Consider the following 57,671-nt stretch of genomic DNA (forward strand, 5'->3'; position numbering starts at 1 on the left):
CCTTTAAGGTCTCTAAAGGGTTGTTGAAGACTACAACGTTGATAGGTCAGGTGTGTAAGTGCTGCGAGGCATTGAGCTAACTGATACTAATTGCCCGTGAGGCTTAACCATACAACACCCAAGGGGTTTTTCTTCTCAAAAGAGAAGAGACGGACTCTACAAACACTTGAATGATGTGTTGAGAACAAACTAGTTAGATAATTTCCAGATTTAGTGTTAGGTCACATCGCTCCTTGCCATCCATGGCATCGCGATATTAGTGAATCCTTTCACGTCGAATTTGCTTGGCGACCATAGCGTTATGGACCCACCTGATCCCTTGCCGAACTCAGTAGTGAAACGTAATAGCGCCGATGGTAGTGTGGGGCCTCCCCATGTGAGAGTAGGACATCGCCAGGCTTCAAATTTATATTATTGTTATTAATTAACGGTAATAGATACAGAATTTACTTAGCGACCATAGCATAACGGTACCACCTGATCCCTTGCCGAACTCAGAAGTGAAACGTTATAGCGCCGATGGTAGTGTGGGGTCTCCCCATGTGAGAGTAGGACATTGCTAAGTTTCAAATTGCTTAAATGCTGAATAGACACTGCGGAGTGGTAGTTCAGTTGGTTAGAATACCGGCCTGTCACGCCGGGGGTCGCGGGTTCGAGTCCCGTCCACTCCGCCATTATTGAAGAAACCTGAATCGAAAGATTCAGGTTTTTTTTCATCTGCATAAAAGCAATATGATGCTGAATAGATATTGCGGAGTGGTCGTTCAGTTGGCCAATAATGTTCCCGACATTATTTGGCATTCTCTCCATCCATGGCGATCGTTTTCTGTTAGGAAGCTAGCGGCCTGACACATTGGGGGCGCGCTGATGTTAGGTATGGCAAGTCCCGTCCACTTCACATTATTGAAGAAACCTGAATCGAAAGATTCAGGTTTTTTTTCATCTGTATAAAAGCAATATGATGCTGAATAGATATTGCGGAGTGGTAGTTCAGTTGACCAATAATGTTCCTGACATTATTTGGCATTTTCTCCATCCATGGAGATCGCTTTTTATTGGGAAGCTTAGCGGCCTGACACGCTGGGGGTTGCGCTGATGTTAGGTATGGCAAGTCCCGTCCACTTCACATTATTGAAGAAACCTGAATCGAAAGATTCAGGTTTTTTTTCGTCTGTAGAAATCTATTTCAATTCCTCATAGAGACCAGTGTGAAAAATTTCACGTTGTTGTTGGTCACTAATATCACGACGATGGGCGCGGTAGCGGGAAACAGCATAAGTAATAATGATAGAGAACAAGGTGTACGCGATAAGAAAGGTGAGTGGTGAATGAATAATATCGGCTGTAAATACCCAAATTACACCAATAACAGTGATCGCGAGTTTAACTAATGCTGCTGTAACTAAAAAACTCATCGCATATTGTGGTCGTAGGATCGCTTGATAGGCGATTAGGTAGCCACAACTGACGGCGACAATCGCTAAGCTAAAACCGACTGAGAATGAATGAAAATGTTCGCTAAACAATACTGCGAGCGCGATCATAGTGATAGCAATGATGGCTTTTTTCATAACAACCCCTTATTACATGACGTAGAAAGTTTTGGTTATGGAATAAGCATGGACCTAAAGCGAGAAGTTGTATGTGAGATCATCCGTTTTTTAGTGGTTTGGAAACGAAAAAAACGCAGTTTGTGAGTAAGGTTGGATTATTATTAATTATATAAACACTCATTAAATAATAAAGAAAAGGGTAGTCAATCGACTACCCAGTGGCAAAGATCAAAGTAACTGATCTGCACAATGTAACAGCTATAGGGCGTGTTACTAGGACTTAGCAATGAAAATATCTAACGGTTTATACTGCAAGAAATTGTTTAAACTGCAGTAAGACGGCTTCAGCTTGGGTTTGATCTTCCATTTCTACAAACAGACGTAGTAATGGTTCTGTACCTGAGAAACGTGCAATCGCCCAACCACCATTTTTAAAGTAAACTTTCGCACCATCGGCATAGCTAACTTTTTCGATTTCGTAATCAAATGCAGGTAATGATTTTTCGATATAAATTTTATTATAAAGACGATCACGTTCAGCTGCTTTAAAAGTGCAATCGCCTTCAGCGGTATAGGCATAGCCAAAGCGAGTATAAATTTCATCTAATAATTCAGATAATTTTTTACCCGTTGAACTGATCATTTCAACTAATAAACTTGATGCGAAAATACCATCTTTACCTTTAATATGACCACGAATAGTCAGGCCACCTGAGCTTTCACCACCCAGTAATGAGTCATCGGCTTCCATTTGTGAGCTGATGTGCTTAAAGCCAACCGGTACTTCAAATGACTTTTCACCATAGGCTGCAGCGACTTTATCAAGTAAATGGGTAGTGGCGATATTACGCACAACAGAGCCTTTCCAGCCTTTGTATTCTAATAGGTAGTAATACAGCAGCAATAACACTTCATTAGGATGAATAAAGTTACCTTTTTCATCAATGATGCCCAAACGATCAGCATCGCCATCGGTACCAATACCAATGTCATAGCCTTCTTGAGCGACTAAATGTTTAAGACGATAAAGAGTTGCAGCACTTGGTGATGGCATTAAGCCGCCAAAACCTGGGTTTTCACCATCGTTGATAACATCAACATCACAACGACCGGTGATCAATACTGTTTGTAATGCATTTTTAGCAACGCCAAACATTGGGTCGATAAGAACGCGTAGGTTAGCTTGTTTGATCGCTTCTAAATCAAGTAAATCAATCACAGAATCAACGAACTCGTTCATTGGATTGATAATTTCAATTAACTTATCACGTTGTGCTTGTTCAAAATCAACCAGCTTAATATCAGCATCCGTCAGTACTGCAATTTGTTGTTCAATCTTTTGGGTAATGATTTCATCAGCATCACGACCGCCTTCGATGAATACTTTGATACCGTTGTAATCTGCTGGGTTATGCGATGCAGTAATACACGCTGAGTAAATTGCACCGGTTTGTTTCGCTTTAAACATCACGATCGGTGTTGGTACAAAGCGATTGATAAAACTACATTTGATGTTATTTCCTGCTAATACTTCAGCAAACCAAGTTGCGGCTTTATCTGATAAAAAGCGGCGGTCATAACCAATAATAAATCCTTTATCAGTGACTGATTCCGTGATCATAATGTTAGCAATTGCTTGTGCAACTAAACGTACATTTGCTTGGGTAAACTCTTCACCAATAAAGGCACGCCAACCACCGGTTCCAAATTGAATCATGGAGGAACTCCTATTTCTCTCGCAAAATAAAATGGGGAGTAGAGCTACTCCCCTAAAAGTGATTAGCCCATTACAACGGTAACGGTATTTACAGAGCCTTCAGCTTGAGGTGCAATTGCACCATCAACAGGCTGACCATTAAGGGTAATAGATTTAATGCCTTTGCTAACATGATTTGGATTGGTTACGTTAATATTGTACGTTGCACCACGCCATTCACGTGTTACGTCAAATCCAGGCCATTCAGTTGGAATACATGGATTAATAGTTAGGCCATCAAAACCTGTCTGAACACCAAGAATAAAGTTAGTGACAGCAAAGTAAGCCCAACCAGACGTACCTGTTAACCATGGGTGGTTAGCACGGCCATGATCTTGGTGATCGCGGCCCATGATAAATTGCACGTAAGAGTAAGGTTCAGCCATACGCGTTTCAATCATGTCGTTTTGGTTGTATGGGTTCAGTGCATCATAGAATTTCATTGCACGATCGCCACGACCTAGTTTTGCTTCTGCTACCCATGCCCATGGGTTTGGATGCGAGAAGATCGCGCCATTTTCTTTAACGCCTTGATATACACGGGTTACGAAACCAATGTCATCGTTAGGGGTTGAGAATGATGGTGCATTAAGATGTAAGCCATAGTCTGAGTAAAGATTTTCATCTACCGCATCCATTGCTTGCTCACCACGATCTTGTGATGCCATGCCTGATAGAACAGCAAGGGTATTTGACTCTAGGTGAATACGGCCCTCTGTTTGCTGTGCTGTACCAATCTTGTCGCCATTTTTGGTTAAACCACGAATGTACCAGCCGCCTTCGTCATCCCATAAATGGGTTTCACATGCTTCACGTACATTGGCTGCCATTTCAGTGTATTTTTCAACATCTGCTGTTTTACCTTGGTATTTAGCGAGTTGAATAAATTCTTGTAGTGCCCAGAAGTGAAGGAACGAGACCATTGCTGATTCACCGCCGCCTAAGTTTAGGCAGTCATTCCAATCGGCACGTAGACCTTTACAGATACCAGTTTGACCTACATATTCGGCAGAGAAATCAAGTGCTGCTTTCATGTGATCATAAACCGTTGCATCACCACCGTCAGCGTATGGGATCACTTCGTCAAGGAAGCTTTCTTCGCCCGTTTCTGTGATGTACTTACAGATAGTAGGGACTAACCATAGATGGTCATCTGAACAAGTATCATCAATGCCGTGGATCTTATCTGCATCACTTGGTGTCGGTACTACTGTTGGTGATTTTGATGGCTCCACATCAGCCATGTCTGGATCGAACCAATCAGGATCAAACAGGTGTAAACCATAACCCGCTTGCACTTGGCCACGAAGTAAATCGACCAAACGCTTACGTGTCATTGTTGGATTAGAGTGTGGTACAGAGATAGCATCTTGGGCGGTATCACGGTAACCAAGACCAGTACGACCACCGACTTCGATGAATGAAGCAAAGCGAGACCATACAACACACGTTTCTGCTTGGTATAGTGTCCAAGCGTTGATCATGGTATCAAGGCCTTCATTTGGCGATGTTACTTTAAACTTGTTGCAGCGGCTTTCCCAGTGGTGCTTAATTTCAGCAAATGCAGCATCAACAACAGCGTTGTCTTGGTACTTTTGACGTAGACGTTGGCCTTCGTTTTTACCAATACCTAGAATGTAGTTAAAGCGAATTTCTTCACCAGGTTGCAGCGTAAATTGCTTGTGTAGTGAACCGCAATGGTTGTAACAAGTTTGCACGTGGTTAGAACAACGACCTTTCTCAACTGCAATTGGATTAGACTCATCACGGTATGCACCAATGAAAGTATCACGTTGGCCATCATAGCTATCAGGAGTAAAGCTTGATGCTAGGTAGTAGTAACCTTCTTTCTCTTTGGTGTTGTAATACAAATCGTATTCAATCACGCCATCTTCATAAGATGTACCTGCAGAGTAAAGACTCATCTGATGGTTTTGGTTATCAGATTGAATGTGGCTAAATGAGAATTCAACAAATGAGAACGCACTAATAGTTCGTACTTCATCAGTGGTGTTTTTCAGGACTACATCCCAAATTTCAGCATCTTCACCAATCGGCACGAATAAGGTTTTTTGTGCTGAAATACCATTGTATTCACAAGCAAATTTTGAGTATGACAAGCCGTGACGTACTTCATATTTAGCTTCATCAAGACTTTTCGCCACTGGCTGCCATGAGATTGACCAGTAATCACCTGTCGCATCATCGCGCAGGTAAACATAATGCCCTGGACGATCAAATGTCGCATTGGGACGGAATTTAGTAACGCGATTGTATTCTGGTGACTTATAGAAAGAGTAACCACCGGCATTTTGTGAAATCACTGTACAGAACTTTTCAGTACCAAGGTAGTTGGTCCATGGTGCAGGGACATCAGGTCGAGTGATAACATACTCTTTATTGCCGTTGTCAAAATAACCGTATTTCATTATTTCTAATCCTTAAAATATTTACTGTTCTGTGTGCGTGGTTATTCACAGTGGCGGTAATTAATGCCCGCCTTATCTAGATAGTTAAGTTGACCTTTTAAGCGTGCTTTAAAGTCATCCCAGTTACGATGTTGTGGTTTACTCCAGCAGATCTCCGATACCGCCAGTAAGCGCGGATAAATCATATATTCAAATCGGCTTTGGTTATTAATTAATTCTGACCAAAGTGCAGTTTGAATGCCTAAAATGTGCTGCCGCGCAGAATTTTGCTCTGGTAGCATGCTAAGTGGATGATAATTGTAAACATTATCCAGTGTTAATTTACCAGCCCAATCGACGCCAGCCTCGTCAGCAGAGTAACCTTGAGCTAAATCGAGATAGGTGGCTTGTGCGGGTTGCATTACCACATCAACGCCATTTTTTACGCATTCAAGGCCGGCTTCTTCACTAAGCCATGAATAAATAACGGTGTTTTTACTGACTTTATTACCATGGGTTGCTTCTTCCCAGCCCATCATACGTTTGCCTTGGGCTTGTAATACTTGTTCGGCAAAACGCAATAGATGACCTTGTAATTCCATCGGGTCGTGGTAGTTGTTATCAGCCATTAATTGTTGGCACGCAGTACTGTCGGTCCATACGCCTTTAGGCACTTCATCAGCACCAATATGTACAAAAGGAGCAGGGAATAGTTCACATACTTCTTCAAGTACGGTTTGAATAAAGGTGTAGGTTCCTGCTAATGCTGGCGATAAAATATTGTCAGGGTAGTTCTGAATACTGCGATATACCGAATGATCGTTTGGATCTTGTAACAGCTCAGGGAGCGATAAAATCGCCGCACGGCAATGACCAGGAATATCAATTTCAGGAATGATACTAATGCCACGATCGCTGGCATAAGCAATCACATCACGAATATCTTGTTTGGTATAAAAACCGCCATAGCGTTGATCAATATGACTAAATTGTGGCGCAATAATCTCATTTGGACCGCGCCATGCACCAATCTCAGTTAATAGAGGGTAGGCGTCAATTTCAATTCGCCAGCCTTCATCATCGGTTAGATGCCAGTGGAATGTATTGAACTTATAACGCGCTAACTGATCCAGTAGGTGCTTAATACGATCTACAGGGTGAAAATGACGCCCGCAATCAAGCATCATGCCACGGTAGCTGTAATGAGGTTGATCGCTAATTTCTACCATTGGTAAGCAATAAGCAGCATCGACAACATGGCTTGGACGTGTAGGCAGCAATTGTAATAAGGTTGATGTTGCATGGACAAAGCCGCTAGCCGAACTAGCATGGATCCAAATATTGTCGGTTTCGATCAGTAATTGGTAGCCATGTTCAATAATGTCATTATTAACGTGATAATGGATATTGCCCTGAGAGCTAATTGGCATTACTTCGTTAAAATGCTTTTTATATTCAGCGCTTAACCAGTTTGTCGCCCCTTGTGCTAAGGGTGGTGGAGTTTCAAGAGCGGTAAATTGGTTAACAATAAACTCACCTTGAAGTCGAGTTAAGTGATTGGGTTGGGGAATTAACGCAATATCACAACCAACACTTGGCAATGGCGTACAGTAACGCTCGATCGGATCTTGATCTAAATTAATGGTAGTGGTGTGGACTTTTAACGGTTGGATCAGAGCATTTTCGTTATCTAATGCGATAAATGCTTCATTGATGCCATCATCATGTAAGTTGAATGGCATTGTTCTCATGGTAAATTCAGTATAAAAGTGTCCATTAGCCATTAACGGTGGTAATTGGGATAATTGGCTGTAGCTGCCAATTTGGCTAATACTACCAACAGAAACACTGGCTGGATCAATGCAACGGCTAATGAAGAAATACAGTGACCATCCATGCAACGCTTGATCGGTTAAGTTATGCAAACTTAACGCATAGCGGCAATAGCCTTCAGCTTTCTCTATTACTGTAAAATCAAGACGGTAAGTCATTTTTACTTCCTTAACGTACAAATAAGTTGTGATTGCCACGCGCCATAGCGATAGCGCCGTCCATTGCATCACCTTGCGGCGTTGCTAGTCGCTGCTGCATCGGTGGGGTTAGCCATGTTTGAATGCGTTCACCAATACCGCCCATGAGGCAAATACGGGTTGCACCACGCACAATCAACGCTTGCATCCACATTTCAATGTCTGCAGCCGTTTGTTGTAATAGCGATACCGCGAGTGAATCGTTTTGGGCTGCAAAGCGAAAGATTACCGGAGAGAATTGACCATAATCACAAGGACGTGCTGTTTTTGACCAACTAACAATTGCATCAATATCATGCTCAAAATGACTTAATACATGCTGGGTTAATTCGGTTGTTGGCACGATACCGTCAACACTGAGTAAGACTTGTTGAATCAGGCGCAGTCCCATAATGGCGCCGCTGCCTTGATCTGAGATCGGAAACTCACGCCCACCAACCACATGTTGCTCACCATCTAGCAATAAAATGCCACAAGATCCGGTGCCTGCAATGAGGATCGCACCATCTTTACCGTCCCAAGCACCTAAACAAGCGCCATAAGCATCCGTATTTAGCGTAATGGCACCGTATGGGTGAGGTTGTTGCATGAAGGCATGCCACGCTTGTTGTTGTTCAGCGCCTGCAAGCGCCAATCCGATCGCCATCTTAGGGTAATCAGCTGGTGTTAATTGTGCTTGTTGAGCGGCAAGGGCAATGGCTTGTTGAATTGATGCCATTGCAATCTCACCACCAAGTAAAATATTGGCGCTGCCCGTTTTCGCTTCACCTAAAATATTACCGGCTAAATCACAGATGCGGGCGCGACATGAGGTGCCACCGCCATCAACACCTACAAGATAAGCAAATGGAAAATCAACCATGGTGACGCTCCTTAAATTGCAGGGTAGTGGCTAATAAATACCAACCGCCATGAGGGATCCATTGCTCACCCCAACGCCAGTTTTGCAGCATATCGTCCTTTTGACCTTCAGGGTTAAAGGCGATGTCTTGTTCGTTATCAAAGCCAGAAGTGATGCCGTTACAAACACCGCCTTTAGCGTTACTGAAACCTAGGTGAGGTAAGTAATCTGGGTTGTTGTTACCATGACCGTCTAACATGCACATATCAAAAGGATTTAACCCTAAAATCCAATTTATAAGTTGTTGACCATATTGCATTAATTGTTGCTTTAATACGTCATCAGTGAGGTGGGATTGTGCCATAAATGCCATGCTTGCAAGGGAAGCGATACGGGCATTTTCACCTTGCCACCAATAACCAGATTCATTGTTATGGGCAACAAAGAAGGCGGTTTGTTTATCACCATCAACGGCTTTGGTGTACTGACGTGGATAGCCAAACGGATTATTAACTTCGGTTGTTAACGTCAATTCAAAATTTAGTGCATTTACCAGTACAGGCTGCAATTGTTGCTGGTGTTTGGTTTCAGGCTCAGCGGCTAAATATTGCATCAATGCAATCGCAGGTAAGCCTGCTTCTGCTGCATGATAATAAGGGCGACTGCCATCTGTGGTGGCTGACCAGTAATGGCTAACGTTTTCATCTGACATTTGACGTTGACTTAGGCGCAGGGCCCAATCACGCATTTCAGTTAAATAACGCTGTTGATGGGTGGCACGATAAAGCTCTACTGCAGCTAATAAGGCGCAGTATTCATCAATAATATTTTCAGCGTTATCGTTAAGATAATTGGTATTGTGTTGTTTTAAATGCCAATAGCCACGCTCTGCAGCATGCAAGTAGCGCTCGCTTTGATAGGAATCACAATGAGGAATACGCGCGCAAGAAGGTAAGGTTGTGATCCGTGACGCTGCCGCAAGTGCTGCTATTGAGACACCACCACCTTGGCGGAAACCTGCTTGATAATCATCAGTTTTAATGCCGTCTTGGGTCGCATAAGCACAGATATCACGTTGTGCTGGTGACTTGCTCCATTTATCAAATACGGTCATGTAAAAGAAACCGTCATCACTTTGCATTCGCACTAAAAAATCGGCGCCAAATAACGCTTCTTCTAACAAACGTACACGGGTGAAATCAGCTATATCAGTTTGCTCTTCAGCGATTTCATATGCTTTGAGCATGTTCCAAACAATCATTGGAGTTTGCTGAGGGTTGAGATAATTAGCATAAGAAAGGTGGCTTAAATATTTGCTGACATCGCCTGATGCATCGTACCAACCACCGCGAACATCAACGCTGATATCGCTGTTGAGTAATTGTGCTTGGCTATCAGCTTGATCATAAATACCACTGCAACGTTGTGATTTGAAATAGTGTAAAACATCACTGAAAGTACGTTGCATTAGTATGCCTTCAGCAATGCTGAAAACAGAAGATTCGATGTTGGCATAGCGAATGCGATAGTCGCCTGCTTTTTGACAAGCCGAAAAATCGACTTGGTAAATATTGCCCGTATGCCATTGTGCGGTGGTGCCACACGCAACTAATGGCAGCTGCATAATAGTTTGGTTAGTTTGATTACACACTAATTCGGCGTGGCCTGACAGTGTTTGGGATGTTGTTTGTAATAAAGCCTGCTTTGTATTAAAGCGCTCATAACCAAGGTGATTAATTAACAGCTGCATAGGGCCTCCAATGTCGCTAATAAGTGATGGCTCCTTATGGGAACCATCACTGAATTGCTTGAGCGACAAATAACATGGAAATAAAAGTAAACGTGTTATTGATGCTAAATTTTTATAACGGTGGCTTTATTACTTAGTTTTCATATAAGTAACAACGCACAAAGTGGTTGTCTGATAACTGAGTAACTTCTGGTAATTTCTCACGACATTTATCTGTCGCTTGCATACAACGGCCAGCAAATGGACAACCAAAACTTTCAGGCGTCCATAATGGAATTTCGCCTTTATTGCCTTTCAGTTTGGTATGGATCGATTTACTTGGATCCGGTACCGCTGATACTAAGAGTTGGGTGTAAGGGTGTTGTGGGTTATGAATGATCTCTTCAGTATCGCCCCACTCAACCATATGGCCGACATACATAACCGCAAGATCTTCAGCAATATAACGTGCTGTTGCAATATCGTGAGTAATGTAAAGCAATGCCATTTCACGCTCAAATTTCATCTCTTCCATTAGGTTAAGAACACCGGCACGAATAGAAACATCAAGCATTGACGTTGGTTCATCAGCCAGTACCACTTCAGCGCCAACTGCAATGTTACGGGCTAAGTTAACACGCTGACGTTGGCCACCAGAAAGCTGGTGCGGGAATTTTGCCGCAGTGGCTTTTGGTGGAATCAAACCCACTTGCTCAAGTAGGTTGTAAACCGTGTCTTCAAGCTCTTTTTTATTACCAGATGGCACTTTGTTGTGGATCAGTAATGGGCGTGCAATATGGTGAAAAATAGTATGAGTAGGGTTTAATGATCCAAACGGATCTTGCCATACCATTTGTACCCCTTGACGGTATTTCATTACGTCATCACGGCTGCTAATAGTTTGAATGTCACGTCCGTAATATTCAATATGGCCGCCACTTGGTGCGTACATTTTGGCGATCATTTTAGCGGTGGTTGATTTACCAGAGCCTGATTCGCCAACCACAGCTAAGCCGCGGCTTTTGTACATTTTGAAAGACACATCGTTAATCGCACGCATCTTTGATTTTTTAAGTGAGTTACTGTTTACCGAGAAATCTTTAATGAGATTTTTACCTTCGATAATCGGTGTTCCAACAGGCTTGCTCATAGTGTCTCCTAAATACTGCCTATAGAATGCGGTGTGTTGCTACTAGTTACCGGTATTGGTAAATAGGTGGCAGTTTGATAAACGTCCTGGTTCAATTTGGCTTAACTGAGTTGGAGTGCTAAAGCACGCTGGATGGGTTTTTCCACAGCGAGCTTGGAAGCGACAACCTTGTGGTATTTCAAGTAAGTTCAATGGGTTACCTGGAATGCCGGTTAAGCGTGTTTTAGGGCCTGTTAGCGGCGGGAATGAACTTCCCAAACCTTCTGTATATGGGTGGTACGGTGTTTCAAGAATTTGCTTTGATGGTGCAACTTCAATTAGCTCACCTGAATACATGATGCCGATACGATCTGAGAACTCGACCATCAGTGATAAATCATGAGTGATAAATAAAATTGAGAAGCCAAACTCTTCTTTTAGTGCATAAATCTTTTGCAGAATTTCACGTTGAACCACTACATCAAGTGCAGTTGTTGGTTCATCCATGATGATCATCTTTGGATTTAGCGCTAACGCAATTGCGATAACTAAACGCTGACGCATACCACCAGAGAACTGGTGTGGGTAATCACGTAAACGGCTTGGGTGAATATCAACAATTTCCAATAAACCTTCAGCACGACGAATCGCTTGCTTACGGGTCATATTAGTGTGGCGCATGATCACATCACAAAATTGCTCTTCCATGGTTAACACTGGGTTCAAAGCGTTCATCGCACTTTGGAATACCATTGACATTTCACTCCAACGGAAAGCTGACATCGCCATATCCGTTTTCTTTAAAATGTCACCGTGACCATCAAAGAACACTTCACCACCGGTAATGAATGCTGGCGGCTTGTGTAGGCGCATTAATGAGAAAGCAACCGTTGATTTACCACAACCAGATTCACCAGCTAGACCAAAGATTTCACCTTTACCAATATCAAAGCTGACATTATTAACGGCACGGACATCGCCAGAATCAGTAATATAATCAACACATAAATTACGAATTGAGATTTGTGGATCAGTCATTATTTAGTCCCGCCTTCTAGTGCTGGTTGAGGCATTGCTTCAACCGGTTGTGCTTGTTTAGCGTTTTCTTTTGCAAGGTTTTTCCAACGGCGCATGCCTTTATGAGAACGTAACTGAGGGTTAGCAATCTCATCGACAGCGAAGTTAAGCATAGCAAGGCCAATAGCGATAAATATCAATGCAAAACATGGAGCTAGTACTTCCCACCATGCGCCAATTAACATTGAAGATGAGGTTTGTACGTTGTAGAGCATCACGCCCCAGCTAATGCCGTTTGGATCGCCTAGACCTAAGAAAGATAATGTCGCTTCAACGTTAATCGCATACATTACTGAACCAATGAAGCTCGCACCTACGATAGAGATAAGGTTAGGAAGGATCTCTACGAAAATGATACGAGGAGATGATTCACCTAATACTTCAGCCGCTTTAACAAACTCTTTCTCTCGAATCGATAAAGTTTGTGCACGAACAACACGTGCGCCCCATGCCCAGGAGGTGACCGCAATAACGATGGCTATTGTGAGAGGGCCTGCTTGACCTACAAAGGCTGCGATAACAAACAATATTGGGAGTTGTGGCATTACCAGCATGATGTTCATACATGCGGTGAGAATTTCATCGACTTTACCGCCAAAGTAACCCGCTGAGATACCAATGATGGTTGCTAAGAAACACACCAATAGACCGGCACCAAAACCAACAGCTAATGAAGTACGAGCGCCGTAAACAAGTTGTGACCAGATATCACGTCCCATACGCGATGTACCTAAAACGTGATCAGCATCTTTTGACATTAATAACGTACGCTTATTAGTCGCTAGGTTCTTCGCAATCCAACCATCAGGATTATCTTGTGCTGCTTTTACAACAAAAGCAGGGTATTCATGTGGATTACCGGTTCTTTTATCCGGTGAATATTGGGTAATTAATGGTGCAAACACGGCCGCCAGAATAAAAACAACAATAATGCTGAGACCAAACATTGCTTTAGGGTTGCCAGATAGTAATTTAAATAAGGCTTTCATAATTACTTGCCTCCTTTACGTAGACGAGGGTCTAGCGCAACGATTAGGATGTCGGCCATAAAGTTAAAGAACAACATAAACATAGTCATAATTAATAACTGACCTTGTAGTACTTGGTAATCACGCGCATGGATTGCGTTTAGCATTACCGTTCCCAGACCTGGATAGTTGAAAATCATTTCGATAATAAGCTGACCACCGATAGCCATACCGAGCGCCATTGATAATGCGGTTACACTTGGTAGCATTGCATTACGTGCTGCATAGTTGAATACTACTCGGTTTTCACTTAGGCCTTTTCCTTTTGCCATGGTGATGTAGTCTTCATTTAGCAGGTTAATCATGTTGTTACGCATGCCAATAAGGAAGCCGCCAATTTGAATAATAGTGGCACAGAAGAGAGGTAGGGCGGCGTGGTAAAGCACATCTTTATAGAATGCTAAGCTGCTCCAATCAGGGACAACACCTGCAGTGTAGGCATTACCTGTCGGGAACCACTTTAAGCCGATAGCAAAGGTAAACATTACTAGCATCGCGATTACAACCGGTGGAACCGCTTGAATAACTAACATTCCTGGAGAGATGAAAGTGTCGTAGCTACTGCCACGTTTCCATGCTGCGAAAATACCAAATACTGAACCGACACAGAATGAAAGAATTACAGCAGAACCTGCTAGGAATAGTGACCAGCCAATTGCGCCTGCTAATAAATCATTCACCGATAATGGGTAAAATTTAATTGAAGTACCGAGGTTCCACGTAAATACGTTGGCTAAATACGAAAAGTATTGCTCGTAAAGTGGACCATCAACAAAGCCAAGTAGCTTTTTCATAGCTTCAATACGCTCAGGGGTTACCTGGGCAGTTGCGTTTGCGAACATCATGGTAACGGGGTCACCAGGCATCGCACGCGGAAGAATAAAGTTTAGCGTTGCCGCGAAAATTAGCGCGATAAAATAAAACGATAAACGACGTAAAAAGAATCCCATAACTCACACCTTACACATCCAGCTTGCCTTCCTGAGCTGAATTCAGGACGTAAAACCCCCTGACGCAAGCGTCATACCTTTGATTGCAAAAAGGATTAGAGGGAAGAGGCGGTGCACAAGGCGTGCACCGCAAATTTAAGCAGAAATTACGCTTTTGGTTTTAGATCCAGTACCTGAAGTAGACGCTCTTGAACACCAGCCCATACCATTGGACGGCCTTTAGGGTTCTTCTCGTTCCACCAACCAGTGAAGCGACCTTCATTGTATTGGAAGTTGTTAGCACCAGAAATTACTGGAATTGTAATTTGGTTCTCAGCAATGATTTTCTGAATGCTATGAGCAATCTTCATTTGCTCACCCTTATCAGCAGTCTTGTAGAAGCTGTCTAGCAACGAATCTAACTGTGCATTTTTAAAGTAATGCATAGCGAAACGTGGCATACCATCACCTTGCTGTAGACGTGAGTTGTACGCACTGTCCCAGTATAGGTGTGGATCTGCACCGTGGAAGTAGTTAGTAAACGCTACATCGTAAGTGCCTTCTAGCATTGCTTGGTTGTAAACAGCGAAGTCAGGAGTACGTGCTTTCGCATTGATACCTGCTTCTTGAAGCTGCTCAACACCTAGCTGTACTGTGTTGTTAAAGTCAGTCCAACCGTTTGGAGATTGAACTTCAAGCTCGATCTTCTCACCTTTTGGAGATTCAACAAATCCGTCACCATCTAGGTCTTTAAAGCCAGCTTTAGCAAGAAGGTCTTTAGCGCCTTTGATGTTGTAAGTGTTGTAAGTTTTGTATTTGTTATGAACAGCTTCGTCAGACCATGACTTGAAGCTATCACCTAGGCCAGATGCGTAATCGTTCGGAGTACCCGCACCGTAGAACGCGATGTCGATGATAGTTTGACGGTCAATTGCCATAGAGAATGCACGACGGAAATCAACATTGTTGATTGCTTCGTTGTTACCCGCTTTTGGCGACTTATAGTTCAGCATGAATGCCATCGTACCAGCAGCAGGGTACCAGTATTTGTGATTAGGATTTGCTGCAGCATAAGTACTGTCGATGTCAGGAATGAACGATGACGTCCAATCTAACTCAGAGTTGATGATCTTAGTTAGTAGTTGGTCATTGTTAGCGATTTGAGGAACACGTAAACAATCAACTTCTAGGTTGGCGTTATCCCAGTAATTAGGGTTACGACATTGAACGTAAAGTTGCGGAGTAAATGTCTCGATTTCTGTAAATGGACCAGTACCTACTGGGTTTTCGTTAGTGAAGGTTGTTGGGTTCTTCACTTTGCTCCAAATGTGCTTAGGAATAACTGGCACTTTAGAGATTTCAAACGGTACGTTTGAGTTAGCAGCTGTTAGTGCAAAGATAACCTTGTTACCGTCTTGCTTAACAGATTTAACCCACTTGTTGATACCGATTTGGTCAAGTTCTGGCTTGTCTTTTACGAGCTCAAAAGAGTAAACAACATCTTCAGCTGTAAAAGGTTTACCGTCAGACCATTTTACGCCATCACGAATTTCAAACGTAACGTTCATTAGGTCGTCAGACATGTAGTAGTCTTTCGCCAAACGCATAACTGGCTCATTACCGTGCATTTGGTTAAAGATAACCAATGGCTCATAAACGAATTCAGTTGTAGTACGAAGGTTTGTTGCTAAAAACGGGTTAAAGTTACGTACCATTGTAGGGTAAAAATCGGGTACGATTGTTAGCTGGCTTTTTTCTGATGCAGTTGCAACGGGTGCTGTAAAAGCGGTTGCTGCAGCAACAACTGCAAGTGCTAACTTAGTTTTGTTAATATTGGCAAGCATAGCTGTTCCTTACTCTTAGCTCTGTTTCACTAATGGAAATAAAAGTTGGCTCCGTCATTGGAGCGCCTCAAACCTACTTCATTGGAACCTGAGTAACGCTGAACCGTTGAATGGCCTTGTAGGTTCTCAGTGGCTTCAATATTGGCTGGATTGGCTCAATCGTCAATGTGGTCGCCCGTTAAAAACGTCAAAATAATTAATGTTGCCGTTAAAAACGTTAATATCGGTGTTTTACTTGATTGAGTATTCAGTAAATAGCGTGGTTAACGTCACAAATAGGTCGTGCTGTTACATTGGTTACGTTAGTGGTTACTTCGCTTTTACCTCTTTTTTAATAGGTGTTTTTTTGTAATTTTTGCTTGTGTGATGTAACGCATGCTGTTTTTTGCGGTTATTTTTATACGGAAAATTTACCGTGTCAGTTTGTTGTGATTCGGTTCTCATAAACTAAAAGAAATTATTTTGACGCTGTTTGAACGCTATTTTTTGATAGATATGGTTTAATTTTAACCATAATGATAGTGTGATCTTGATCAGTGATACGGATTTAAAGGTGATTATTTCGAGCATTAAAAAAGTGCTTGAGTGTGATTGTCGTAGCCTCTAATCGTGTCGATGAGAGGTCATTATCAAGTGCTGCTACCATTGATTAGTGCGATGGTTATGGTGGATAAGATAAATTTAGGCTATAAAAAAAGGCCCGAGAAGGACCTTTTTTGTATCACTATCTAATATGTCTGGTTAACCATGGCTGATGATGTGGTGTAATTTGTCACGCATCACCACCAGTTCTTGACGGGCTGTATTTGATTGTGGGCAGCGCTCTAACACATAATCAATGGTATTTATAACAGTGCGCCAGCGCGGCGTTTTAGGCAAGGTTTCAAGCTGGAGGTATTTATCTAATGTCCGCGTTTGAAGAGTGCTACGATCTAAATAAACGCGCCATAAACCACTTTCTTCAGCTAATTCAAACTTACTTTTATGAGATTCTGCTTCCCAAAATAGCAGCGTTGCTTTCATTGAATCGACTAATAGCTGGCGAATTATTTCGGTTTTATTGTGCTCTCCATCACCTAATTTATCGGCTAAGCGAGTAAACTCCCCACCCAGCTCGCGCAACTGCTGAAGATTGTTTTTGTCGCCATTAAAGGCAAATTCAGACAGTACATCAATTGCATTTTCAAGCAAATTAATACGATGATCGGCTGAAGGGCCCTGACTATCAAAGACAAACATTTGCTTGAGTCCAGACTCAATGGGTAAATTAATAACGGCGGTCATTAATTGTTGCTGCTGATCGCCAATATAATAATTCAACTGGCCATTAAAATGATGATTGTCAGTAGCCGTAATCGGCAGTGGTGTTACCAGTATATCGTCAATGGTATAACGCTCAAGTAGCTCTGGCGCACGTTTAAATAGTTTGCCAGCAGCACCATTGGCATATCTAATACGGCCTTCATTTTGAACACATATAATTGCTTCGCTGGTTGAGTCTAGTAACCCTAGTAAGCGACTTTGGGTTTCAATTAAGCCAATCTCAACTTGTTCACGTCGATGAATTTCTTGCTCTAATGCGTGGTTTTTCTGGCGTTCAATTTCTGTTTTACCCGCTTGAAGGTAAGCGCGAATACGAGCAATCAGTTCTTCTTTATTAAACGGTTTGGTTAAATAGTCATTGGCACCACATTCAAAGCCTTTTAAGCGATCTTGTACTTGTCCAAGTGCTGATAACATAATGATAGGTAAAGCCAATAGTGAGTGATCCTTACGCAGTGTTGTACACACCTCATAACCACTCATTTCAGGCATCATAATATCAAGCAAGACCAGATCGGGTTGTTGTTCAGCAATCAAAGCCAAGGCTTGAGCACCACTTTCTGCAGTTTGAACTCGATAGCCAGCAAGGCGTAAGAAGTTGGTCAATATTTGTAAGTTGACTGGCTCATCATCAACCACTAATAACAGCTCACCATCTGGATTTTCTGGTAAATCAGATGGATCATAATTGGCCGCATTTAATAATGGTGCTTTAAAATGATTATTATTAGGATTTGCCGCCATTGCTGCAATTTGATTAGCATTGGCTAAGTTAAGCGTGAAACTAAAGGTGGTTCCGACCATTGTTTGGCTACTGACATACAAGCGCCCACCCATTAATTCGATCAACTGGCGACTAATAGAGAGTCCAAGTCCTGCTCCTTGACGGTAATTTGCTGTTCCGGTATTAGCTTGAATTAATGGTTCAAAAATATGCTCTAGTTGTTCGCTTGGAATACCTTGTCCAGTATCAACCACTTGAATACGTAATTGATGCTCTAATACTGTTGCCGATAAAATAATTTTACCTTCAGAAGTGTATTTGATCGCATTGCCAACCAGGTTATATAACACTTGTTCTAAGCGTTGTTCATCGGCATCAACTAAGGGCAGATCTGCTGGAATTTGATTAATAATGCGAATTGGTTTATTACCCAATAAATGGCTTGATAATTCCAGCACTAATCTAATCGCAACCGACATATCAACCGCTTGATGATTAATATCCAGATCGCCATAACGCATTTTATGGTAATCAAGCAGGTCATCGACCAAGGTTGTTAAGCGCTGGCCACTGTTAATGATCATCTCTAATTGACGTCGTTGAGGTTCATGTAAGGCGCCATTAGCCCCGGCTAATAAAGACTCAGCAATACCGACCATACCATGCAGTGGTGTACGTAATTCATGTGATGTTGTGGCTAGAAACTCATCTTTCATTTTATCTGCGGTTTGAAGCTCATTATTTTGCTGGCGAATAACCATCAGATTTTGTTCTAATTCTTTATTTTGTTGACGAATAAGGCCTATTTTTTCACGAATAGAGCGCTGCATACGTGCAAAACTGATCGCTAAGCGTCCGATTTCATCTTGGCGTTCGGTGCCATCAATTTTTTGTTCTAAATCACCACCCGATGCTTTTTCAGCTGCCCAGGTTAAACGTAACAATGGTGCAGTGATGGAGTTTGATAGCCAATGCGAAGTAATGATCACCAAAATGATCGCGGTTACCATTGCAGCAACAAAGATTTTCTCAAGTTCAAAGATACGTGCAAATGCTTCTTTTTCCGGTAATTCAACCACTAATGCCCAGTGATTACCGAGAATATTGAGTGGTGAAAAAGCACCTAATACTGGAATATTATCGTAGTTGATAAAACTGCCAATGCCAGATTGTCCTGCTAAGGCTTGATCAATACTTTGGCTTTGAAGTTGAGACGGTAATTTGGCATTAGACTCAAACCGAAGTTGGTGATCACTACCTACCAATAGCGTTTGAATATGCTTAGTATTATCTTTAATTAATTCAGTGACTTTTTTATTACTGAGCTCCATAAACACATAGCTGTGTAAGTAGCCTTGCTGAATGATCGGGGCAGCAAACCAAGCGGTGGTATCGTTATTATGGCTATTGCTTCTGAAGTCAGTAAACACTACTGGCACTTGTTCAGGGCTATGTTGCGTTTGCTCTGTTTTCGCTTTGATGGCTTTAAATGTTTGCTGTAATGCTAGGTGAGTCTTGCCTTGGGCTAATAAATTGATCCCAAAAAGCTGGTGGTTTTTGACGGAATAAACCACATCACCAGAGATATCGACTAACATAATATCTTTGAAATCAGAACGTTTAAGGTATTCATTATAAACCGCATTATAACGTTTAAACATTAACCGATAACGTTCATGGCCAATATAGCCACTGTCAGCAGTTTGATCACCTTTAGTGGTTAAAGTTAAATTAAAATAATTAGCCCGACCTTGTGCGTCGAGCTGGGCATCTATATTACCGAGTTGATTGAAGGCACCGACTAAGCCATAAAAACGACCACCACTATTATTGGATAGTTCTGAGCGGGCAAAACTTTTAACTTCGGACTCTTTGGCGGCAAAAAAGCTTTGAAGTTGTTTTTGCTTATTGTCACGTAATGAGGCGAGATGATTGATACTTTGTTCGGCTAAATCTTTGGTGTGTGAATTAAGAAAATAGAGTGCCGACAATATCAACGGGGTGATACTGAGAACTAAAAAAGCCAGCATAAGCGTGTGCTGAAGACGTTTGAAGCGTTGAGTATTCTGCATTCCGGTGCCTGAATAAAAAAGGTGTATTTACGGTTTTAACGACAATAAATGCCACGTTAAAATAACCATTAAGATTTTAACGATGGTCCTTTATCGTCTTAACTCAATGTGATGAATTACAGCGTTTATACTATATTTTTATTATGAATCAAGTTACTAGAAATAGAATCGTGTCAAAAGGCACACAATTAACAAATTTAACGTCATAAAAAAGGGCAGTATTGACTGCCCTTTATAAAATTCAAATACTGATTATAAGTTGTTGTTTATTATTTTTTAGCGTTATAAACATTGAATTTGTTAGTGTGAGAACTAATATCGCACTGGCCAAGACTGGCTTCAATCAAAGGTGGGTATTGCAGAAAACAGTTCGCCACAATCACTAACTCACCACCCTGATTTAAATAATTAGGCGCTTGATTAATAAACGTTTCAGTAGCGGTATAAAATGTTTTTAAACCAGCATGAAAAGGTGGATTACTGATTAAATATTGGTAAGGGCCATTAATGTTTTTATAGACATCAGTCGCGATAAAGTTAGCTTTGAGTTGATTAACTTTAAAGGTTTCTTTGGCTGATTCAATCGCAAGTGCGCTGATATCACACACATCAAGTTCGATCTGTGGGTATTTGGCTTTCATTACTGCACCAATAACACCTGCACCGCAACCAAAATCAAGTACACGGCCATTAAGTGTTGGTAGGTTATTTAGCAGTAGCTCAGAGCCTTTATCAAACTCACCATGGCTAAATACACCGGGCAGTGAACGTACAGTAAGGTTGACGCCTGCAATACTGATCGGGTAGCTACGGAACCATTTATTGATATCAAATGCAGCAGCAGGTGTATCGCAACGTCCCCAGTAAAAACTACAACGACGAGCTGAGTCATATTTGGTTAATGGGCCGTATTGAGCAAACATTTTTTCTGCGCTGCGAACACCACTGCGGTTTTCACCCACAATACAGACTTCGACGCCAGCCGCAAATTTGCTCAATAACATCGATAATAAATAATCAGCTTCTGCTTTTGCTTTGGGCCAAAAAAGCAAAATCATATCAATATCTAATTCTGCATTAAGTTCAGCGCCAAAATGACAGTCAATGGCTTGGTGGTGTTCAATATCACCCACGTAACCGTAATTGGTGGTAAACACCGTTACCGATTGTGCTATTGGAAGTAATTCTGAGGCAAAAGTATCGTTTAGTTCACCAGCAATAAGGACTTTACGGTTTTCAAAAAACGCAGATTGACGAGCAACCACTTGGCTCGCAGGGGAATAAGACATGTAACTGGCCTCAAAATAGACATCATGGTTCAGGAACGCGGATTGTTCCATAAATAGTGACAGATGGAAAGTCACTGGCTGTAGAACAGTAAGAATGCTCATTGGCCGTTATTATTATCGCTAATAATAACGGCATGTTAGGCAGTGATTACTGAGGATTAGTTATTATCTTGTTGTTCAAGGAAGGATTGAAATTCAACCTCATACATTTTAAACAGCACTAAAGTAACTCCGAAAATGATAGGGCCATAGATCATGCCAATTAAGCCAAATAACTGAATACCACCGATGATTGAAAAGAAGATCAATAGGGTGTTCATACTTGAACTGCCTTGCATCAGTAATGGACGGACGATGTTATCGATAGAGCCGACAACAATCACTCCCCAACAAGCAAGGAATAGCGCCCATTGCCAATCACCAATTAGCAGTAAATACAGCGAGGCCGGTAGCCAAATTAAGGCGGTACCGACGACGGGAATTAATGATGCGAAAGCCATCATTGAGCCCCAGAATAGGCCAGGAAAACCACAAAGCCACATTGCAAATCCGCCAGCAACGCCTTGAGCGACAGCCGTTAAAAATGAACCAAGGACCGCTGACTTTGCGACTTGTTCTACTTCGTTCATTATTTCATCTTCTTGGCTGCGTGATAGTGGGATCACATGACGAATGGCCGCGATCATTTTATCGTTATCACGTAATAAGAAGAATAAGACAAATAGCATCATCATAAAATTAACTAGGATACTGGTCGCATCACCTAATATTTTAGCGCTGATATTGAATGCTTGAGAGCCTACTTGTGATGCTGTTGTTGCTATTTTTTGAATAATGACTTGTGGATCGAAATCATGGAATGGTGAGTACTTATCAATAAACGCCAACGCCCTTTGAGCATCAGGATGCGCAAAGAGTGCTTTGGGACCGCCACTGGTTAACCACTCATAACTTTCTTTAGATACTGTTGTACCTTGATGCACAATTGACGAAAACACCACTAAAAGAGGAATAACAATAATAACGGTCATAATCAGACATGACAGCATCGCAGCAGTGTTTTCACGGCTTGGCATTGTGGCTAATAAGCGTTTGTGTAATGGGGTAAACAATAGGGAAATAATAAACGCTAATACAATCGGGCCAAGATAAGGTTCGATTAATTTATAACTGGCATAAGCTGCGACAATGAGTGCCGCAATCAGCATCCAATGACGTGGTTCTACCTTAAAGGGTTTAGACACTGTATTTATCCTTATTAAAATCGACCGCTAACAGTCACTCTCACTTTAATTGATAAGGATTATCATTATAATCACCATGGTTGGTTTGATGATTATAGCCCTTATCGAGGAGATAACTTATGGGATGTTGTAATTGTGGTTGTGATGACAAAAAAAAACCTAAGCCGTCGTTAGTGCTCATTGTATTAGTACTGGTTGCTGGACTTGCGGTCTATTTTTGGCAGTAAATTTTCACTATATAGCGTGCATTATTTATTGGTTCTATGATTAACCTAATAATAAACGGCTGTCATAAAAAAAGGCCACAATCAGTGACCTTTTTGCATCATAGCATTAATAAAATAATGTTTTTAACTACATTGTATTATTTATTCTAAATGGTGCTATTTGGCTTCAGCTGCAAGGGTTGCAAAGGCAAAATCAGCTGCTTCTAGAGTCGCATTAATTTCTTTATCGTTATGCGCAAGTGAGGTAAAGCAAGCCTCATAAGCTGAAGGTGCAAGATAAACACCTTTGTCTAACATCAAATTAAAGAAACGCTTGAAGCGTTCAATGTCGCACTTGGTCACATCTTCATAGCAAGTCACACTATCTTGATCAATAAAGAAGAAGCCAAACATTGCTCCAACTTGGTTGACTGCTAATGGAATACCATGTTTTTCAGCTAATGCTTTAAAGCCGTCAGCTAAACGTTTAGTGGTATTTGCAAGGCGTTTTTCATTACCTTCTTCAGTTAATACGGTTAAGCATGCATGTCCAGCAGCCATAGCGACAGGGTTACCAGATAATGTACCAGCTTGGTATACTGGGCCAGTAGGGGCAACAAATTCCATCACCTCACGGCGACCACCAAATGCACCGACAGGCATGCCACCACCAATAATTTTACCTAAGGTTGTGATATCAGGTTTGATATTGTAATAACCTTGAGCGCCGCCTTGTGATACACGGAAACCTGTCATTACTTCATCTAAAATTAATAGCGCACCAAATTCATCACAAATGTCACGTAAGCCTTCAAGGAAGCCCGCAACAGGTGGAATACAGTTCATGTTACCCGCAACAGGTTCAACGATAATACATGCGATTTGGTCCGGTTGCGCCATGAATGCTTCGCGAACAGAATTCAAATCGTTGTAGGTCGCAGTCAGAGTATGTTTGGCAAAATCAGCAGGAACACCTGGAGAGCTTGGTTGACCTAGAGTTAATGCACCAGAGCCTGCTTTTACTAATAGGCAATCAGCGTGACCATGATAACAACCTTCAAATTTAAGAATTTTGTCACGACCAGTAAAACCTCGTGCAAGACGGATCGCACTCATGGTCGCTTCAGTACCTGAACTTACCATGCGCACCATTTCCATTGAAGGCACCAATGTTGATACTAATTCAGCCATGGTAATTTCCATCGCTGTTGGCGCACCAAAACTTAAACCTTGCTGGGCTGCGTTAATAACAGCATCACGAATAGCAGCATGGTTGTGTCCCAAAATCATTGGGCCCCATGAGCCGACGTAATCAATATAGGCATTGCCATCAGCATCAAAGATATAAGCACCATCGGCACGTTCAATAAATAATGGTGTACCACCAACGCCTGCAAAGGCACGAACAGGTGAATTGACACCACCTGGAATTTTTTGTTGTGCTTTAGCAAATAAATCAGCTGACTTGCTCGTTTTGCTCATATGACATCCTATAAAAAAGTAAGGCGTTGATCCAATCCACAGAATTCTCTGTCCTTATCAAGCATAGGCGAGAGAAGTGTGGGGAGTGAAACTGTCTTATTGTACCTAAAGTAACGCTGAAGAGAGAATCATTTTGCGGTTTAAAATGAAGCAGAATCTAAACTGGTATGACTACAAATTGAGGAACAAGTCACAGTTGCAAAGCTATTTTTCAACATTAGCAGTGTAAATCATAACCACATTGGATTAGGCTATAATACTCATCCATCCTTATCTTCTGCGCTGTAATAGCGTCATCTTTATATAATACGGCTCTCTAATGACTGAAAAATCGCGCGGTCTTCATATGCCTTTCCATCTTCAACCGAGTGGGTTAGTGAGGCGTTTTTTGACCCAAGATAAAACACCTGTTTCTGTTCTGTTTCTTTCTGCTCTCGTCGGTATTCTTGCCGGTTTAGTAGGTACACTATTTGAAATTGGTGTGCGATGGGTTAGTGAGCAACGGACTGTATGGCTACGCGATGAAATCACTAGTGTGCTGCCATTATGGTTAGCTGCCTTCCTTGTGAGTGGTATTTTAGCATTTATCGGTTATTTTTTAGTGTGTCGTTTTGCTCCTGAAGCGGGGGGCTCTGGTATTCCTGAGATTGAAGGTGCGATGGATGAAATGCGCCCTGTTCGCTGGTGGCGGGTTATTCCAGTGAAGTTCTTTGGTGGTTTAGGCGCGTTAGGTTCAGGTATGGTGTTGGGCCGTGAAGGTCCGACAGTACAGATGGGCGGTAATATTGGGCGTATGATTTCCGATATTTTCCGTTTAAAAGATAAAGAAGGTCGCCATTCATTACTTGCTGCTGGTGCTGCTGGTGGCTTGGCTGCTGCGTTTAATGCCCCGATGGCGGGGATTATGTTTGTTATCGAAGAGATGCGGCCGCAATTTCGTTACAGTTTAATTTCGGTTAAATGTGTCATGATTTCGGCAATGATGTCGACGATTGTGTTTCGGTTTATTTCCGGCCAAAGTGCGGTTATTACCATGCCGCAATATGATGCTCCGGCACTAACCTCGTTGTGGTTATTCTTGCTATTAGGGCTGCTATTTGGTGGTTTTGGGGTCGTTTTTAACCGCTTAATTATTTTCACCCTCGATTGGTTTGTTAACATTCACCATAATAATCGTACCCGTTATTTAATTACTGGTGGATTGTTAGGTGGCTGTTTTGGTCTATTATTACTGTATTTTCCAGAGCTAACTGGCGGCGGTGTCTTCCTTATTCCACCGGCCACCAATGGTGATTACAGCTTAAATATGCTGTTGCTGTTGTTTTTTGCGCGGATTGTGACAACATTATTGTGTTTTGGCTCGGGTGCTCCAGGTGGTATCTTTGCGCCAATGTTGGCATTAGGCACCCTGTTTGGTACGTTTTTTGGCACCGTGGCACTTGAAATGTACCCTCATTTAGGGATTGCACCGGGCTTATTTGCTATTGCTGGTATGGGAGCATTATTTGCAGCTACCGTGCGTGCTCCTATTACGGGTATTTTATTGGTTATCGAGATGACCAATAACTATCACCTCATTTTGCCATTAGTGGTAACAACATTAGGCGCAACCATGATGGCCCAAATGCTTGGTGGTCAGCCGATTTACTCCCAATTGCTTCACCGTACCATTAAAAAAGAAAAATTAGGCCACGATTCACCACATGATGCACCTGTTGAGACGGCTAATACTTGAACACAATAGTCAGGTATTAGATAATCAACTTTAATTAATGGAAGTGTTTGAGAGGTTTTGTAATGAGCGATGTTAATTTGCCGCTGACTTTTTCTGATGTGGCTGCGAATAAAGTAAAAACGCTTATCGCTGAAGAAGAGAACCCAGAATTAAAACTACGAGTGTATATTACAGGTGGTGGTTGTAGTGGGTTTCAATATGGCTTTACCTTTGACGAGAAAGTCAATGACGGTGATATGACCATTGAAAACAGTGGTGTAACGTTAGTGGTTGATCCAATGAGCTTACAGTATTTAATCGGCGGTGTTGTTGACTATACTGAAGGCTTAGAAGGCTCACGCTTCTTTGTTAATAATCCGAATGCAACAACAACTTGTGGTTGTGGAGCATCATTTAGCGTCTAACGCGATGAGTTATCACTGCCATTAAAAAAGCCGTCAATTTGACGGCTTTTTTTGGTTGTAACATCAGTAAAAATTAGTGTTGCGGCAGTAAAATTGCATTTTTCGCTAATAAACTACTGTAGCTTGCGACTTGTCCAAGTTGTTGCTGTGCTTGTTGCTTAAACACCGTTTGCGCCGCTCCTGATAGCGAATGCGCTTGAGGTAAATCGACAGTGCGCGGATTTTGATGCTTGCCATTAACTAAGAATTCATAATGTAAATGCGGGCCCGTTACGCGACCTGTGCCACCGAGAGTACCAATGGTTTGTCCTTGCTTTACTCGTTGGCTGCTTTTTACCATGCGCTTGGTCATGTGCAAATACTTGGTAACGTAATTACCATTATGGCGAATAAAGACGTAGTTACCGTTAAATTGGTTATAACCCGATTGCATCACCACTCCATCACCTGCCGCCCAAATTGGGGTGCCGACTGGAGCTACATAATCGGTGCCACGGTGTGCTTTTACTTGTTTCGTTACAGGGTGTAGACGGCGCGGGTTAAAGTTTGAACTCACATAGCGAAAATTAATCGGTGAACGTAAAAATGCCTTACGCATCGCTTGGCCATTTTTATCATAATACTTACCGTCTTGATGACGTACGGCAGTAAAAGTTTGTCCCATATTGGTAAATGTCGCAGCAAGAATATCGCCATGATCAATCGCATTTCCGTTGAGGTAATGTTGCTCAAACAGCACTTCAAATTTATCGCCGGCTCGAATATCAAGCGCAAAATCAATATCCCAGCCAAACAGGGCTGCGATTTCCATGATTTGATTAGCGGTTAAGCCTGCTTTATCGGCGGCATTCCAAAAACTAGAATCAATTGTTGCTTGAGCGTAGTTGGTTTGAGTTTCGATTTGTTGCTTATCAATCGAGGCCGTAAAATCATCACCATCAGACGTGCGTTTTACCACCAAGGTTTCAATGTTGTTTAATGGTTGGTGTAATTCAATAAGCTTACCGGCATCATCAAAACCAAAATTGAGATTATCCCCTGGGCGTAACGAAACCAGCTTTTTAGTGTTATCACAGGTTGCAACAACTTGATGTAATAACACCGTGTCTAAGCCAACATTATCAAATGCTACAGCTAAGCTTTCACCATTTTTGATGGTGTGAGTTTTCCATGCTAATGCTGAATAGGGTGTTGGCTTTGTTGTTACTGCTGCTGTGGATGTTGAGGGTAAAACTAATGGATAATGTTGGCCTAGTTGATATGTAGGCTCATTTTTTGTTGGCGGCTCTGCATAAATATCAGGTGCCATAATTAAGGCAATAACGGCACTACTGATGACTCCGATCAGTATTTTATTTATTCTTGGCATACGAGGTAAGGAGCTTCCATTCATAACAGTATTAAAAAAAAATAAATAAATAATATTAAGTGTAACGGGTTTTAATATAAGCGGCTATTGAAGCCAAAAAAATCGAGATTGTTTTTTATAAATTTGTCGAACTAATCAAAAATGGTCATTTTTACAACAAAATTTATGTAATGTTATCGTCCTGAAATCATCATTCTTATCTACTGAGAGCCTGCTTTTTTTAATAAGTTCATTTTAGTAAGCTTAATTTTTAGCTTTGATCGTTAGGGTCTCTGCTAAATTCAGTCTATCATCACAAATTAATGTTCATTTTTCTGACATAGACTGGCCATGGAATCGATTCAACATATTATTACTGAACTCACGCCATTGCTGCAGCAGTATGGCTATTATATTTTAGCGCTGGCGATTGCCGTTGAAGGTATGGGGATTCCTGCACCTGGACAGTCATTATTAGTGGTTGCGAGCTTATTAGCTGCATCCGGTAAAATGTCATTGCCTGCAGTGCTTATGGTTGGTTGGAGCGCAAGTTTTATTGGTAATAGCATTGGCTACTTTATTGGACGTCAATTTGGGCATGTGTTAACCCGAAAGCAATGGATTAAACCTAAAACATTGACCAAGTTGCATGGCTTTATTGATCGCTATGGCATGTTAGGGCTGATCATTAGTCGTTTTGTTGAAGGGATTAAACAATTTATGTGTATTGGCTGTGGTATTGCCGCTATGCCAGCAAAATTGTTTTTTACCGGTAACTTTTTAGCGGTGACAGTATGGTTACTTGTTTTTGGTGTTGCCCCGGCTTATTTACGTGACGAAGTTGCACCTATACTCGCGTTTTACCATAAGTATCAAACTCAATGTTGGATGGTAGTTGCGGTGATAGTTGTTGCAATTACATGGCTGGTTTACCGTCGTTTTCAGCGTAGTCGAGTTGCGATTGAAAAGTAACTTTGGAATCGGCTGCAACAAAAAATCGCCATGCTTGCACGTGAAAGTGCAAGCATGGCGGTTTTTTATTAGGTTATCTATTTAATTTCGCAGTGCAAAAGTTGGCAGTGAAAGATTCCAACGAATAGCGGCTAAACGAATCGATAAGGTGGTGATAATACCCATAATGGCTGCCATTGAGGGTAATACACCGAGTGTTAAGCTTAGCGTGTGGACAATACCGCCTATAATACATGCTGTTGCATACACCTCGGTACGAAAAATCATCGGTACTTCGCGACCTAATACATCACGAATAACGCCGCCACCACAACCAGTAATCACGCCCATAATCACCGCAACTAATGGTGATGCACCATAACGTAATGATTTTTCGACCCCGATAGCAACGAATACGGCAAGTCCAATCGCATCAGCAACGGGTAGAAAATACCATGGCATTCGTCGTGGACGTTGAGTGGCAAGCATGGTGATAATACAGGTAATAAAAATCACCCATAAATAGTTAGTATCGTGAATCCAAAATACCGGTGTTGCCCCTAATGCCATATCTCGAATAGTACCGCCACCAATGGCTGTCACACTTGCAAGTACGACGACGCCAAACGGATCCATACGTAACCGTCCAGCCATGAGTACACCCGATGCGGCAAAAATTGCAGTGCCGAACATATCGAGAAAATAAATGAGCATCTCTGTACCTACAAGAATAAAAGAAGTTGAGTAAAGCGGCTGAGATTGTACGAATTAATTCGCAACGCACAACAGCAATTAAATGCTTTGTGAAGTTATTCACAGGGTTTATCACAATAGTGTGATTAGTGATCGTCTCGTACTTGATTGAGTAACGTGCAGACTTGTTTAATCGCTAATAATGTTCGTGGTGTGGGTCGGTTTAACCAATTAGCGTTTAATTGATAAATATGATGTTGCTTAACTGCGGCTAATTGCTGTTGCCATGGTGCCCATAATTGCAGCGTTGTTGTTATTGACTGCGGACTAAATATTACTTGCGGTTGGCGAACGATGACCTGTTCTTGATTAACCTGAGGGTAGGCGACACGGCTATTAGCAAAAATGTTTTCGCCACCACAAAAACGAAAGATTTGACTTGGCCAGCCACTATCGGCCACCGTCATTAATGGGGTTGAGCTTAATTGATAAAAATAACGCACTTTAGATTTATTATGATTGGCTATTTTTAGTTGCTGTAATTGTTGGTTAAATGCTGCCGCCGCTTGAAGTGCGACTTGTGGCGAAGCTGCATAATGGCTTAGTTGTGTTAATGTTTTCGGTATATCTGCCAATGTTTTTGGGTTTGAGTAAATGATCTTGATCCCCAATTGTTGTAAACGAGCAAGTTCACGGCTGGGGTTGCCACCTTGCCAGGCTAAAATTAAATCGGGCTTTAAGGCTAAGATCCGTTCCATTTTAAGGCCACGATAATTGGCAACCCGCTCCAGTTTTTTTGCCGCCGGTGGGTAATCGCTATAGGCACTTGCTGCAATAAGTTTATTACCTAAACCGGCTGCATAAGCCATTTCAGTCGTATGGGGTGATAAGCTGATAATACGTTGCGTTTGTTGCGCGAGAGTGGCTGCAGTGCTTGAAAAACTGGCGCAGATTGCCAGCATAAATAAAACCAATAACCGCACTATAAAACTCCACCGAAAAAGTATAACAATAAGCTTTCAACGATAATCCACGCATACAGTCGTTGTGTGATAAGTTGCTGGATTTGTGAAAGATGTAACGCAGCAGGAGCGATTCTCCCCCCCAGACGTGGCCGTTGCATTTTTATATTATTATAAATTGCAGGGCCTCCCAGTGATAACGCTAGTTTGTGTCCTATGGCAACTAAAAGCCAACCAGGACCGGGTAAATGCCAATGCTCACCTTGCTGACGTAAGCCTTGTATTGCAGCGCGGCTATTATGACCGACACTGATCAATAACGCCAATAACCGTAATGGAACGATATCAACGATGGCAGCAATGCGAATCGCGGGGTATCCAAACACGGCATATTGAGCCCGTGTTGGTGACCATGCACGCGCAAGACTGATGGCTAATCGATATAAAATCGCGCTAATGCCGCCGCCAATAGCATACCAAAATAGCACTCCAACCACATGCCGACCGTAACTTAAAATAATGGTTTCAGCGCCCGCTTTCCCTAAACCAAGCAGTGAAAGTACAGTAGTATTACGATTAATATGTGGCGCGAGCAATTGGCGACAGTGGTCTTTATCGTGGCGATTATAGGCATGATTAAATTGACGGCTAAGATCGGCGGTATGATGCCAATCAAGGGCAAGCCATAACAGTGTCAATTGAAAGAGGGTTGAATACCAAACTAATTCATTGATAGCAATTAACAATACCAAGGCTGTTAACCACATTAATGCCCATGCTAAATAGCCTGCTAATAGACGTTGTGAGTAGCTTTCATGAGGATGGTTGACGCGAGTGGCAATCAATAATGCTAACCGCTGCCAAATACGTAATGGATGTAGCTGGTGTGGAATAGGTAAGAACCAATGTAATAATAACGCTCCCCACAAAGCTAGCAGGGAGCTATTGGTTGTCAATGAGGCGATAAATGCCGAAGTTGTCATCAGTAGTTATCATCTCATTGATGTTATTAGTTTAACAATTCAACCATTTTAGCAACCATTACAGAAGAGCTTTGTGCTGCAAGTGGTAGGAACTCATCAAAGCTCATTGGTGATTCTTTGTCGGCAACATCAGAAATTGCGCGTACAACCACAAATGGCACTTTAAATTGGTGACAAGCTTGAGCAATCGCCGCAGCTTCCATTTCAACTGCAACCACGGTTGGGAAATGAGTACGAATAAAGTTTTGTTTTTCTGTTGAACATACAAATGCATCGCCAGTACAAATCAAACCACGTACCGCATGTGGTGGTTGTGGCAATGCTGCAAGTGCTTGCTCGGCAACAGACATTAATTTTTCGTCAGAAAGGAATGCTGCTGGTTGCTGTGCCATTTGACCAATTTCGTAACCAAATGCCGTTACGTCAGCATCGTGGTAACGTACTTCGGTAGAAATAACCACATCACCAACGTTTAGACTTGACTCAAAACCGCCGGCAGAGCCGGTGTTAATCACTACATCAGGCTGAAAAGTTTCAAGCAAAACCGCAGTACCTACCGCTGCTGATACTTTACCAATACCTGATTGTAGTAAAGCAACGTCTGCGCCGTTTAGTTTACCAGTATAGATAGTACAACCTGCTTTATTATGTGTTTCGCAGTCAGTCAGTTGATCTTTAAGGATGGCAACTTCTTGTTCCATCGCGCCAATAATGCCGATTTTCATGAATGGTATCTCTTGTTGATGAGGGCACGAACAGTGCTGATATAACCAAGATTGTAGCATGAGCGATAATCATTATTCCAAAACTCTCGTGTCAACGGCTTTAATCGTTGTAAATACACAGCAAATGCAAACTGCAACTGCTGTGTTGATTGTGACAGGTAATGACTAAAGTGTTTTATAGGTCTAAATAATCAAGGATACCATCAGCGGCTTTGCGGCCTTCATCAATAGCTGTAACGACGAGATCAGAACCGCGCACTGCGTCACCGCCAGCAAAGATTTTAGGGTTGGTGGTTTGAAAAGCAAACTCAGTGTCTGTGGCTTTAATACGCCCCCATTGATCGAGTTCAACATCATAAGGTGCTAGCCAAGGCATTGCATGAGGCTGAAAACCAAACGCCATGATCACCGCATCTGCTGCGAGTCGATGTTCACTACCTGCAACGGGTTCTGGACGACGACGACCAGCAGTATCTGCTGCGCCTAATGCGGTCTTCACCACATCAACGCCAATCACATTACCGTTATCATCAACCGCAATTGCTAATGGTTGTAGATTAAAAGCAAAGTTAACCCCTTCTTCACGGGCATTTTTCACTTCGCGTTTTGAACCGGGCATATTGGCTTCATCGCGGCGGTAAGCACAAGTAACGGTTGTTGCCCCTTGACGAATTGAGGTACGGACACAGTCCATGGCGGTATCACCACCACCAAGCACAACCACATGCTTATTCTTCATATCAATAAACGGTTGTTGCTGCTCCAACTCCATCACTCGGTAAGTGTTAGAAATTAAAAATGGCAGCGCATCATACACACCAGTAGCATTTTCATTTTCCAGCCCTGCTCGCATGTTTTTATAGGTGCCTACCCCTAAGAAAACCGCATCATAATCAGCCAGTAGCGTTTCAATACTGATATCTTTACCCACTTCAGTATTGAGTTGGAATTCAACCCCCATTTCAGTAAAGACACGGCGGCGATTGACCATAATGTCTTTTTCTAATTTAAATGACGGAATACCAAATGTGAGTAGACCACCAATTTCAGGGTAGCGGTCAAACACTACCGGTTTTACGCCATTACGAACCAGAACATCAGCACAAGAAAGTCCAGCAGGGCCAGCGCCAATGATGGCGACTTTTTTATCGGTTAATTCGACATTGGACATGTCTGGCTTCCAGCCCATTTCAAATGCTTTATCGGTAATGTATTTTTCAACATTACCTATGGTGACAGCACCAAAATCGTCATTAAGAGTACAGGCTCCTTCACATAAACGATCTTGCGGACATACACGACCACACACTTCTGGCAGGGTGTTGGTTTGGTGTGATAACTCAACCGCTTCAATAATGCGGCCTTCATTGGCAAGTTTTAGCCATTGTGGAATGTAGTTATGTACTGGACATTTCCATTCACAATAAGGGTTACCACAATCTAGGCAGCGATCAGCTTGTGCGCCCGCTTGTTGCTCGGTAAACGGCTCATAAATTTCAACAAATTCAATCTTACGAATTTGGATTGCTTTTTTAGGAGGGTCGATACGCTCGACATCAATAAATTGGTAAACATTCTGGCTCATTGGCTATCCCTTCCTTATTGTGCCTGAAGACGCAGTTCAGATTCTGAACGACTTTGATGACCTAGCAGGGTGTTGATATCTGCTGATTTTGGTTTGGCAAGATAGAACTTTGGAATCCATTGCTCAAAGTGGGTCAGAATATCATTTGCATGTGCTGACGCTGTTTCTTGCCAGTGGCGGTCAATCAAACCACGTAAGTGTTCTTGGTGGATCTTTAATTTATCGAGAGAGATGGCTTCAATCAATTCTGGGTTTACACGACCAGCAAAATCACCATCTTGATCAAGAATATAAGCAAAACCACCTGTCATGCCGGCACCAAAGTTAACGCCAGTTTTACCTAAGATCGCCACGATACCACCAGTCATATACTCACAGGCGTTGTCGCCAGCACCTTCTACGACAGCAATTGTACCTGAGTTACGGACCGCAAAACGTTCACCAGCTTTACCCGCAGCAAACAGTTTGCCGCCTGTCGCACCGTATAAACAGGTGTTACCGATGATCGTTGCATCACTAGATTTAAATGCTGAACCTTGCGGTGGGCGAATTGAAATAACACCGCCAGTCATGCCTTTACCAACGTAGTCGTTAGCATCACCGGTTAAGTTTAGGTTAAGTCCGCCAGCATTCCAGACCCCAAATGATTGTCCAGCAGTACCGATAAAGTGCAGTGTGATCGGTGCTGATGCCATGCCTTGGTTACCGTAACGGTTAGCTATTTCACCTGATAAACGGGCACCAATTGAACGGTCGGTATTGCAAATAGGGAAGTGATACTCTCCACCACTGCGATTTTCGATGGCACTTAACGTTTGCTCTAACAATTGTTGGCTTAATTGCGCGTCATCAAAGGGGGTGTTGGCTTCGCTACAATATAAAGTTTTACCTGCTTGCGGTGTTGGTGCCACCAGTAATGGGCTTAAATCAAGTTTTGACTGTTTGGCGGTAAAGCCATCAAGTTGTTGTAATAGATCTGTGCGACCAATTAAATCGGTTAACTGCTTAACCCCAAGTTGGGCTAATAATTGCCGTACTTCTTCACCGACACCAATAAAGTAGTTCATTACTTGTTCTGGTAATCCTTTAAAGAAATCACGACGCAGTTTTTCATCTTGAGTCGCAACACCAGTTGCACAGTTGTTGAGGTGACAAATACGCAGATACTTACACCCAAGCGCGACCATAGGTGCGGTACCAAAACCAAAGCTTTCGGCACCTAAAATGGTTGCCTTAACCACATCAAGCCCCGTTTTTAAGCCGCCATCCACTTGCAGACGGATCTTGTGGCGCAGACCATTGGTAACCAATGCTTGTTGAGTTTCGGCTAATCCAAGCTCCCACGGGCTACCGGCATATTTGACCGATGTTAGCGGGCTTGCACCAGTACCACCGTCATAACCTGAAATGGTGATTAAATCGGCATAAGCTTTGGCAACACCGGTCGCGATAGTGCCGACCCCAGGTTCAGACACCAGTTTGACTGACACTAACGCTTTGGGATTGACTTGTTTGAGATCGAAGATCAGCTGCGCCAGATCTTCAATCGAATAAATATCGTGATGCGGTGGCGGTGAAATTAATGTCACCCCTGGTACGGCAAAACGTAACTTGGCAATTTCAGTGGTGACTTTATGGCCGGGAAGCTGACCACCTTCACCTGGTTTTGCACCTTGAGCGACTTTAATTTGAATCACATCGGCATTGACTAAGTAATGCGGTGTGACCCCAAAGCGGCCTGAGGCAACTTGCTTAATGCGAGAATTACGCTCATTACCAAAACGGCGTGGATCTTCGCCTCCTTCACCAGAGTTAGAACAACCACCTAAACGGTTCATCGCAATCGCTAATGCTTCGTGGGCTTCTGGGCTCAGGGCACCAATTGACATTGCTGCTGAGTCAAAACGCTTATACAACTCAGTCGCCGCTTCAACCTCCTCAAGCGCAATCGAACTGTCGGTATGTGTTAAGGCTAATAAATCACGAATAGCCGCTACAGGGCGATGGTTTACTTGATCGGCAAAGGCGAGATAATCTTGATAGTCGCCAGATTTAACCGCTTTTTGTAACGTCGAAACCACATCTGGGTTATAGGCGTGGAATTCGCCGCCGTGAACATATTTTAGTAAACCACCGTGATCAATCGGTTTGCGCTTTAGCCACGCCTTTCGAGCAAGGTTATGTAAGTCTTGTTGAATGTCACTAAAGTCGGCGCCTGCAATGCGACTAGCGACACCTTTAAAGCACAATTCAATAATGTCATCGCCCAAACCAACCGCTTCAAATAACATTGAACAGCGATAAGAAGAGATGGTTGAGATGCCCATTTTTGACATGATCTTAAACAGGCCTTTATCGATACCATTACGATAATTGGTCATTACATCGCGGTACGACTTATCAATTACCTTAGTATCAATCATTTTTGCCAGTGATTCATAAGCAAGGTAAGGGTAAACCGCGGTCGCACCAAAGCCAAATAACACCGCAAATTGATGTGGATCGCGTGCTGTGGCTGTCTCTACCACAATATTGGTATCACAACGCAAATTGTTATCAACCAAGCGACGCTGCACTGCACCAACTGCCATTGCTGCTGGAATCGGTAACGTGTCGGGGCTAATTGCGCGATCAGATAACACGATCAGTACCGCGCCTTGCTCAACGAGTTGTTGGGCTTTATCACACAGACTCACAATCGCTTGCTCAAGATCGGTATGTTGAGGATCAAAATTAATATCAAGCTGGTTGCTGGCGTAGTATTGCTGATCAAGATCGAGTAATTGTTTAAAGTCGGAATGGAGTAATACTGGCGACTTAAATGTCACTCGCTGAGCATGACTATCGGTTTCGCAGAACACATTAATTTCACGACCAATACAGCTGGCAAGTGACATTACATGCTTTTCACGTAAAGGATCGATCGGTGGATTGGTAACTTGCGCAAACATTTGACGGAAGTAATCAGTGATTGGTCGCTGTTGTGATGATAATACTGCCATTGGCGCGTCATCACCCATAGAACCGGTCGCTTCTTGGCCATTTTCACCCACCACTCGTAGCACTTGATCGAGTTCTTCGCGGCTAACGTTAAATTGTTTGTGATGGGTATTTAGCTGATTATCATCCAAGCTGCGTTGGCCGATGTGGTCATCACCTAACTCTTCAAACGGGGTTAAATGTTGGACATGGGTGTCCATCCATTGCTTATAGGGATGGCGACTCATGAGTTCGTTATCGATATCTTGAGAGTGCCAGATTTTAGCAAATTTAGTGTCAATAACTAACAGCTCACCGGGGCCAACCCGGCCTTTTTCTGCGACTTCATCGGGAGTGTAATCCCAAATGCCGACTTCAGAGGCGATAGTGATCAGTTTATCTTTAGTGATCACATAACGTGCTGGACGTAAGCCATTACGATCAAGGTTACATGCCGCATAGCGACCATCTGACATTACAATGCCAGCGGGGCCATCCCAAGGTTCCATATGCTTGGAGTTAAAATCATAGAAAGCCCGTAGTGCTGGATCCATATCGGGGTGATTTTGCCATGCAGGTGGCACTAACATTCTCATGGCGCGGAACAAATCCATGCCGCCAGCTAAGAATAGCTCCAGCATATTATCAAGGCTAGATGAATCGGAACCGGTTTCATTAACAAACGGCGCGGCTGTTTTTAAATCAGGTAACAGTGGCGAGCTAAATTTATAGGCTCGTGCTCGCGCCCATTGACGGTTACCAGTAATGGTATTAATTTCACCATTGTGGGCTAAATAACGGAAAGGTTGTGCTAATGGCCATCGTGGCTGAGTATTAGTTGAAAAACGTTGATGAAATAAACAGATCGATGACTCTAAACGAATATCACCTAAATCTTGATAAAATTTAGGTAGATCGGCGGGCATAAATAACCCTTTGTAGACCGTAACTTGAGTTGAAAGGCTACAAATATAGAAATCTTTATCAGCAGTAATGCGTTTTTCAATGCGACGTCGAGCAATATAAAGTCGACGTTCAATATCACGTGGCTTCCAGCCTGCGGGCGCATTAATAAATACTTGCTCAATGGTTGGCAGAGATTGTTGCGCGATAGGGCCAAGCACACTTGGGTTAATCGGCACTTCACGCCAACCTGCAATCGATAAGGTTTCAGTGATTAACTCTTGATTGATAATTTCGCGCGCTTGTTGTGCTAGTACCGGATCTTGGCTAAGAAAAATCATCCCTACCGCAAATTCGCGAGATAAATTCCACTGTTTTTCTGCGGCAATAATACGATAAAAATTATCGGGTTTTTTGATTAATAAGCCACAGCCATCGCCAGTTTTGCCATCGGCGGCGATACCTCCTCGGTGGGTCATGCGATCGAGGGCTGATATCGCAGTTCGAACAAGTTTATGGCTGGTTTCACCTTCAATATGGGCGATAAGACCGAAACCACAGTTATCTTTCTCTAGTGATGGGTTATACAGTGACATTGCAATTCTCCGTTGCGCCTGCTTGTTACAAACAGTTTTACTGTAAAATCGCAATCAAGTGAGATCACGCATTTTACTTCCTACGATATTTCAAACTAACGATAATTTACAAAAAGGTCAAATGTTGCTAACAAATGATATTTATCACTGCTAAGTGGGTTTTATTAACTTTAACTATCTGAAATAAAATTATATTCGTTACAGTTGTAAGTTTTTTATCGGTAAAAATACAGCGCTAATGACTGGTTGTTGTGGCTAAAATAGCACTAAGTTTGGTTGTTGTTGGTGGTTAATGTGATAAAGCATGGCGGGGGATAATCTTCTGCACTGTAAGCAATAAAAAAGCCAGCATTGATAAGCTGGCTATTTATTTTAGTAGAATCTGGTAACAATAAAGTTTACGAAAGCATCAATGAATCTGCTTTTGCTTCGAGATTTGAGTTGCCCATCAGATAACCATCAATGGCACGTGCTGATTCGCGACCTTCGTTAATACAGCGTACTACCAGTGATTGTCCAGTTCGCATATCGCCAGCGGCAAATACGCCTGCTTGGCTAGTGGCAAAATTGTCAGTGGCAACATTGCCGCGATCGTCGAGTTGAATATTTAATTGCGCTAAAACACCCGTTGGTTCTGGGTGAAGAAAGCCCATCGCTAAAAATGCCATATCACAAGCGATAACTCGCTCGGTCCCTGCCACTTCTTCAAAGCTAGGTCTTGCGCCGGGTTTGGCATCTTGCCAAGCAATATCTGCAACCCGTAGCCCTTTGACATTGCCGTTACCATCATCAATAAATTCTTTGGTGAGAATATTCCAATAACGATCACAGCCTTCTTCATGCGAAGTTGATGTTTTCATTATCATTGGGTATGACGGCCATGGCTGATTCGCTGGGCGCTTTTCTGGCGGTAATGGCATGATCTCAACTTGGGTGATACTTGCTGCACCATGACGGTTTGAAGTACCTACACAGTCAGAGCCTGTATCACCACCACCAATCACTACTACATGCTTATCTTGTGCATAAATTTCTGCAGTTTTGAGATCCATATCATTGGCACGACGGTTATTTTGGGCGAGAAACTCCATCGCAAAATGAACCCCATTAAGCTCGCGCCCCGGAATCGGTAAATTACGTGGTACGGTTGAGCCGCCTGTTAATAAAATCACATCAAATTCTTGGCGTAATTGTTGAGCATTAATATCGACCCCGATATGAGCATTGACTTCAAATTTGACTCCAGCTTGTGCCATAAGGTCGATTTTACGATCAATGATATCCATACCGAGCTTAAAGTCGGGAATACCAAACCGCAGTAAGCCACCGACCTTTTCATCGCGCTCAAACACTGTCACGCTATGACCTGCGCTATTTAGCTGTTCAGCAGCAGATAAGCCTGCAGGTCCAGAACCAATAATGGCAATGGTTTTACCGGTACGTGAACGAGGGATCTTAGGTTTGGCATAACCTTCACGATAAGCGGTTTCAACAATGGTTTTTTCGATATTACAGATAGTAATTGGATCTTGATTGATACCAAGTACACAGCCACTTTCACAAGGGGCTGGACATACTCTACCTGTGAACTCTGGAAAGTTATTGGTTGAACTTAAAATGTTCCACGCTTCTTCCCAACTATCACGGTAAACCGCATCATTAAATTCAGGAATGATGTTACCGATTGGACAAGCGTTATGACAAAACGGTACACCACAGTCCATACAACGTGATGATTGCTGTTGAATTTTGTCACCAAACTCCTCGTTAAGAACAAACTCTTTGTTATCCTGAATACGAACACTTGGATCTAACTTACTTGGCAGTTCGCGGCCAAATTCTAAAAATCCCGTAGGCTTACCCATTGATGGCCTCCAACGTTTCCTTGTTTTGAGCGGCAGCTTGACGCTGTTGTAATACGGCTTTGTAATCCCTTGGCATTACTTTTCTCATCTGGTTGAGGTTAGCCTCAAAGTTAGATAAGAACAGCTCTGCAACCGTACTACCCGTTAATTCAATATGTTTGGTTAACATATCAAGTAGCAGTGCTTTATCTTCAGTTTCGATAGGGTCGAGGTCGACTAATTCAGCATTGAGTTTGGTTTCAAAATCACCAAATTGATCCCACACATAGGCAACACCACCACTCATACCGGCAGCAAAGTTGCGTCCAGTTTGACCAAGAATGATTGCGATACCGCCGGTCATGTATTCACAGCCGTGGTCGCCGATACCTTCGACAACCACTTTAGCGCCAGAGTTACGAACACAGAAACGCTCACCAGCAAGACCGCGAATATAAGACTCACCTGAGGTTGCACCGTAGAAACACACATTACCAACCACAATATTATCTTCGGCAATAATGTCGGAGTGGCTATCAGGGTAAAGCACTAATGTTCCACCTGAAAGTCCTTTACCCCAGTAGTCATTAGCATCGCCTTCAACGGTAAATTGCACCCCTTTAGCTAAGAATGCACCAAAACTTTGACCTGCAGAGCCGTTAAACTTAACCGTCATCGGTAGTGGTAAGCCTTGATCTTTATACACTTTAGATATTTCATTGGATAGCATAGTACCGACACTACGATCAGTGTTGATGATCGGTAGTTGTGCTGTAACTGCTTCACCTTTGGTGAGTGCTGGTTGCGCCAGTTGGATCAGGGTGCGATCAAGCACCTGCTCTAGACCGTGATCTTGCTGACGCTGGTTATAAATGCCATCTTCAGCACGTGGCGGTTGAATGTGCAGTACCGGGCTAAGATCAAGATTTTTGTATTTCCAGTGACCGATATCATCACGCAGTTTTAGTTTCTGCGCTTGGCCAACCATTTCATCAATGGTGCGGAAACCAAGCTCAGCCATCACTTCACGTAAACCTTGTGCCATGTATTGGAAGAAAGTCACTACGTCTTCTACGCGACCATCAAAACGCTCACGTAGCGTTTTGTTTTGCGTTGCGATACCAACAGGGCAGGTGTTTTTATGACATTTACGCATCATGATACAGCCTTCAACAACCAATGCTGCGGTTGCGACGCCCCATTCTTCAGCACCGAGTAAGGTGGCAATCGCAAGATCGCGCGGGGTTTTCATCTGGCCGTCAGACTGCACCACAATGCGGTTACGTAAACCATTTTTTAGTAGTGTTTGGTGGGTTTCAGCCAAGCCAAGTTCCCATGGTAAACCAGTATGACGAATCGATGACATCGGTGATGCGCCAGTACCGCCATCAAAGCCTGCAATCAGCACTACATCGGCTTTAGCTTTAGCAACACCTGAAGCAATGGTACCAACACCTGCTTCTGAAACGAGTTTGACGTTAACACGACCAGCACGGTTAGCATTTTTTAAATCATAGATCAGCTGGGCTAAATCTTCGATGGAATAAATGTCGTGGTGAGGCGGCGGTGAAATTAAACCAACGCCAGGGGTTGAGTGACGGGTCGCACCGATCCAATCATCAACTTTATCACCGGGTAGCTGACCACCTTCGCCAGGTTTTGCGCCTTGGGCCATTTTAATTTGCAGTTCAGCCGCATTGGTAAGGTAGTAAGAGGTAACCCCAAAACGACCAGATGCAACCTGTTTGATTGCCGAGCGTTCCCAATCACCGTTGTCTTTTTTATCAAAACGAATCGGATCCTCACCGCCTTCGCCGGAGTTAGATTTAGCGCCAATCCGGTTCATGGCAACCGCGAGGGTTGAGTGCGCTTCATAAGAAATCGAACCAAAGCTCATTGCACCAGTTGCGAAACGCTTGAGAATATTTTCAATCGGCTCTACTTCATCAAGTGCAATTGCCCCGGCAGGATTGCTGACAAAATCTAATTGGCTACGCAGTGTGGCGGCGTTGTCACCTTGATCATCAACCGCTTTAGCATATTGCTTAAACTGGGCGTAATCTTTTTCACGGGTCGATTGCTGCAGTAATGAAATGGTTTCAGGGTTAAATAAGTGCTTTTCACCACGTTGTTTCCACTGATAGACACCACCGACATCGAGGATTTGCACTGGAATTTCACGGGTAGGGTAGCCGACACGGTGACGCACCAGTACTTCTTGCGCGATGTCATCAATGGTGAGACCTTGAATTCGTGTCACAGTACCGGTGAAGTATTTATCAACAACAGCTTTACTGATACCAAGTGCCTCAAAAATTTGTGCACCATGGTAAGACTGTAGCGTTGAAATACCCATCTTAGAGAAAATCTTCAGTAGCCCACCGTTTACCCCTTTGCGATAGTTATCAAATAAGGTATCGGTCGGTAGTTGTGGATCAAGCTTACGTTTATGTTGCAGATCAACCAGTGTTTCTGTGACCAAATAAGGGTTGATGGCATTGGCACCGTAACCAATAAGGGTGGCAAAGTGGTGAGTTTCACGCGCATCACCGGTTTCAACCACGATGTCACACTTGGCACGTAGACCTTTACGGATAAGATGGTGATGAACAGCACCGACCGCGAGCATTGCTGGAATAGCAGCATGGTTAGAGTTAACCGCACGATCAGTCAAAATAATGATTGAGTAACCATCAACCACTGCATCTTCAGAATACTGACAAATACGCTTTAGCGCTCGATCCAGTTTGCCTTGTTCGCCACTGGCTCGAAATACAATATCCAATGTTTTTGATTGCAGGTGTTCATTATCAATCGCGCGAATTTTTTCTAACTCAGCATTGGAAAGAACCGGTGATTCAAGCTCAACTTTATGACAGTGCTCAGGGGTTTCTGTGAGTAGATTTTGATCTTTACCTAAATAGGTATTGAGCGACATCACCATTCGCTCCCGAATTGGATCGATAGGTGGGTTAGTCACCTGCGCAAATAACTGCTTAAAGTAATTTGATAAATGTTGTGATTGGTGTGACAACACTGCTAATGGCCAATCGGCACCCATTGCACTAAGAGGCTCATAGCCAGTGTTGGCTAACGGTACGATAATATCGTTAATTTCCTCTGAGCTAACACCAAAGGCTTGTTGATGATGTAATAAGCGTTCAGGGGTTGGCTGGTGGTACATGTTGTCAGCGTCAGGCAGTGTTTTAAGCGTCAGCAGGTTGTCTTTGATCCATTGCTCATAAGGCTGTGAGGTTGCAATGCTATCTTTGACTTCTTCATCTGAAATAATGCGCCCTTGCTCAAGGTCGGCAACAAAAATACGGCCAGGTTGTAAGCGGCCACGGAATTGAACATTTTCAGGTTCAATTTTTACTACCCCAGATTCTGATGCCATGATCAGAAAATCATCTTTAGTGACCGTATAGCGCGATGGACGGAGGCCATTACGGTCAAGAGTCGCTCCAACTTGCACACCATCAGTGAAACAAACAGAGGCGGGGCCATCCCACGGCTCCATAATATTGGCGTGGTACTGGTAGAAAGCACGACGCTTAGGATCCATACTGGTATTTTCTTGCCATGCTTCAGGGATCAGCATCATTAATGCGTGCGGTAAGCTACGTCCTGAAAGTACCAATAACTCTAGTGCCATATCGAAATTAGAAGAATCTGAACTGCCTTCCTGACAAATAGGCAGCAGCATATCGAGTTCTTGTTGACTGAATAAGTCAGATTCAAGAATGGCTTCGCGAGCTTTCATCCAATTAAGGTTGCCACGAACGGTATTAATTTCACCATTATGGGCGATATAACGGAAAGGTTGCGCTAAGCGCCAGCGTGGAAAGGTATTGGTCGAAAAACGAGAATGGACTAATGCTAACGCTGTCACCATTGCTGGGTTTTGTAAATCAAGGAAATACTGTGGTACTTGGGCTGTGGTGAGCTGACCTTTATAAACTAAGGTTTTATATGATAATGAGTTAATGTAGAAATCATCACCAATATTAGACACGCTCTCTAAACAAACCCGTACAGTATAATTACGTAATACATACAGTTTACGTTCTAACACCGCAGGATCGAGGTTGGCGCCACCTGTAATGAAAACATGTTCAAATTGAGGTTCGGTACTTAGAGGATCTTCGCCAATCATTGAGTTATCGACGGGCAATACACGGTAGCCAATAACCTCTAAATCAAGGCGTTTAGCATTACGTTCAAGAATATCACGGCATTGTTGACGTTTATGTTCATCTTTTGGAAATAATACCACCCCGACACCGTATTGGGTAAAAGTGGGCAGTTTAATGCCGAGCTTAACGGTTTCTTCTAATAAAAATTCGTGGGGTTTTTGCAGTAAAATTCCGGCACCATCACCACTGCTAGGATCACAGCCTTGACCACCTCGGTGCTCCATACGTGCCAGCATATCGAGAGCCTGAGTGACAATTTGGTGAGATTTACGATTTTTAAGGTGGGCAACAAAGCCGATACCACAGGCATCGTGCTCTAATTCAGGCACATAAAGTCCCTGAGCATTAAGCTCTTGAGCTGTCATAGATACATCCTTCCAGTTACATCAAGCCATATTCCTAAGACTTGGTTATCCCTAATTTATTATCACTACCAATTAGCATTAGATGGACTCCTGTCCTGCATCACTGATGGTGTGTTTATGATAATGGCACCCGCCATTCACAAACTTAATTCTGTTGTATTACGATTAATAGTTACAAAACACATTATTAATGATGTAAAAGCCATAGAAATCACCGCAAAACAACGTAATTACAGGGCTTTTTTTGTTTATAAATTGCACACAAGTGTAACCATCCTACAATTTTGATACATTAATTACCAATAAAAATTAACACTTTTGATGCATAAATGAAGCATATTTAACGACTAAGATTACGGTTAATTATGGGTTTTTGTTTTAGCACAACCTTCATGATGATGATTAATGCTATGTTGCGGCTCCTTTGTCACATTGATCTGCGCTGACGTAGATTATTCATTGTTTTAAACGCTAGGTAATACCATGCAATTGCATCAACTCGTCAATACTTTTGGGCAAGATTTACAACACCGTTATGGTGAAAAAGTCCATAAACTTACCTTACACGGTGGCTTTAGTTGTCCCAATCGAGATGGCACTATTGGCCGTGGTGGCTGTACATTTTGTAATGTTGCTTCATTTGCTGACGAAAAGAATCAGTTCGTGCCGATTCAACAACAACTCGCTGCTCGTGCAGGAGAGGTGCATCGCGCTCAGCGTTATTTTGCGTACTTTCAGGCATATACTAGTACTTATGCTGAAGTTCAAACGCTTAAGAAAATGTACGAGCAAGCACTGACAACCGCAGATATTGTTGGCCTTTGTGTTGGAACTCGTCCTGATTGTGTGCCCGATGCGGTATTAGATTTACTGGCGGGCTATGTTGAGCAGGGTTATGAAATTTGGTTAGAATTAGGCTTACAAACAGCTAATGATAAAACCCTTAAGCGCATTAATCGCGGGCATGATTTTGCCTGTTATGCTGAGATCACCCAACGTGCTCGAGCATTAGGCATTAAGATTTGTACTCACTTAATAGTCGGGCTGCCAGGCGATAGTAAGGCTGATAATCTGCAAACCTTAAATAAAGTAGTCGCAGTCGGCGTTGATGGAATTAAATTGCATCCATTGCATATTGTTGAAGGCAGCAAAATGGGACAGGCTTTTAAAGCGGGACGATTAGAGGCTATTAGTCTGGAAACCTATGCGGATATTGCCAGTGAAATGATTCAATTAACCCCACCAGAGGTGGTTTATCATCGCGTTGCTGCAAGTGCTCGTCGGCCAACGTTATTGGCACCAATGTGGTGTGAAAATCGCTGGTTAGCGATGACTGAAATTGGACGAATTTTAGATAAACAAGGTGCGCAAGGTAGTGCCTTAGGTAATCCATTTATTTATCAATTACCGATATTAAATCGTCAAGCATAAATGAAGCCTACGTGAAGTAGGCTTTTTTGTGCGCCACAATAAAACTTTACAGCTTTAGTTTAGGCACTAGCCGCGAGAGCGATTATGATAGGCAGTAGTGTTCGCCATAGTGGCGAGGTTGTTTTTTTTCTTGGTATTCATTGATGAAACAAATCAAAATTTTAGCCCAGTTTTATGTCGACCTTTTAGTCAAATTAGGTATTTTTCGTTTTAGTTTACTATTGGCTGCGGCGTTAGTTGCACTCGCAATGGTAGTGCAAATTGGTGTCACATTCCTGTTACACGGCACCATGCGTGATGTTGATATTATTCGCTCAGTAACCTTTGGGTTATTTATTACTCCTTGGGCAGTTTATTTCCTTTCTGTGGTGGTTGATCAATTAGAAGACTCACGCCAACGCTTAGCTAAGTTAGTGACTAAATTAGAGCAAATGCGTGCGCGTGACATGGAGCTTAATCAACAACTTCAAGCTAATATTGCCCGCTTAAATTCTGAAATTGAAGAACGTGAAAAAGCAGAAGAAGCGCTAGAGGAAGCGATACAAGATTTAGAAAATGAAGTTTATCATCGTGAAAATGCGCAAGTCGCTGTTGCTGAAAAAAGTGCGTTATTAAAATCGTTCTTAGATGCGTCGCCTGATTTGATTTATTACCGTAATGAAAAGAATCAATTTTCAGGCTGTAATCGCGCGATGGCAGAATTGGTGGGTAAAAGTGAACAACAGTTGGTTGGACTAACACCATGGGATGTTTATCCAGCGGAAGTTGCCAAACGTATTATTCAAACTGACCAAGAATTATTTGATATTAATACTGCGATGACTGATGAGCAGTGGCTTGATTATCCCAATGGTAAAAAAGCATTATTTGAACTTCGTAAAGTGCCTCTTTATGACCGCAATGGCAAACGTTTAGGTTTAATGGGGTTTGGACGTGATATTACTGAGCGCAAAAAATATGAAGACGCGCTAGAAAAAGCCAGCAGTGATAAAACGGCATTTATTTCAACCATTAGTCATGAATTACGTACTCCACTTAATGGTATTGTTGGCTTAAGCCGAATGCTATTAGAAACAGAACTGACTGATGAGCAGCGTGGTTATTTACGTACCGTCCATGTTAGTGCGATCACTTTAGGTAATATTTTTAATGATATTATTGACTTAGATAAATCAGATCGTCGTCGGTTAGAGTTACTGCCTCAGCCATTAGATCTTCATGAGTTTGTTGAAGATATTGGTAATATTTCACAATTAATGGCTGAGCAAAAAGGGCTACGGTTTGATTTGGAATATTTAACGGCTCTACCTAAAAATATTGAGGTCGATAGTACTCGCCTGCGCCAAGTGTTGTGGAATTTAATTGGTAACGCGACCAAGTTTACCAAACAAGGCGGAGTAGTATTATCGGTCAGTAGTGAAATTCATCAGCATGATGCTGAAATCATTTTTGAAGTCGAAGACAGCGGTATTGGTATTCCTAAGGCTGAAATTGAGAATATTTTTGCGATGTATTATCAGGTTCAACAAGGGGATGATAATTTACATGCGGTTGGTACTGGGATTGGTTTAGCCGTTTCACAACAATTAATTCAGTTGATGGGCGGTAATATAACGGTACATTCTGAAATAGGCGCAGGTAGTACTTTTATCGTTAAAATTCGCGCGCCCTTGGTTGAAGCTGTTGTTGAAGAGCACATTGTTACTGAAGTGCGTCCTGAAATGACAGGACTCAGTATTTTTATGGTAGAAGATATTGAACTTAATATCGTCGTCGCTAAATCACTACTTGAGCGATTAGGCCATGAAGTAACGGTGGCTATGCGTGGTGATGAGGCACTAGCCATTTTTAGGCCTGAAGATTATGATTTAGTGTTATTGGATATTCAATTGCCAGATATGACAGGATTTGATATCGCTCAAAACTTACGTCAACAATATCAAGATCTGCCAGCTTTAGTGGCATTAACCGCTAATGTGGTCAATGATAAAACAGAATATCTCGATAAAGGCATGGATGAAGTATTAAATAAACCATTGACGGTAAAAGCGATTACCAGTGTGATTGATAATCTGGTTTTAAGTTGCAGTCATGAGCTTGATGATTTAATTGATAATGAAACCGATCAGGCTGATACCACCAGTGTTAGTATGGTTGATACATTATTAGATTTGGAAATGCTAACCTCGTACGTTGAAATTGTGGGCACAGAGCCGGTATATACTAGTATTGAGATGTTTGAAAAAATGATGCCTGATTACTTGGCTATTTTAGATTCAAATATGACTGCTAAGGATCAAGACGGAATTAAGTTTGAAGCCCACAAAATAAAAGGTGCGGCGGGATCTATTGGTCTTAAACATATTCAGCAAGTGGCTCAAAAAGCGCAATCACCAGAGTTACCTGCATGGTGGGAAAATATTAATGATTGGGTTGATGAAATAAAATACAGCTATCAAGATGATATTAACGTGCTCAAAACATGGCTAAAGCAGCAGTAATGAACAATAAAAAGGCGACCTGATGGTCGCCTTTTTATTTCAATCTTTGTTAGAGAAGAAATTACTCTTCGCCTAAATCACCACAAAAGCGGTAACCTTCACCATGGATAGTGGCAATGATCTCTGGTGTATCTGCAACTGACTCAAAGTGCTTACGAATGCGACGAATAGTTACATCAACAGTACGATCATGCGGCTTTAATTCACGGCCAGTCATTTTCTTGAGTAAATCAGCACGGGTTTGAATCTTTCCTGGGTTCTCACAGAAGTGCAGTAATGCACGGAACTCAGAACGTGGTAATTTAAATTGCTCACCACTAGGACTTACTAAAGAACGGCTATTGATTTCTAATGACCAATCATTGAATTCATAACGCTCAACCAGTTTTTTATCTTCAGTTGGAAGACCTTGGTTCATTGCACGAGTTAATAGATTACGTGCACGAATCGTTAATTCTCGTGGGTTGAATGGCTTAGTGATGTAATCATCAGCACCAATTTCAAGACCTAAAATCTTATCAACTTCGTTATCACGACCGGTTAAGAACATTAATGCCATATCACCTTGTTCGCGAAGTTCACGCGCAAGTAGAAGGCCGTTCTTACCAGGAAGGTTGATATCCATGATAACAAGATGCACAGGGTTTTCAGAAAGCATCTGGTGCATTTCTGCGCCATCATTTGCTTCAAAAACAGTGTAACCCTCTGCTTCAAAAATACTCTTTAGTGTGTTACGTGTTACGTGCTCGTCTTCTACAATCAGAATGTGAGGGGTTTGCATTTTGGCAGTACCTAATATCAGAAACTAAATCTGGTTAACCACAGAATAGTTAAATTCTATAAAAAAATTCACAAATAGGACAAATGTTTTAAATAAACACTTTATTGTTACAACCTATGTGGTACACCATCCTTTCATTCAACAACATAATAACGATGTTGAAATCCCCCATAAAGCTTGGGGTGCTGGCTACAATCTCCCTGATAATGCGACAATTGTATTCACTTAACAGCTCGCTAACAATGTGGAGAGCTTAGTTGATACCTATTAGTTGGATGTTTTTTGATTTATATCAAACAGCGAGAAGAACAGTTGTTATGTTTCTAAGTCTAGTTAACCTTTATATCGGAGTAGAAAAAAAGTGTCATGATAGTAATAACAACATACAAAACGTGATACTACTGACTAATATTTAAACTTAATGACAATAAAAAATACAACATATAGTTCATCTTTATCTAAATATTGTAACAGTATCGATTAGGGTTGGCACTCATTAAGGCGAATGGATTTTAGTATAAAAGAGCTGATAATCAATATTGCGATTGTTGTTAAGAAATACGGTCAAATTTGTCTACTTTTTGAATTTTTTCGTGATGGAGGAAAGGCTAATGAAGGATTTATTACCCGATTTATGTGATTACTACCCACAAGATATTCGTTTTTTACCACTAACGTTACTTGATTATGGCTGTCATACGCCATTTGGAGGACAAATCGTTACTCTGCGCTGTTTTGAAGATAATAGTTTGGTGCGTGATATATTATCAACAGCAGGTGATGGTAAGGTTTTGTTTATTGATGGTCACGGTAGTTGTCGACGGGCATTATTAGGCGATCAATTGGCTTTATTAGCAGTAAAAAATAACTGGCAAGGTATTATTGTTAATGGCGCGATTCGAGATGTAGCAACGTTAGCACAATTACCTCTTGGCGTTAAAGCGTTGGCTGCATGCCCAATAAAAACCGATAAGCGTCAAATGGGGGAGAATAATGTGGTGTTAAATATTGCTGAAACGCTGATTTACCCTAATGATTATCTTTATGCTGATTTGAATGGCGTTATCTTAACGAGTATGGCATTAGATTTGAGTGTATTAAAAACTGAACCCTAATCCGAGTTCAATAATTTGCTCAAGTTCAGCATAGTCGACGGTGGCACGTACATTGACCTTTTGTGATACATCATATTGACTGCCGAATTCTAACCCTAATGTGGTTTTATTATTCATTGTTTCTGAGGTAATGGCACTGTTAATACTGATGCGTGGCGAGACACTATATTTAACTCCTGAGGTTAAGCCACTTGATGTTGGTTGATAATCGGTACTGGTTGTTAGATGAGTGCTGACATAAAATTGGGTATTGTCGGTGACAGAATAAGCATAACCACTGTCGATCTGCCAGACATCAAAACTTTGTTGCTGACGGGATTGCGATGATAGAAACCAGCCAGAGGTTAACGTTTGACCGCCATTATAAGTTAGGCTAGTTTTTATGGCGGTTGTCGCTTGTGCTGTGGTTGAAAGTGCTAAAAAAGTAAGTAAGCCGATCATCCTTAAATAATATTTGGTCATACCTACTCCTTTTGAATAACGACGTTATTTTAAATAGTAGGTGATGTTGTACCAATAGTAAGTGTTATAAGTGATAAATATGAATATCGATGCTTACCGTGTGATGATTGATACAATTTCAGCGTAATCTGATCAGCCTTTGCAGCCGTGATAAAATTATTTTTTCGCTATCGTTAGGTGTAATCGATGCCTATTTTGATAAGGAAAAACATCTGGGTATAACTCTTGTTTAATGTTGGCTTGTAAATATTGCCAATAACTTGCCTCAAAAAGATCTTGATGCAATTCATTAAACAATGATCTTACTTTAGGGTTAATCAGTAAAAAAGTACGAAATTCTTCAGGAAATACATCATTAACCCCAACGCTATACCAGGGCTCCGCAGCCATCTCATCTTCAGGGTAACGCGCTGCTGGAATGGTACGAAAATTCATTTCAGTCATATAAGTAATTTCATCATAGTCATAAAACACCACTCGCTTGTGACGTGTCACACCAAAGTTTTTAAATAGCATATCTCCAGGAAATATATTGGCGGCAGCTAACTGCTTAATAGCGAAACCATATTCATTGACCGCGTGCCGTAAGTCAGCATCGTTAGCGGTTTCAATATAAATGTTAAATGGAATCATTCGTCGTTCCATATATAAATGTTCAATAATGACGTTATCGTCAGTGACTGTCACAATTGAAGGCGCAATAGTGACTAACTCATTAATTAACTCGTCGCTAAAGCGTTGTCGTGGAAAACTAAAATGACGGTACTCTTGCGTGTCAGCCATTCGGCCAACCCGATCATGCTCTTTTACTAATTGATATTTTTGTTTTACTGCGTGATGGCTAATGTCTTTTTGAGGTGCAAATTTATCTTTAATTATTTTAAAAACAAAGTCATACGATGGCAGAGTAAAAACTGACATCACCATACCTTTGATGCCAGGGGCAATAATAAATTTATCGTTCGAGTGTTCTAAATGTTCGAGGAATTGGCGATAAAATTCAGTTTTACCATGCTTTTGGCAACCAATTGCGGTGTAGAGTTCGGCTAAATTTTTATTGGGTAATAGCTGAGCTAAAAAACGTACTAAGGCCGCTGGAGCGGGGCTGTAAACCATGAAATATGAGCGAGCAAAGCCAAAAATAACACTGACATCATTAACGTTACAAATACCCGCATCTAGTACTAATTGACCATCATGGTTGAGTATTGGTAGCACTAAAGGTAATGATTCACCGTTTGAAAATGTCAGTTTTCCAACTAAATAAGCTGCTTTATTACGATAAAAAGGTTCGCGAATTTGCTCTAAGGTGAGGTGTTGATCGAGTTTATTGCCAAGCTCGTTTTGTAAATGAGAAACCAACAATTGAATATCAGTTTGTTTATCACTCCAATCAAGTGTAAACGGTTGATCGTCCAACATTCTTTCAAGCATTGATGCAAGGGTTGTCTGCACACGATAGTGACGGGTTAAGGTACTAGGATAGGTCGGAATTCGGTGCTGTTGCGAGCTATGGACGAAGATATTATCGCGGTTAATATTTCGATGTTTAAAAATGCGGCAGTATACCGAATTAAAAAAACTTTCTGCAATATCATAGCGTGGGTAGTCAACCAGTAAATTTTGATAAGCATGTTTTACCGCAGTAAGACAGATTTGATTGGCATATTGCCCGCCAAGCATGATCTGAATTTGATTAGTGACTAATTCAACATGATGATCATAAAAACTAATTCGTGTTTTTAATGCTTGATGTACTTGTGCCCATTGTTGATGTTCAAACCGTTGTTGCGCTTCGGCTGTGACATCAAGGAAGCGACCAAACATTGCATCAGAGCCTTGTAAAATAGTATGTGCTATCAGTGACTCCATGGCTGCACTCATCGATTCGTCCTTAATGATGATAATTTTAGCTGCTACTTTTTATTACTATGCAATGCTCGCAGACGGACTGCAAATATTATTGTTGTTTTTTTGAACAATTAAATTCACTTTGTTGCGCATACTTTAAACGTAGCTAGAGTGTGATAATTGTAAAAACTTTATTGACTCTATATTACGATTCATGTAATCGTAAGGTAACAGCGTGTGAAAGAGAAATTGCAACGATGGCAAATGTATCCCGTATTACTATCACCACCATTATTATGACCATTACCATTAACGGTGTTGGTGCGGGCTGATATGCGCAATAATTACAACAAGCCCGCAACTCATAAAGAGCTGCGGGCTTTTTTTTCAATTTAAATTCATCAGTATTGAGTAATGCTTGTTTACAGCAAGTAGTTCAGGATAGTCACTCGGGAGTTAGGGAATGCGAGTATTTAAATTTGGCGGTTCATCATTAGCAAATGCAGAACGGTTTTTAAGAGCGGCAGATATTATTGCCAGTAATGCTAAACAAGGTGAGGTTGCAGTGGTGTTATCGGCACCCGGTAAAGTCACTAATAACTTAGTTGCGGTGATTGATAGCGCGGTAACGACAGGGAGTGCGACGCAACAAATCACAACATTAGAAACAGTTTTTAATGATCTCTTTAATGGCCTTAAAGCGCTTGAACCTCGTTTTGAACAACAACTATTAACCACCAAACTAGCTGCAACGATTGAGCAATTACAACAATATGTCCATGGCATTCAATTATTAGGATTATGCCCTGATAATGTTTATGCTAAGGTGATCAGTAAAGGCGAGCGGCTATCGATTTTGGCAATGAAGTCATTATTAGAAGCCAAAGGCCAGCCAGCAAGTTTGATTGATCCGGTTCAGTATTTATATGCTGAAGGCGATTACCTCGAAGCACATGTTGATATTGAAATTTCAACCCAAAACTTCCGCAATAACCCTTTGCCAGCAAACCATGTTTGTATTATGCCAGGCTTTACAGCAGGTAACCGTCAAGGCGAATTAGTCACACTTGGCCGTAATGGCTCAGATTATTCAGCAGCAGTATTAGCGGCTTGTTTACGGGCTGATTGTTGCGAAATCTGGACTGATGTTGATGGTGTTTATAGTTGTGATCCGCGCTTAGTTCCTGATGCGCGTTTATTGAAATCGTTAAGCTATCAAGAAGCGATGGAGCTGTCTTATTTTGGTGCATCAGTATTGCATCCCAAAACCATTGCCCCAATTGCTCAATTTCATATTCCTTGCTTAATCAAAAATAGCTTTAATCCGCAGGGTGCAGGTACTCTGATTGGTCAAGATACAGGTGAAGATCAGCTTGATATTAAAGGTATTACAACCTTAAAAGATTTAACTATGGTTAACGTTTCTGGCCCAGGAATGAAAGGCATGGTTGGCATGGCGGCACGCGTATTTGGTGCAATGTCTAGCGCTGGAGTATCGGTAGTCTTAATTACACAATCATCTTCTGAATACAGCATTAGTTTCTGTATTGAAACCGCCGATAAGCTTGCAGCTAAGAAAGCATTAATTGCCAGTTTTGAATTGGAACTAAAAGAAGGTTTGTTAGAACCAGTAGAATTTAGTGACGACTTATCGATTGTCACTTTAGTCGGTGATGGTATGCGTACTTCACATGGCGTAGCATCACGTTTCTTCACTGCGCTAGCTGAAGTTGATGTCAATATTGTGGCGATTGCTCAAGGCTCTTCTGAGCGTGCTATTTCAGCGGTTATTCCACAAAATAAAGTCTCCGAGGCGGTTAAAGCCTGTCATGAAAACTTATTTAATAGCCAGCATACACTGGATGTATTTGTGGTCGGTGTGGGTGGTGTGGGTGGCGAGCTGATTGATCAAATTCATCGCCAACAACCAAAACTGTCTCAAAAAGGGATTGTGATTCGCGTCTGTGGTATGGCGAACAGTAAGGGTCTATTACTTGATAGTAATGGCTTTGTGCTTGATAGCTGGCGTGATCTGATGGGAGCGGTAACTGAGCCATTACAGCTACAGCGGATGGTTGAATTAGTGCGCAATAACCATATCATTAATCCGGTTATCATCGACTGTACTTCAGATCAAACCATTGCAGAACAATATGCTGATTATCTTGCAGCGGGGTTCCATGTAATTACCCCAAATAAGAAAGCCAATACTGCTAGTATGGCCTATTACCAACAATTGCGCCAAGCTGCGCGTGTTGGTCACCGTAAGTTTATGTATGACACCACTGTCGGTGCTGGTTTGCCAGTTATTGAAAATCTGCAAAATTTACTTGCAGCCGGTGATGAATTGGTGCGGTTCTCAGGTATTTTATCGGGCTCACTTTCTTATATTTTTGGTAAGTTAGATGAAGGTATGAGCTTTAGTGAGGCGACAACCGTTGCACGTAATAATGGCTTTACTGAGCCTGATGCGCGTGATGATCTGTCTGGCATGGACGTTGCTCGTAAACTTCTGATCTTAGCTCGTGAAGCTGGATTAGAATTAGAACTTGAAGATGTAGTAGTAGAACAAGCGTTACCGCCAGGTTTTGATGCTTCAGGTTCTGTCGATGAATTTATGGCACGACTGCCACAAGCTGATGCATATTTTGCAGACTTAGCAGCTGCAGCGGCTAAAGAAGAGAAAGTATTACGTTATGTTGGTGAAATTGATAACGGTACTTGTAAGGTTAAAATTGTGGCGGTTAACCCTGATGATCCCATGTTTAAAATTAAAGACGGTGAAAATGCCTTGGCTTTCTATAGCCGTTATTACCAGCCGATTCCATTAGTGCTACGTGGTTATGGTGCGGGTACTGAAGTAACTGCTGCTGGTGTGTTTGCTGATCTTATGCGTACATTAGGCTGGAAGCGAGGTATCTAACATGAGTGTTGTTGTTTATGCTCCGGCCTCGATTGGCAATGTCAGTGTTGGCTTTGATGTGTTAGGCGCAGCAGTGTCTCCTATTGATGGATCATTACTGGGCGATCGGGTTGAGGTTGCCGCTGGTAAGGCTGCATTTAGTTTGCAATGTGTTGGCGCTTTTGTAGATAAGTTGCCCCAACAAGCTGAACAAAATATTGTTTATCGCTGTTGGCAGGTGTTTGCACGTGAGCTTGACCGTAAGGGGATCACCTTACTGCCTGTTGCCATAACGCTAGAAAAAAACATGCCGATTGGCTCTGGTTTAGGTTCAAGTGCCTGTTCGATTGTGGCGGCGCTTGATGCTTTGAACCAATACCATCAACAGCCGTTAACCAGTAATGAATTATTGGCTCTGATGGGAGAGATGGAAGGCGAAGTGTCTGGCAGTATCCATTACGATAATGTCGCCCCTTGTTTTTTAGGCGGGCTGCAATTTATGGTGCAAGAGATGGACATTATTAGCCAATCAGTACCTTGCTTTGATGATTGGTATTGGGTCATGGCTTACCCTGGCATAAAAGTGCCAACCGCTGAAGCTCGCGCTATTTTACCGGCACAATATCGCCGTCAAGATGTGATTGCTCATGGGCGTTATTTGGGAGGGTTCATTCATGCTTGTCATTCTCAACAGCCATTACTTGCTGCAAAAATGATCCATGATGTTGTCGCTGAACCCTACCGTGAAAAGTTATTACCTAAATTTAATCAAGCACGAAAATATGCTCTTGAAGCAGGGGCTATAGCAAGTGGTATTTCTGGTTCTGGGCCAACGATGTTTAGCATTTGTACCGATCTTGAAGTTGCACAACGGTTAGCAAACTGGTTAACCGTTAATTATGTCCAAAATGATGAAGGTTTTGTTCATGTTTGTCGGCTTGATAAACAAGGTGCAAAAGTTACAGGGAGTGAGTTATAACCATGAAATTGTATAATCTAAAACAACATCAACAACAGGTTTCATTTGGTCAGGCTGTACGTCAAGGCTTAGGGCGTAACCAAGGTCTATTCTTTCCAGCAGAACTCCCTCAATTTAGTGATATTGATGCATTGTTAGAGATGGATTTTGTTACCCGTAGTAGTAAGATCCTTTCCGCTTTTATCGGTGATGAATTAAGTGAAGAAACCGTTAGCCAAATGGTTGATAGTGCTTTTCAATTTCCAGCACCTATCAATAAAGTAAAAGACGGCGTGTATGCGTTAGAGTTGTTCCATGGGCCAACATTAGCCTTCAAAGATTTTGGTGGTCGCTTTATGGCACAATCACTAGCAGCAGTAACAGCTGATAGTGAAACTGATATCACGATTTTAACCGCCACCTCTGGTGATACTGGTGCTGCTGTTGCTCATGCTTTCTATGGTATGGATAACATCAAGGTCGTGATTTTGTACCCGAAGGGCAAGATCAGTCCATTACAGGAAAAGATGTTCTGTACATTAGGTAACAACATTACCACGGTTGCGGTGAATGGCACATTTGATGATTGCCAAGCGCTAGTGAAACAAGCATTTGATGATGCTAAATTACGTGAAGATATCGGCTTAAATTCAGCAAATTCAATCAATATTAGCCGCTTAATGGCGCAGATCTGTTACTACTTTGAAGCCGTTGCTCAACTACCTAAAGCGGAACGT

36 protein-coding genes, 1 tRNA gene, 3 rRNA genes and 1 other annotated feature (1 of these 41 running past the window's edge) are annotated in these 57,671 nt (G+C 42.1%); of the genes, 13 read left to right on the forward strand and 27 right to left on the reverse strand.

Annotated features, from left to right (window positions below):
• From G6R09_RS15355 to G6R09_RS15370, 4 genes are all read left to right on the forward strand, one after another.
• Window positions 1-111: ribosomal RNA gene (locus tag G6R09_RS15355) — 23S ribosomal RNA — on the forward strand; the annotation flags it as partial.
• Window positions 112-283: 172 nt separating this feature from the next.
• Window positions 284-399 (forward strand): 5S ribosomal RNA (gene rrf / locus G6R09_RS15360).
• A gap of 50 nt (window positions 400-449) precedes the next feature.
• Window positions 450-565, forward strand: a 5S ribosomal RNA gene (gene rrf / locus G6R09_RS15365).
• Window positions 566-597: 32 nt separating this feature from the next.
• A tRNA-Asp gene (locus G6R09_RS15370) sits at window positions 598-674 on the forward strand.
• Between the two features lie 507 nt (window positions 675-1,181).
• Here the strand turns inward: G6R09_RS15370 and G6R09_RS15375 are convergent.
• The 15 genes from G6R09_RS15375 to hemL form a co-directional block, all read right to left on the reverse strand.
• Window positions 1,182-1,571, reverse strand: a complete 390-nt coding sequence (locus tag G6R09_RS15375) for a hypothetical protein (protein WP_163923388.1) — start codon at window positions 1,569-1,571, stop codon at window positions 1,182-1,184.
• A gap of 286 nt (window positions 1,572-1,857) precedes the next feature.
• Window positions 1,858-3,270: a phosphoglucomutase/phosphomannomutase family protein gene (locus G6R09_RS15380; protein ID WP_065169099.1), complete on the reverse strand. Its 1,413-nt coding sequence runs from the start codon at window positions 3,268-3,270 to the stop codon at window positions 1,858-1,860.
• A 62-nt stretch (window positions 3,271-3,332) separates the two neighbouring features.
• Window positions 3,333-5,738, reverse strand: a complete 2,406-nt coding sequence (locus tag G6R09_RS15385) for a GH36-type glycosyl hydrolase domain-containing protein (protein ID WP_163923391.1) — start codon at window positions 5,736-5,738, stop codon at window positions 3,333-3,335.
• Between the two features lie 41 nt (window positions 5,739-5,779).
• The gene (locus G6R09_RS15390) at window positions 5,780-7,708 is read right to left on the reverse strand and encodes a beta-N-acetylhexosaminidase (RefSeq protein ID WP_163923394.1); all 1,929 of its coding nucleotides are present in this window, start codon (window positions 7,706-7,708) and stop codon (window positions 5,780-5,782) included.
• A 10-nt stretch (window positions 7,709-7,718) separates the two neighbouring features.
• On the reverse strand, window positions 7,719-8,609 hold the full coding sequence (locus G6R09_RS15395) for a BadF/BadG/BcrA/BcrD ATPase family protein (RefSeq protein ID WP_163923397.1): 891 nt from the start codon (window positions 8,607-8,609) through the stop codon (window positions 7,719-7,721).
• Window positions 8,602-10,338 carry a glycoside hydrolase family 9 protein gene (locus tag G6R09_RS15400; protein ID WP_065169103.1) on the reverse strand — a complete coding sequence of 579 codons (1,737 nt, stop codon included), beginning with the start codon at window positions 10,336-10,338 and terminating at the stop codon, window positions 8,602-8,604. Before G6R09_RS15400 ends, G6R09_RS15395 begins: the two co-directional genes overlap by 8 nt.
• 133 nt (window positions 10,339-10,471) lie before the next feature.
• The gene (locus tag G6R09_RS15405) at window positions 10,472-11,467 is read right to left on the reverse strand and encodes an ABC transporter ATP-binding protein (RefSeq protein WP_065169104.1); all 996 of its coding nucleotides are present in this window, start codon (window positions 11,465-11,467) and stop codon (window positions 10,472-10,474) included.
• Between the two features lie 42 nt (window positions 11,468-11,509).
• A complete protein-coding gene (locus G6R09_RS15410; RefSeq protein WP_065169105.1) occupies window positions 11,510-12,484 on the reverse strand; it encodes an ABC transporter ATP-binding protein in 975 nt (324 codons plus the stop codon).
• A complete protein-coding gene (locus tag G6R09_RS15415; protein WP_163923399.1) occupies window positions 12,484-13,512 on the reverse strand; it encodes an ABC transporter permease in 1,029 nt (342 codons plus the stop codon). Before G6R09_RS15415 ends, G6R09_RS15410 begins: the two co-directional genes overlap by 1 nt.
• 2 nt (window positions 13,513-13,514) lie before the next feature.
• Window positions 13,515-14,501: an ABC transporter permease gene (locus tag G6R09_RS15420; RefSeq protein WP_065169106.1), complete on the reverse strand. Its 987-nt coding sequence runs from the start codon at window positions 14,499-14,501 to the stop codon at window positions 13,515-13,517.
• Window positions 14,502-14,647: 146 nt separating this feature from the next.
• Complete coding sequence (locus tag G6R09_RS15425; protein WP_065169107.1) at window positions 14,648-16,324, reverse strand: ABC transporter substrate-binding protein; 1,677 nt, start codon at window positions 16,322-16,324, stop codon at window positions 14,648-14,650.
• A 741-nt stretch (window positions 16,325-17,065) separates the two neighbouring features.
• Window positions 17,066-20,443 carry a response regulator gene (locus G6R09_RS15430; protein WP_205523000.1) on the reverse strand — a complete coding sequence of 1,126 codons (3,378 nt, stop codon included), beginning with the start codon at window positions 20,441-20,443 and terminating at the stop codon, window positions 17,066-17,068.
• A 269-nt stretch (window positions 20,444-20,712) separates the two neighbouring features.
• On the reverse strand, window positions 20,713-21,732 hold the full coding sequence (gene rsmC, locus G6R09_RS15435) for a 16S rRNA (guanine(1207)-N(2))-methyltransferase RsmC (protein WP_065177326.1): 1,020 nt from the start codon (window positions 21,730-21,732) through the stop codon (window positions 20,713-20,715).
• 158 nt (window positions 21,733-21,890) lie between these two features.
• On the reverse strand, window positions 21,891-22,976 hold the full coding sequence (locus tag G6R09_RS15440) for an AI-2E family transporter (protein ID WP_065169110.1): 1,086 nt from the start codon (window positions 22,974-22,976) through the stop codon (window positions 21,891-21,893).
• A gap of 383 nt (window positions 22,977-23,359) precedes the next feature.
• Window positions 23,360-24,664: a glutamate-1-semialdehyde 2,1-aminomutase gene (hemL, locus tag G6R09_RS15445; RefSeq protein WP_163923402.1), complete on the reverse strand. Its 1,305-nt coding sequence runs from the start codon at window positions 24,662-24,664 to the stop codon at window positions 23,360-23,362.
• A gap of 346 nt (window positions 24,665-25,010) precedes the next feature.
• Here hemL and clcA point away from each other — a divergent pair, with 346 nt between their 5' ends.
• A complete protein-coding gene (clcA, locus tag G6R09_RS15450; RefSeq protein ID WP_373423720.1) occupies window positions 25,011-26,399 on the forward strand; it encodes a H(+)/Cl(-) exchange transporter ClcA in 1,389 nt (462 codons plus the stop codon).
• A 62-nt stretch (window positions 26,400-26,461) separates the two neighbouring features.
• Complete coding sequence (erpA, locus tag G6R09_RS15455) at window positions 26,462-26,803, forward strand: iron-sulfur cluster insertion protein ErpA (protein ID WP_060997610.1); 342 nt, start codon at window positions 26,462-26,464, stop codon at window positions 26,801-26,803.
• A 73-nt stretch (window positions 26,804-26,876) separates the two neighbouring features.
• Here the strand turns inward: erpA and G6R09_RS15460 are convergent, their stop codons facing one another.
• Entirely contained in the window at window positions 26,877-28,196 is a 1,320-nt protein-coding gene (locus G6R09_RS15460) for a peptidoglycan DD-metalloendopeptidase family protein (RefSeq protein ID WP_065169113.1), read from the reverse strand.
• 306 nt (window positions 28,197-28,502) lie between these two features.
• Between G6R09_RS15460 and G6R09_RS15465 the strand changes: the two genes are divergently transcribed.
• Window positions 28,503-29,123 (forward strand): DedA family protein, encoded by a 621-nt coding sequence (locus tag G6R09_RS15465; RefSeq protein WP_065169114.1) that lies wholly within the window; start codon window positions 28,503-28,505, stop codon window positions 29,121-29,123.
• An 81-nt stretch (window positions 29,124-29,204) separates the two neighbouring features.
• On the opposite strand, the gene G6R09_RS15470 is transcribed toward G6R09_RS15465, so the two are convergent.
• The 8 genes from G6R09_RS15470 to gltB (G6R09_RS15505) form a co-directional block, all read right to left on the reverse strand.
• The gene (locus G6R09_RS15470; RefSeq protein ID WP_060997613.1) at window positions 29,205-29,816 is read right to left on the reverse strand and encodes a TRIC cation channel family protein; all 612 of its coding nucleotides are present in this window, start codon (window positions 29,814-29,816) and stop codon (window positions 29,205-29,207) included.
• 125 nt (window positions 29,817-29,941) lie between these two features.
• Window positions 29,942-30,778 carry a vitamin B12 ABC transporter substrate-binding protein BtuF gene (btuF, locus tag G6R09_RS15475; protein WP_065169115.1) on the reverse strand — a complete coding sequence of 279 codons (837 nt, stop codon included), beginning with the start codon at window positions 30,776-30,778 and terminating at the stop codon, window positions 29,942-29,944.
• Window positions 30,778-31,740: a cobalamin biosynthesis family protein gene (locus tag G6R09_RS15480; protein ID WP_163923409.1), complete on the reverse strand. Its 963-nt coding sequence runs from the start codon at window positions 31,738-31,740 to the stop codon at window positions 30,778-30,780. Before G6R09_RS15480 ends, btuF begins: the two co-directional genes overlap by 1 nt.
• Window positions 31,741-31,766: 26 nt before the next feature.
• Window positions 31,767-32,465: a 5'-methylthioadenosine/S-adenosylhomocysteine nucleosidase gene (mtnN, locus tag G6R09_RS15485; RefSeq protein WP_065169205.1), complete on the reverse strand. Its 699-nt coding sequence runs from the start codon at window positions 32,463-32,465 to the stop codon at window positions 31,767-31,769.
• 175 nt (window positions 32,466-32,640) lie between these two features.
• A complete protein-coding gene (locus tag G6R09_RS15490; RefSeq protein WP_065169117.1) occupies window positions 32,641-34,050 on the reverse strand; it encodes an FAD-dependent oxidoreductase in 1,410 nt (469 codons plus the stop codon).
• Window positions 34,051-34,064: 14 nt separating this feature from the next.
• Window positions 34,065-38,528, reverse strand: a complete 4,464-nt coding sequence (gene gltB, locus G6R09_RS15495; RefSeq protein ID WP_163923412.1) for a glutamate synthase large subunit — start codon at window positions 38,526-38,528, stop codon at window positions 34,065-34,067.
• A 398-nt stretch (window positions 38,529-38,926) separates the two neighbouring features.
• A complete protein-coding gene (locus tag G6R09_RS15500) occupies window positions 38,927-40,393 on the reverse strand; it encodes a glutamate synthase subunit beta (RefSeq protein WP_163923415.1) in 1,467 nt (488 codons plus the stop codon).
• Complete coding sequence (gene gltB, locus G6R09_RS15505; protein WP_163923418.1) at window positions 40,386-44,933, reverse strand: glutamate synthase large subunit; 4,548 nt, start codon at window positions 44,931-44,933, stop codon at window positions 40,386-40,388. Before gltB (G6R09_RS15505) ends, G6R09_RS15500 begins: the two co-directional genes overlap by 8 nt.
• A 483-nt stretch (window positions 44,934-45,416) precedes the next feature.
• On the opposite strand from gltB (G6R09_RS15505), the gene G6R09_RS15510 reads away from it, so the two are divergent.
• Window positions 45,417-46,364, forward strand: coding sequence for a TIGR01212 family radical SAM protein (locus tag G6R09_RS15510; protein ID WP_065169121.1), 948 nt, complete (start codon window positions 45,417-45,419; stop codon window positions 46,362-46,364).
• Window positions 46,365-46,507: 143 nt separating this feature from the next.
• Window positions 46,508-48,865, forward strand: coding sequence for an aerobic respiration two-component sensor histidine kinase ArcB (gene arcB, locus G6R09_RS15515; protein ID WP_163923421.1), 2,358 nt, complete (start codon window positions 46,508-46,510; stop codon window positions 48,863-48,865).
• Between the two features lie 61 nt (window positions 48,866-48,926).
• Here arcB and arcA read toward each other — a convergent pair whose 3' ends face one another.
• Window positions 48,927-49,646 carry a two-component system response regulator ArcA gene (arcA, locus tag G6R09_RS15520; RefSeq protein ID WP_060997621.1) on the reverse strand — a complete coding sequence of 240 codons (720 nt, stop codon included), beginning with the start codon at window positions 49,644-49,646 and terminating at the stop codon, window positions 48,927-48,929.
• 611 nt (window positions 49,647-50,257) lie between these two features.
• Here arcA and G6R09_RS15525 point away from each other — a divergent pair.
• Window positions 50,258-50,761 (forward strand): putative 4-hydroxy-4-methyl-2-oxoglutarate aldolase, encoded by a 504-nt coding sequence (locus tag G6R09_RS15525; RefSeq protein ID WP_065169123.1) that lies wholly within the window; start codon window positions 50,258-50,260, stop codon window positions 50,759-50,761.
• Here G6R09_RS15525 and G6R09_RS15530 read toward each other — a convergent pair.
• A complete protein-coding gene (locus G6R09_RS15530; RefSeq protein ID WP_163923424.1) occupies window positions 50,744-51,223 on the reverse strand; it encodes a hypothetical protein in 480 nt (159 codons plus the stop codon). The genes G6R09_RS15525 and G6R09_RS15530 overlap by 18 nt on opposite strands.
• Window positions 51,224-51,379: 156 nt before the next feature.
• Window positions 51,380-53,107 (reverse strand): bifunctional isocitrate dehydrogenase kinase/phosphatase, encoded by a 1,728-nt coding sequence (aceK, locus tag G6R09_RS15535; RefSeq protein ID WP_065177322.1) that lies wholly within the window; start codon window positions 53,105-53,107, stop codon window positions 51,380-51,382.
• 231 nt (window positions 53,108-53,338) lie between these two features.
• Window positions 53,339-53,463 (forward strand) — a sequence feature (Thr leader region).
• A gap of 74 nt (window positions 53,464-53,537) precedes the next feature.
• On the opposite strand from aceK, the gene thrA reads away from it, so the two are divergent.
• The 3 genes in view from thrA to thrC are tightly spaced (at most 2 nt apart) and all read left to right on the forward strand, a layout consistent with a single transcriptional unit that may run on beyond the window.
• Window positions 53,538-55,997: a bifunctional aspartate kinase/homoserine dehydrogenase I gene (thrA, locus tag G6R09_RS15540; RefSeq protein WP_163923427.1), complete on the forward strand. Its 2,460-nt coding sequence runs from the start codon at window positions 53,538-53,540 to the stop codon at window positions 55,995-55,997.
• Between the two features lies 1 nt (window position 55,998).
• Window positions 55,999-56,955 (forward strand): homoserine kinase, encoded by a 957-nt coding sequence (thrB, locus tag G6R09_RS15545; RefSeq protein WP_065169125.1) that lies wholly within the window; start codon window positions 55,999-56,001, stop codon window positions 56,953-56,955.
• A gap of 2 nt (window positions 56,956-56,957) precedes the next feature.
• Window positions 56,958-57,671 carry the 5' portion of a threonine synthase gene (gene thrC, locus G6R09_RS15550; protein ID WP_065177321.1) on the forward strand. 582 nt of this gene lie beyond the right edge of the window, so the window shows 714 of its 1,296 coding nt (coding positions 1-714); the start codon lies at window positions 56,958-56,960; its stop codon lies off the right edge, out of view.

Origin of the sequence: Photobacterium sp. Alg240-V54, from assembly GCF_900537155.1 — a bacterium.
Lineage (GTDB): Bacteria > Pseudomonadota > Gammaproteobacteria > Enterobacterales > Vibrionaceae > Photobacterium.

What these genes read in the sequence shown, in the direction of transcription:
- G6R09_RS15375 (WP_163923388.1), bottom strand. Translation starts at nt 1,571, where the DNA reads ATGAAAAAAGCCATCATTGCTATCACTATGATCGCGCTCGCAGTATTG.
- G6R09_RS15380 (WP_065169099.1), bottom strand. Translation starts at nt 3,270, where the DNA reads ATGATTCAATTTGGAACCGGTGGTTGGCGTGCCTTTATTGGTGAAGAG.
- G6R09_RS15385 (WP_163923391.1), bottom strand. Translation starts at nt 5,738, where the DNA reads ATGAAATACGGTTATTTTGACAACGGCAATAAAGAGTATGTTATCACT.
- G6R09_RS15390 (WP_163923394.1), bottom strand. Translation starts at nt 7,708, where the DNA reads ATGACTTACCGTCTTGATTTTACAGTAATAGAGAAAGCTGAAGGCTAT.
- G6R09_RS15395 (WP_163923397.1), bottom strand. Translation starts at nt 8,609, where the DNA reads ATGGTTGATTTTCCATTTGCTTATCTTGTAGGTGTTGATGGCGGTGGC.
- G6R09_RS15400 (WP_065169103.1), bottom strand. Translation starts at nt 10,338, where the DNA reads ATGCAGCTGTTAATTAATCACCTTGGTTATGAGCGCTTTAATACAAAG.
- G6R09_RS15405 (WP_065169104.1), bottom strand. Translation starts at nt 11,467, where the DNA reads ATGAGCAAGCCTGTTGGAACACCGATTATCGAAGGTAAAAATCTCATT.
- G6R09_RS15410 (WP_065169105.1), bottom strand. Translation starts at nt 12,484, where the DNA reads ATGACTGATCCACAAATCTCAATTCGTAATTTATGTGTTGATTATATT.
- G6R09_RS15415 (WP_163923399.1), bottom strand. Translation starts at nt 13,512, where the DNA reads ATGAAAGCCTTATTTAAATTACTATCTGGCAACCCTAAAGCAATGTTT.
- G6R09_RS15420 (WP_065169106.1), bottom strand. Translation starts at nt 14,501, where the DNA reads ATGGGATTCTTTTTACGTCGTTTATCGTTTTATTTTATCGCGCTAATT.
- G6R09_RS15425 (WP_065169107.1), bottom strand. Translation starts at nt 16,324, where the DNA reads ATGCTTGCCAATATTAACAAAACTAAGTTAGCACTTGCAGTTGTTGCT.
- G6R09_RS15430 (WP_205523000.1), bottom strand. Translation starts at nt 20,443, where the DNA reads ATGCAGAATACTCAACGCTTCAAACGTCTTCAGCACACGCTTATGCTG.
- rsmC (WP_065177326.1), bottom strand. Translation starts at nt 21,732, where the DNA reads ATGTCTTATTCCCCTGCGAGCCAAGTGGTTGCTCGTCAATCTGCGTTT.
- hemL (WP_163923402.1), bottom strand. Translation starts at nt 24,664, where the DNA reads ATGAGCAAAACGAGCAAGTCAGCTGATTTATTTGCTAAAGCACAACAA.
- clcA (WP_373423720.1), top strand. Translation starts at nt 25,011, where the DNA reads ATGCCTTTCCATCTTCAACCGAGTGGGTTAGTGAGGCGTTTTTTGACC.
- erpA (WP_060997610.1), top strand. Translation starts at nt 26,462, where the DNA reads ATGAGCGATGTTAATTTGCCGCTGACTTTTTCTGATGTGGCTGCGAAT.
- G6R09_RS15460 (WP_065169113.1), bottom strand. Translation starts at nt 28,196, where the DNA reads ATGAATGGAAGCTCCTTACCTCGTATGCCAAGAATAAATAAAATACTG.
- G6R09_RS15465 (WP_065169114.1), top strand. Translation starts at nt 28,503, where the DNA reads ATGGAATCGATTCAACATATTATTACTGAACTCACGCCATTGCTGCAG.
- G6R09_RS15470 (WP_060997613.1), bottom strand. Translation starts at nt 29,816, where the DNA reads ATGCTCATTTATTTTCTCGATATGTTCGGCACTGCAATTTTTGCCGCA.
- G6R09_RS15480 (WP_163923409.1), bottom strand. Translation starts at nt 31,740, where the DNA reads ATGACAACTTCGGCATTTATCGCCTCATTGACAACCAATAGCTCCCTG.
- mtnN (WP_065169205.1), bottom strand. Translation starts at nt 32,465, where the DNA reads ATGAAAATCGGCATTATTGGCGCGATGGAACAAGAAGTTGCCATCCTT.
- G6R09_RS15490 (WP_065169117.1), bottom strand. Translation starts at nt 34,050, where the DNA reads ATGAGCCAGAATGTTTACCAATTTATTGATGTCGAGCGTATCGACCCT.
- gltB (WP_163923412.1), bottom strand. Translation starts at nt 38,528, where the DNA reads ATGTCACTGTATAACCCATCACTAGAGAAAGATAACTGTGGTTTCGGT.
- G6R09_RS15500 (WP_163923415.1), bottom strand. Translation starts at nt 40,393, where the DNA reads ATGGGTAAGCCTACGGGATTTTTAGAATTTGGCCGCGAACTGCCAAGT.
- gltB (WP_163923418.1), bottom strand. Translation starts at nt 44,933, where the DNA reads ATGACAGCTCAAGAGCTTAATGCTCAGGGACTTTATGTGCCTGAATTA.
- G6R09_RS15510 (WP_065169121.1), top strand. Translation starts at nt 45,417, where the DNA reads ATGCAATTGCATCAACTCGTCAATACTTTTGGGCAAGATTTACAACAC.
- arcB (WP_163923421.1), top strand. Translation starts at nt 46,508, where the DNA reads ATGAAACAAATCAAAATTTTAGCCCAGTTTTATGTCGACCTTTTAGTC.
- arcA (WP_060997621.1), bottom strand. Translation starts at nt 49,646, where the DNA reads ATGCAAACCCCTCACATTCTGATTGTAGAAGACGAGCACGTAACACGT.
- G6R09_RS15525 (WP_065169123.1), top strand. Translation starts at nt 50,258, where the DNA reads ATGAAGGATTTATTACCCGATTTATGTGATTACTACCCACAAGATATT.
- G6R09_RS15530 (WP_163923424.1), bottom strand. Translation starts at nt 51,223, where the DNA reads ATGACCAAATATTATTTAAGGATGATCGGCTTACTTACTTTTTTAGCA.
- aceK (WP_065177322.1), bottom strand. Translation starts at nt 53,107, where the DNA reads ATGAGTGCAGCCATGGAGTCACTGATAGCACATACTATTTTACAAGGC.
- thrA (WP_163923427.1), top strand. Translation starts at nt 53,538, where the DNA reads ATGCGAGTATTTAAATTTGGCGGTTCATCATTAGCAAATGCAGAACGG.
- thrB (WP_065169125.1), top strand. Translation starts at nt 55,999, where the DNA reads ATGAGTGTTGTTGTTTATGCTCCGGCCTCGATTGGCAATGTCAGTGTT.